We start from the raw sequence: 40708 nt of genomic DNA on the forward strand, positions 1-40708 counted from the left end.
AGTCGTCGGCAGCGTCAGATGTGTATAAGAGACAGGGGTGGAAGGGAAGCCTGACTTCTGGGCTGGGGGGAGTGACCAAATGGATCAATCACGCGAGTGGACGTGCGGAGCGCATCGCATCCGCATGCTGGCGCCGGACGCATTGCATACGAAGTACACGGGTGTCGTGGGATTGCAGGACGCGAAGTGGGCCCTGCGTGTCTATGAAGAGATGGCGGCCCACGGACCGTTCTACCTGGTGGCGGAGGTGCCGGGTTCGGAGCTGCCGGCGGAGTCGCGCAAGTACCTGGCGAACCACGTGCGCGCGGAGTGGATGCGCTCGGTGGTGTACGTGGGCTCGGACCTGTCGCAGCGGGTGGTGGGCAAGGCGATGTCGGTGGCGATGTTGCTCACGGGCCACGCGTCCAGCTTCGACACGGTCTTCGTGGACACGATGGCGCAGGCCGAGGCCTGGGTGGACGCCCACCGGCTGGAGCACGCGCCCCGCCGCGTCGGCTGACGTCGGCTGATACAGGGCTTCAACGCGACACGGGCCAGGACGGGGCGGAAGTACCCGGCGTCCGGCCCGTGGGTGGAGACTTCGGAGGCTCCGGTGAGGCTCCCAGGGCTCCGAAGCCGCCTGCTTCAGTGCTCCATCTTCCGGTCCGGGTGGCCGTCGAAGTAGGCGCGCGGGAGCGGGTTGGTGCCCGCGTCGCTGCGGGGGCCGTCGCCGTCCGGGATGTCATCGAGCGCGGCCTCGGCATGACGCGCGCAAGGGTCGTACGGGTGGATGCCGCTGGCTTCGCGGGGCGCGAGGTCCGGGTCGTCCCCGTCGCTGGCCTCGCGCGGGCGGATGCCCTTCTCGTCGGCTTCGGTCCGCTCGGGGCGGGGCGGCTGGTCGTCATCGTCGTCGTCGCGGCCCTGGTGGGCGCTGCGGTCGGCGGCTTCATCGCGAGGGGAGGGGTCCTTACCGGGGCGCCCGTAGAAGTCCTCGGCGGGCTGAGGGGGCGCTGAGCGCTTGTTGTTGTCGGCCATGATGTATTCCTCCGTCCTACGGAGGGTCGTAACGGTCCCCGAGTCCGGCAACCTGCTTCGGGGGCGACCGCGCGGAGGCAGGAGGGCAGGCGACCAGGCGTCACGGCCCTCCTGTGCGTGGTGTCCGGGCGACACGCGGGGGAGGCCCCTGGTGGGGGTGGATGCCCATGCTGTCTGGCTTTGGGACAGTCACTTGCAGGCGGCGCGGGCTCACACCGGTTCGTGACGGTCGTCGTCCAGGTCGTCGTCCTCCAGGCTCTCCTCATCCGGCCCGGCCAGCTCGTCCAGTCCCGCCACGTCCACGGGCAGGGGCTCGTCGTGCACGCTGGGGGTGACGTCATCTCCCCCGAGGAACGGTGGCGGGAGGATGGGCTCTGACGCCATCGCGGCCTCCTCGGAGGTCAGCTCCGTCGGGTGCAGCCCTCCCTCCAACAGCTCCGCCTGGTTGCGCCGGCCGGTGGCCTCCCGGGCCGCCTCCGACACCTCCTCCGCCGCGGCCTGCCGCCCGTAGCCGGGAGCGTGCTCCCGCAGCCACTCGCGCAGGACCGAGGCCAGCTCCGCCGCCGTGCTGAAGCGCTCGTCCACGGACTGGCGCAGGGCCCGGACCACCACCGCCCGCAGGCCCTCCGGCACGTCGCGCGCCAGGTGCTCCACCTCCCGGGTGCCCACCAGCGCCATGCGCGCCGCCACCTCCGTCAACGGCATCCACGTGGGCCCCTGCGCCTGCACCAGCGGCAGGTCCGGCGGCGGCGGCGGCGCCGCGTCCCCCAGCGTCAGGGGATGCGTGCCCGTCAGCACCTCCAGGAGCACCAGCCCCAGGCTGAACAGGTCGCTCCGCGCATCCAGCGGCTCGCGCCGGAGCGCCTCCGGCGACGCGTACGCCACGTCGCCCTTCACCAGGGGCCGGCTGGTGATCTCCCTGCCGGGCAGCGTGGAGAAGGCGGCCGTGAAGTTCGTCAGCTTCACCTCGCCGTGTACGCCCAGCCGCAGGTTCCGGGGGCTCACGTCGCGGTGGACGATGCCGAGCGGCCGGTTCCACTCGTCGCGCAGCGTGTGCGCGTGGTGCAGGGCCTCGGCCACCTCGGAGACGACCCAGGCGGCGAAGGCCGGGGACATGGGCTTGCGGCGCATGGCCACCAGGTTCAGCACCGTGTCCAGCGACCGGCCCTCCACGTACTCCATCACCACGTGCGGCACGCCCCGGTACGCCTTCAGGTGGTAGACCTTCGCGATGCCGGGGTGGTTGAGCCGGAACGTCAGCTCCACCTCCTCCACCAGCCGCCTGCGCTCCACGAAGCCGGACGGGTTGCGCAGCCGCTTGATGACCACCGGGCCCCCCAGCCCTCCCCGGTAGCGCCGGCGCGCCAGCATCAACAGCTCCCCGGTGGCGCGCACCTCCAACTTGCGCACGAACTCGAAGGCCGTGCCTCCCACCGTGAACAGCACCCGCGGCCGGCGCGGCACGCCTGGAATCTCCTCCGTCGTCGTATCGGGCGTCTTCATGTCCTGCCTTTCAACCCCTGGGGTCGAGCGGGAATCGCTCAACCCCGCAGGTAGCACAAACCCTGTCGTTGGGAAAACCTCCAGGGTCGTTTGAAAGGTGGAGGACCTTGGGGGTTCAGTCGTCCCGGCGCAATCCCAGACGCCGCGCCCACCGTGCCCACAGGCGCCGCCACGCGAGCCGCCGGGCCACGAGCCAGGGCATGGGCGGCGGCCTGGGCGCGGCCAGCCCCAGGGACGGGCCGGGGACGGACACGCCCGACGCGGGCGAGCTGGAGTGGGGCGCCGCGCCCGGGGCCCGCCGCTCCGACGCGCGGGCCCACCGGCGCATCTCGCGGGCCTCCTCGTTGCCGTCGAAGAACTCGTCGGACTCCTCGGTGACGGCGTCGTGGGGCGGCGGGGACTGGAACAGGGGCGTGTCCCAGCTGGACGGGGCGCGCTCCAGCACGGTGTTCAGGTCGCCGTAGAGGTCCGCCCCCATCTGGTAGCGCTGCGACACGTCCTCGCGCAGCAGCCGCTCACAGATGTCGCTGAGGGCCCGGGGCACGCGCGGGTTGATGGCCCGCGCGGAGCGACCCCGCGTGGTGTGGATGCTGCCCAGCATCGCTTCGGCGGGCAGGTTCGCGGCGTAGGGGAAGTCGCCCGTGAGGACCTCGAAGAGGACCAGCCCCAGGGCGTAGAGGTCGTCCGTGGGCTGGTACACGTAGCGGGCCATGCCCTTGGGGTGGCGCAGCCAGTAGCGCAACAGCTCCGGGCTGCGGTAGCTGGGCGTGCCCGGTGGGGGCCGGCCGTCGGTGATGTGCGCGGCGCAGGCGTGGTCGCTGGAGCCGAAGTCCACCAGCACCGGCCGCTCGTCCGACGCGCGCACGATGATGTTGCTGCCCTTGATGTCGCGGTGGCGCACGCCCGCGCGGTGGATGAAGTCCAGCGTCAGCGCCAGCTCCGCGAACAGGCGCGCCACCTGCCGGGGCGTGGGGCGGGATTGCAGGGCCCAGTCCGACAGCGTGGGCCCCTCCACGTAGTCCATGACGAGGAAGAGGTAGCCCGTGCGCGGGTGCGGCCAGCGGTGGTAGCCGCGCAGCGCCACCACGTTGGGGTGGGCCATGCGGTGCAGGACGCTCACCTCCTTGAGCGTGCGCGCGTCCACCTGCGAGCCGTCCTCGGAGTCCTGGGGGCCCTGGAGCGCGAACTTCAGCGCCACGGGGCAGCCCCCGGTCTCCGCGAGGAAGACGGTGCCGTAGCCACCCGTGGCCAGGCGCTTGAGCAGCCGGTAGCTGCCCACCACTTCCTGGGGCTGGAGGAGCAGCGGGTGGCCCTCGATTCCCAGGCTCATGGCGCGGGCCTCCAGGCGTCCGGGGAGCAGGACGCGGCGGGAGGACGTGGAGGGTTCAATGCGGGAGGAGGGACGTGGCTGGGCGGACGCATGGGGGGAAAGGTCGATAGGACCTGGGAGGTCCATAGCACGGAGGATGCCCCTTGGGGTAGTGTGGGCGCCATGTGAGGTAGGGCGCCGGGCACCTGACTTCACGGGGCACATGGTCCGGCCAGGGGTGGTGAGCGGCAATGAACGAGGAGCTGGCCATCACGGTGGGCATGGCGGCGCGCGCGGCCCGTGAGCGGCAGGGGTTGACCCAGGGCGACGTCGCCAGCCAGGTGGGGATCGCCATGGAGGTCTACAGCCGGATGGAGCGGGGGCGGGTGTTGCCCAGCTCCACGACGCTGCGGCGGCTGAGCATGGTGTTGCGCATCCGGGCGGACACGCTGCTGGGATTGGACGGGCCGTCGCTGCCGGACGAGGCGCGCACGGTGGCGTTGGCGGACCGGGAGGAGGACCCGCCGTCGCTGCGCCGGCTGGTGCGGGTGCTGCGGCCGCTGGACGAGGAGGACCTGCGGGCGGTGGGGCTGCTCATCCAGGGGGCGCTGGCGCTGCGCGACCGCTGACCCACGGGGGCAGCGCGCGGGCCTGAAAACTTGCGTGCCGGGGGAGAGGTGCAAGGTTTTGGCCGTGCCCGCCCCCGTCAACGAGAAGCTGAACACGGTGTTTGGAGCCGCCGCGCGGGATGCGCGGCTGCGGCTGGGACTCACGCAGGCGGACGTGGCGGAGCGCGTGGGGATCGCCATGGAGGTCTACAGCCGGATGGAGCGCGGGCGGATGCTGCCCCGTGCGCAGAACCTGCGGCGGCTGTGTGACGTGCTGTCGGTGTCCGCGGACGTGCTGTTGGGGGTGGGGCCGGGCCCGTCGCCGGTGCCGCCGCGAGCGCCCCCGGGTCAGCAGGAGGAGTCGGCGGAGCTGCGCCGGCTGCTGCGCACGTTGCGGGAGCTGGAGCCCGCGAGGCTCACGGCCGTGGCGCGCGTGGTGAAGGCCGTGGTGTCGGTGTTGCCGGATGCGCCGTCATCCGCGCCGGTGGCCCGGAAGAAGGCGCCTGTGACAGCGAAGAAGCGCCGGAGCGTGGGGTAGGCCGCGCGGGGCTTAGAGCACGTTCAGGATGCGTCCCTGCCGGTCGATGGCGAACGTCGCGCCAGCGTCGATGAGAGGGACTTGCAACTGGATGCCGCATCGTTCGACCTTGGGAAGGAAGCTGACGAAGTAGAGGTCGTCGTTCGCCTTCAGGACGGTCGCGTCGTACGTGTCGCGGCGGGTCAGGCACTGCGTCAGCGCTTCGTTGGCGGTGTCCGCCTTGCTGTGGGGCGGGATGAACTCGTTGAGCGCGACGATGAAGGCCGCCAGCTCGGGACCCCGGAGATGGATGCCTTCCGCATAGGAATGGGGGAAGTGGATCCGTTCGGCCTCCTCCGGCGTACCTCGCGGTGCCCGCTCGTATTTGTAGTACCCGAGCAGGGAACATCCTGGCAGCAGGCCCAGGAGGACGGCGGCGGACAGGAGGGTTCTTGTCATGGAGATGTTCCGGCTAGGGCAGCCAGTCCGCTCCGTCAAGCATCTGGATGTTGCCGGAGTCGTCGACGGTGCGGCCAATGGGCACCCACTGACCGTTGCGCAGGGCGGAGATGATCTGGGAGGCATGGTCATAGCGATAGGCGTTGCAGACGCCGGTCCGCTCCCGGAAGAACAGATAGAGCACCCGGTGGAAGCTCTGCCCTGTCTGCGTGTCCACGGCACGCGAAGGGTTCCAGGTGGTCCGCAGGTCACCAGGGGAGAACTGCCGGTTGTGCGGGTGGTTGTGACCACCCCCGAGGATGAGGGCATTCACCCGCTTGAGATCGCGCAGGGCCGCGGGCATCTCACAGGTCTTCCGACCGTACGTGTCGAACTGCCGCTTCACGTCGGACAGGTAGCTCAGGTAGTACGCCTGTTCGTCCGGCGCGTAGTAGTGCAGGGCGCAGTACTCCGACCCCACCATCCCGGCCGAAGCCCCGCCCTGGCCCGTCATCAATTCGCACGCCTGCGCCGCCAGGGTTTCCGTATCCGGAAACGGACCCGCGAGTGGGCCGTCTACCTGCAACCGCCCGTCCTCCGTCCGGCGTACCCGGATGTTCGGATTGGCGGCGCACCCCACCACGAGGAGAGAGGCTGCCAACAGCAAGACTTCACGACCCGGACGGAGCACCCCACGTCTTTAGGCGAAACAAGCAATAGCAGCCTAACTATAAAATCCAGCAACCCGCCATTCAGCCCCATCACCTCTTTCCAGCCTGCCCGTCCGCCCTACGGACCCGGAGGCAGGCCATCGTGAGCGCCCCCCTCCTCAATGGCAGACAGGTGGGGTAGCACGGGTTCCCCTTCATGCTTTCTCCTCCCATGCCCGCGGATGAGCCCCAGCGCCTGCGGGCCGTGCGCTCGCTGTGCCTGCTGGACACGCCCGCGCAGGAGCGCTTCGACCGCATCGTGCGCGCCGCCTCGCACCTGTTCCGCGTGCCCATCGCGCTGGTCACCCTGGTGGACGAGGACCGGCAGTGGTTCAAGGCCCGGCAGGGACTCGCCGCCCCCCAGACGCCGCGCGACGTGTCGTTCTGCGGCCACGCCATCCTCTCCCCCGCCAGCCTCGTCGTGCCCAATGCCCTGCACGACCCGCGCTTCCACGACAACCCGCTCGTGCTCGGCGCCCCCTTCATCCGCTTCTACGCCGGCCACCCCCTGCGGGCCTCGGACGGCAGCCGCGTGGGCACGCTGTGCCTCATCGACACCCAGCCGCGCGACTTCTCCGACGCGGACCGCGCCGCGCTCGCGGACCTCGCCGGCTGGGTGGAGCTGGAGCTCAACGCCCTGGATGAACGCGAGGCCCGCACGGCCCTGGCGCAGCAGGAGCGCTTCTTCGAAGTGTCCGTGGACATGCTCTGCATCGCCGCCACCGACGGCACCTTCCTGCGCCTGTCCAAGGCCTGGAGCCGCACCCTCGGCTTCACCGAGGCGGAGCTCTACTCCACCTCCGTCGTGAACCTGGCCCTGGAGGAGGACCGCGCCGCCACCGCCCGGCACCTCGCCCGCGCCGCCGAAGGCGCCTCCCTCCTCCACTTCGAACACCGCGCCCGCTGCCACGACGGCTCCTGGCGCTGGCTCCAGTGGAACGCCGTCCCCGACCCCCAGATGGGCCTGCTCTACGCCGTCGCCCGCGACGTCACCCAGGCCCGCCTCCTGGAGGACGAACGCCAGCGCGTGGAGCGGATGAAGAACGAGTTCATCTCCACCGTGAGCCACGAACTGCGCACCCCGCTCACCTCCATCCGCGGCTCGCTGGGCCTCCTGTGCGGCGGCATCGCCGGCCCCCTGGCGCCCTCCGTGGAGCAGATGGTCACCATCGCCCACCGCAACAGCGAGCGGCTGCTGCGCCTCATCAACGACATCCTCGACCTGGAGAAGATGGAGTCGGGCGGGCTGGAGCTCTGCCTCGCCTCCACCGACATCGCCCCGCTGCTCGCCCAGGCCCTCCAGGCCCACCAGGGCTACGCGGCCGAGTACGGCGTCCACCTGGAGCTGGAGGTGGCCGTGGACGCCCCCCACGCCCGCGCCCGCGTGGACGAAGACCGGCTTGGCCAGGTGCTCGCCAACCTGCTCTCCAACGCCATCAAGTTCTCACCCCAGGGCGAGCGCGTCCTGCTCTGCCTCACCCGCGAGGCCGGCGCCCTGCGCGTGGAGGTGGCGGACCGCGGCCCCGGCATCCCGGAGGCGTTCCAGGACCGCGTCTTCCAGAAGTTCGCGCAGGCGGACGCGTCCGACACCCGCAAGCGCCCCGGCACCGGCCTGGGCCTGAGCATCGCCCACGGGCTGGTGGCCCGGATGGGCGGCACCCTGCGCTTCACCACCCGGGCTGGCGAGGGCACCCGCTTCTTCTTCGACCTGCCCGAGTGCGACCCGACCCCTGCCCCCAGCTCCTGAAGCCCGGGCGGGGATCCAATCCCCCGTCACGCCCGTAACGCGATCCACTCCCCACTCCAAGGCGCACTCTTCTCCATGGCCACCATCCAGAAGGTCCTGCTCGTTGACGACGAGGACGACATCCGCACCATCGGACAGCTGAGCCTCAGCCGTGTGGGCGGATGGAAGACCGTGCTCGCCTCCTCCGGCGCGGAGGCCCTGGAGAAGGCGGGCGCGGAGGCCCCCGACGTCATCCTCCTGGACGTGATGATGCCCGGCATGGACGGGCCCACCACCTTCGGCCGGCTGCGCGCCCAGCCCGCCACCGCGAACACGCCCATCATCTTCATGACCGCCAAAATCCAGAAGCAGGAGGTGGCGCGCTACCTGGAGCTGGGCGCGGTGGGCGTCATCGGCAAGCCGTTCGACCCCATGACGCTGCCGCAGGAAATCCGTCGGCTGGTGCCTTGATGGAGTCCCGCCTGTCCAAGCGCTCCGTCGCGCTGGCCGCGGCCGCCCTGCTGCTCCTGTGTACCCTCTTCATCCTCGGGCGCCCGGGCTCCACCGCCGAACACGACCGCTACCGCACCCAGCTGCGCCAGCTGCGCGTGGCCAGCGCGGAGCTGGAGGTGGACGTGCTGCGCCAGCGCGTGGGCATGCGGGAGACGCACGGCTCGCAGGGCCGCGACTTCGACGCGCTGGCGGCCCGCGCCCGCACGCTCCGGATGATGCCCGGCTTCCTGTCGGACGAGGGCCGGCGCTCGCTGACCGCGTCCCTGGACGCCTACCTGCGCGCGCTGGAGGACTCGCGCGCCCTGCTGGCCACCGCCCGCGAGCAGGATGAGCGCTTCGGCGCCCTGCGACAGACCGTCCCCCAGAGCGTCTTCGCCGCCTCCGACGCGCTGCCCCCAGGCGCGCTGCGTGAAGAGGTGGAGGCGCTGGGCGTGGCCGTGCTCACCGCGTCCCGGTCTTCGGGGCAGGACTTCGGCGCGCGGGTGGAGGGCACGCTGGAGCGCCTCGCCCGGGCGCGCGAGGGACAGGCCCTGCCTGCCTCCGCCCTCGCCGCGCTGGACGACCTGACGGCCCGGACGCGGGAGCTGGTGGGGCTCTCCCGCTCCGCGGACGCGTCCTTCCAGACGCTCCTGGACCGCAGCGCCAGCAGCGAGGCCGAGCGCCTCATCACCACCTACCTCCAGCTCCAGGAGCAGTCCCAGGTCCGCGCGGAGCGCACGCGCATCGTCCTCTTCGGCGTGTCGCTGCTGCTGGTGGGCTACGTGTTCGTCGTGCTGGTGCGGCTGGCGCGCGCGTCCGCGGCGCTGGGCGAACTCAACCGGGGCCTGGAGGCGCGCGTGGCGGAGCGCACCCAGGCGCTGTCCGCCGCGAGCGCGGAGGCGCGCGCCAGCGACGCGCGCAAGGCCGCCATCCTGGAGGCGTCCCCGGACGGCATCGTGGTGCTGGACGAGGTCGGCCGCGTGGTGGAGTTCAACCCGTCCGCGGAGGTGCACTTCCACCTGCGCTCCAGCCGGGCGGTGGGCGCGGACTTCCTCACGCTCGCGCTGCCCGCGTCCCTGCCGGCGACGGAGCGGGACGCCGTCCGCGCCGCGCTCCAGCGGGAGGACGGCCCGGCCGTGCGCGTGGAGTCCCCGTGCCTGCGCGCCGACGGCGGCGTGTTCCCCGCGGAGCTCACCTTCGCGCGCGTCCACGCGGACGGCCCCCCGCGCGTCACCGTCTTCGTGCGCGACCTCACCGAGCGCAAGGCCGTGGAGCGGATGAAGAACGAGTTCATCTCCACCGTGAGCCACGAGCTGCGCACCCCGCTCACCTCCATCCGCGGCTCGCTGGGCCTGCTGGAGGGCGGCATCGTGGGGGAGCTGCCCGCGCAGGCGCTGGACATGGTGCGCATCGCGCGCACCAACACGGAGCGGCTCATCCGCCTCATCAATGAGATCCTCGACCTGGAGAAGATGGAGTCGGGGATGCTGGAGCTGAAGCTCCAGCCGCAGACGGCCCAGGACCTGGTGGAGGCCACGCTGTCGGGCGTGCAGGGCATGGCGGACGCCGCGCACGTCACGCTGCGCTCGGACGTGGAGGGTTCTCCGCAAGTCAAGGGCGACCGCGACCGGCTCATCCAGGTGCTCACGAACCTGGTGTCCAACGCGGTGAAGTTCTCCCCCCCGGGCGCCAGCGTGGTGGTGGCGGCGGCCCAGGCGGCGGACGGGCGCGTGCGCTTCCGCGTCACGGACCAGGGCCCCGGCATCCCGGAAGAGAAGATGGGCCGCCTCTTCGGCCGCTTCCAGCAGTTGGACGCGTCCGACACCCGCTCCAAGGGCGGCACCGGCCTGGGGCTGGCCATCTCGCAGGCCATCGTGGAGCAGCACGGCGGCCGCATCGAAGTGCTCAGCAGCCCCGGCCAGGGGGCCACCTTCCACTTCAGTCTGGAGCCCCTGCGCGCCCCGGCCGCCACGTCCAGCGCCCCCGTGTCCCTGCCCCGGGACGAGTCGCGCCACAACGTGCTGCTCGTCACCGCGGACGCGGACCTGTCCGCGCTGCTGCGGGGCCTGCTGTCGCAGGAGGGCTACCGGGTGGTGCGCGCCGCCACGCTCACGGAGGCCGTGCAGGCGGTGGAGGACGCGCTGCCGGACGCGCTGGTGGTGGACACGCAGCTGCCGGACGGCCACGTGCTGGACTGGATGCGCAGGCTGCGCGAGCTGCCGCGCACGAGGGACCTGCCCGTGCTGGCGCTGTCCGGCCGCTCGACGGAGGGCGCGACCGGCCTGGGCATGCCCCTGCTGGTGGACTGGCTGCCCCGGCCGGTGGATGAAACCCGGTTGCTGAAGGCACTGCGTTACGCCATGCGCCAGCCGGGCCAGGCGCGGGTGCTGGTGGTGGACGACGACGCCACCACGCGCCGGGTGCTGTGCGCGCAGTTCGAACGGCTGGGCGCGCTGTGCATCGAAGCGGCGGACGGGGAGAGCGCGGTGGCGCTCGCGCGCGACACGCCTCCGGACCTCATCGTGCTGGACGTGGGGCTGCCCCGGCTGGACGGCTTCGAGGTGGTGGACATCCTGCGCCAGGGCAAGGGCCGCGCGACGCCGCTCATCGTCTTCACCGGGCGCGAGCTGTCGCGCACCGACCAACGCCAGCTCACCCTGGGCGTCACCCGCCACCTGACGAAGGCGCGCTCCTCGGAGGAGGAGCTGGTGGCCTCCGTGCGGGAGCTGCTCAACGGATTGCTGGCCCGCCGTGATGCCACGGCGCTCGACCCCCGAAAGGCGATGCCATGAGCAGCGCGCCCCAGAACAAGACCCTCCTCTTCCTGGAGGACGACCGCGACCTCCAGACGCTCGTCTGCGCCTTCCTGCGGGAGAAGGGCTACCAGGTCGTCCCCGCGCGCTCCGCCGCGGAGGCCCGCGCGGTGCTCCAGGCCCGGCCGGTGGACGCCGCCATCGTGGACGGCCTGCTGCCGGGCATGACGGGCGCGGACTTCATCCGCGAGCTGCGCCAGACGCAGCCCGGGCTGCCGGTGCTCTTCGCCTCCGCCTTCTGGAAGGACCTGAAGAGCCACGAACTGCTCACGCGCCAGCTGGGCGTGGCGCGCGTGGTGCACAAGCCCTACCGCCCGGAGGAGCTGACGGTCTGGCTGGAGCAGCTCTTCGCCGCGCGCGCTCCGCCGCCCCCGCCCCCAGAGGCTCTGGAGCCGGAGGAGGTGGAGCCGGAGGACAGCTTCGCGGCGAGCCTCGCCCAGCTGAGCGCGGACTATGGCGCGAAGCTGTCGGAGCGGCTCACCACGCTGGAGGCCCACCTGGGCCGCGGGCGCCAAGGGGAGGCCGAGGCGCTGACGGAGGCCTACAGCGTCGTGCACAAGCTGCACGGCACCGCGGGCAGCTATGGCTTCCGGGACGTGAGCCTCGCGGCGGGCCGGTTGGAGGACGTCATGCGGCCCGTGAAGGAGGGCGGACCGCTGGACTGGCCCGCGGTGGACGCGGGCTTCCGCGCGCTCCGGGACGTGGTGGGGCTGCCGGTGAAGTCGGAGCCCGCGGCCCCGCACGAGGAGGCCCTGGCGCCGCTGGGCACGCTGCTGGTGATGGACGAGGACCCCGCGCTGCTCGCGGACGCGAAGCGCATGGGGGAACAGGAGGGCGTGCGCGTGCTGACGGCGAGCACGGCCCTGGAGGCGTGCGCGGTGCTCCAGCGGCAGTGGGTGGACGGCGCGCTGCTCCACATGGGCGCGGAGGGCGTCACCGCCGCGAGCGCGCTGCGGGCGCTGGAAGGACACCAGTCCCTGCCCCTGGCCTTCACCAGCGCGGGCGGCGGCCTGCAGGAGCGCGTGGTCGCGGCGCACGCGGGCGCGTCGCTGTTCCTGCCCCGGCCCTTCACCCAGCAGGACCTGGCCCTCGCGGTGGAGCGCCTGGTGACGGCGCGGCGGCTGGAGCGCGCCCGGGTGCTGGTGGTGGACGACGACCCGGACGCGGTGCGCGCCCTCACCCAGGCGCTGATGAGCGACGCGGTGGAGGTGGTGGGGCTGGAGAGCGCGTACGGGCTGCTGGACGCGCTCGCCCAGCACCGGCCGGACCTGCTGCTGCTGGACGTGCGGATGCCCGGGCCCAGCGGCTTCGACCTGTGCCGCATCCTGCGCCTGTCGCCGGAGTGGCAGGAGCTGCCCATCCTGCTCATCTCCGCGCAGGTGGGGTTGGAGTTCCGGTTGGCGGCGTTCCAGGCCGGCGCGGATGACTACCTGGCCAAGCCCGTGCTGCGCGAGGAGCTGCGGGCCCGCGTGCACGCGCGGCTGGAGCGGGCGCGGCTGTCGCGCGAGCGGACGGAGCGCGACGCGCTCACGGGCCTGATGCTGCGCCGGCCCTTCGTGGAGGCCGTCAACGCGCGGCTGTCGGAGGCGCGCCGCTCGGACAAGCCGCTCGCCCTGTGCTTCCTGGACGTGGACCACTTCAAGAAGGTCAACGACGAGCACGGCCACCTCGCGGGGGACCGCGTGCTGATGCGGCTGGGGCGCCTGCTGGGGGCGCGCTTCCGCCGCGAGGACCTGCGCGCCCGCTGGGGCGGCGAGGAGTTCGTCGTCGCGCTGCTGGGCGAGACGCTGGAGAGCGCGCGCGAAATCCTCTCCCGCACCGCGGAGGAGCTGGCGGGGATGGAGTTCGAGGGCGACCAGGGCGAGCCCTTCCACGTCACCTTCAGCGCGGGGCTCGCGGTGGCGCCGCAGGACGGCACCACCCCGGAGGAGCTGCTGCGCGTCGCGGACGCCCGGCTGTACCGGGCGAAGGCCAACGGCCGCAACCGCATCGAGGTGGCGTAGCGGGGCGCTACGGCGCCGGCTCCTCGAACACCATCAGGCCGCGCGCCTGGTCCACGACGTACACGAACCCGTCCCCCGGCACGCGGATGCCGATGGCCCCCTGGTAGAGGCTGTCGGTGGCGCGCGGGTGGAGTTCCTCGAAGGTGTTGAAGGCGGCGATCTCCTTCGGGTGTTCGGGGTCCGCCACGTCGAAGACGCGCACGCCCTCGTGGTACCAGGCCACGTAGAGCCGCGTGCCCTTCAGCACCATGTTGTGGATGGACGTCTGCGCCCGCTTCTTCACCTGGGCGATGAGGCGGATGTTCGCCGGGTCGGTGACGTCCAGCACGCGCAGGTGCGCGCCGGGGCGCTCGCCTCCCTCGAAGGCGATGGTGCGCTCGCCAAACGTCCCCACCGCGTTCGCGTGGCTGTACTGACCGGCGAACGCATACGCGCCCAGCACCGGCGCGTTGTCCGGGTGGGTCATGTCCAGCACGACGTAGCCCGTGCGCGCGTGGTTGACGTAGAGCCGGCCCTGGTACGCGAACGCGTCGTGCGGGTAGCTGTTCACGTCCTCGCGCGGCACGGAGATGCGGCTTCGCAACTGGGGCTCCAGCGGCGCGGACACGTCGAACAGGAGCGTCTCCCTGTTGGGGGACGGGGACATGGCGTACAGCCGGTCACCGTCCACGAACACGGTGTGCACGTTGATGGGGCCACCGGGCAGCGAGCGCACGTACTGCGGGGCCGCGGGGCGGGAGATGTCGTAGACGATGACGCCGGAGCTCGCGCTGGCGACGTAGAGCGCGTCGCCCTTCGCCCAGACGCCGTTCCAGTTGCTGTCGTTGGGCAGGTTCAGGTTGGCGACGAGGACCGGGCGCAGCTTGTCGGCCAGGTCGAACACGCTCAGGCCGCCCGCCTCCGCGCTCCCGTTGAGGGACACCACGTAGGCGTGGCCCTTCGTGACGTAGACGTCCACGGGGTCCGTCCGCGGGACGGCGGACTCGGAGACGAGGCGCATGCCGTGGGGAGTGGTCTCCTGGCCCCAGGTCATCCGCCGGGCGTCGAAGGTGCCGGAGAAGTCGGGCACGCCGGCGGTGCAGCGCACGAAGCAGCCGGTGATGCGGCCCGGCTCCGGCACGCGGCAGCCCGCGAGCGCGTACTGCTGCACGTTGCGGGTCGTCGTCGTGTACTCGCCGGTGATGAAGAACCCGGTGCGGTCCACCTGCTGGTGCACCAGGGGCTGGCCCAGGAAGGTGCCGGGCAGGTCCTGGGTGCCCACGCGGAAGCCCGCGCCGAAGGTGCTGTCGGCGTGGTAGCGCAGGATGGCCCGGTAGGTGCCCCGGGGCTCCACGCTCCCCAGCGCGGCGAGGTCGCAGCCGGACAGGTCGAAGCTGCTGGAGTCCTGGCAGTTCGCGCGGGGCTGCCGGTAGTCCGCGTCCCTGCAAGACACGTCCGGTTCGACGTCCACGTAGTCGGTGAGCTCCACCACCGGCCCCGCGTCCGGAGGCTCCGGGTCCGGTTCTTCCATGATGTTCCAGTCGCTTTTGCAACCGGACAACGACAGGGCACAGGCGAGCAGGCCTGGACCCAGGAAGCGTGCGAGCGACGTCATGAGGATGATGGCTCCCGTGCAGGCGCGAAGCCCGCATCCAGCACGCGGAAGTCTACGGCGTGCCGGGCGCGGGCGCGAACCCTCACAGCTCGTTGAAGATGAGCAGCCCGCGCGCCGTGTCCACGACGTACACGGACCCGTCCCCCGGCACGCGGATGCCGATGGCGCCCTCGAAGATCCCGCTGTCCCGGCCGGGCTGGGTCTCGAGGAAGGTGTTGAAGTGCGCCACCTCGCGCGGCTTCGGGGGCACCGACACGTCCAGCACGCGCACGCCCTCGTGGTAGTACGCGATGTAGAGCTTCGTGCCCCTGAGGATCATGTTGTGGATGGAGAACTCGGGGCGCAGGCCGTACTCGCCAATGAGCCGCATGTTCGCCGGGTCGGTGACGTCCAGCACGCGCAGGTGCGCGTTGACGCCCTCGCCGCCCTCGAAGGCGATGGTGCGGCCCGCGAAGGTGCCCACCGCGCTCGCATGGGAGTACTGGCCGTCGAAGACATACGCGCCCAGCTCCTGCACCTGGTCCGGGTTGCTCACGTCGAAGGCCACGAAGCCGGAGCTCGTGCTGTTGACGTAGAGGCGGTCGCCGTACGCGAAGGCGTCGTGCGGCCCTCCCCACTCTCCGGACACCGTCACCCGGTTGAGCAGCACGGGTGAGAGCGGCGAGGACACATCGAACAGGAGCGTCTGGCTCGCGGGCTCGGGCGCCATCGCATAGAGCCGGTCGCCCTGCACGTGGACGGTGTGCACGGCCAGGGCCTGGCCGGGCACGGCGCGCACGTACTGCGGGTCGGCGGGATGGGAGATGTCGTAGACGATGACGCCGGAGCTGACGCTCGCGATGTAGAGCGCATCGCCCTTCGCCCAGACGCCGTTCCAGTAGCCATCGCCCGGAAGCTGGATGCGCTTCGTGAGGACGGGGTGTGCCTTGTCGGTCACGTCGAAGACCGCCAGTCCGCCCGCCTGGGACTTGTTCCCGGTGCCCACCACATAGGCATGGTCCTTCGCCACGTAGACATCCACCGGAAAGCCCAGGGGGACCGCGGCCTCGGATTGGAGGACGAGGCCGCCCGAGGACTCGGACTCACCGCGTCCCCAGGAGGGACGCAGCGCGGTGAAGGTCCCCTTGCTGCGCACCTTGCCGTCGGTGCATTGGACGAAGCAGCCGTTGACGCGGCGGGGCTCGGGCCGGGTGCAACCCACGAACGTGAAGTCCCGGGCGGGGAGGTAGGGAGGAAGCGCGGCGAAGGTGCTGCTGAAGACGAATGAGCCCGGACCCACGGACTGCTGCGTCAGGGGCCTGCCGTTGAGCATGCCCGGTCCCCCGTCGAACGGCAGCGTCAGGCCATAGCCGGCGGTGACGTACCCCGAGGCGGAGCGGTTGCGCAGGTGGTACGTGCCCACGGACTCCAACGTGTCGAGCGCGCCCGCCGGACATGCGGAGCGGTCGAACAGGGCCAGGTCGTTGCAGTCCGTGACGGGGGTGCCCGTCGGCAGGACGAAGGTGCAGTCCGAATAGAGCTCCGGGGTCAGCCAGTCGGAGTTCTCGGGGAGCGTCGCGGCGCCGCCGTCCCAGGGGTCAACCTCGGGGCCCGCGTCGGAGCCCGCGTCGGAGCCTCCGGTGCCCGCGTCCTGGTAAGACGGGTCGCCCGCGTCCCCGGGCCCCGCATCCACGTCGGAGGTGCCGGAGTCCAACGGCGTGCCGGAGTCCAACGGCGTGCCGGAGTCCACGGACGTGCCGGCATCCGAGGCGGAATCGGTGGAGCAGCCCGTCAGGGCCAGGGACACGGTCAGGGGCAGGAGCCAACGGAGCGGGAGTGACATGGGCCATCCTCTGCGCGACGACGTGGAAGCGGATTCGCGAAGAGATATACGAGCAGGCCCCTCATTCCTGGCGGTCCCCATGTTTTCGGGCCCGGGTGGGGCAGGCGCGTCGGGTCTCACCCCCCAACCCGTGGGGCCAGCTAGGCTGCGCCGCCCATGCCCATCACGCGTCTGGAAATCGCAGGCTACCGCTCCGTGCGTCAGCTCCACCTGGAGCTGGGCCCGGTGAACGTGGTGGTGGGACCCAACGGCAGCGGCAAGACGAACCTGTACCGGGCGCTGTACCTCCTCGCGGTGTCGGCGGAAGGCCGGCTGGCGCGCACGCTGGCGGAGGAGGGCGGCACGCCGAGCGTGATGTGGGCGGGCTCCCGAGACCCCAAGAAGCCGGTCCGGCTGAAGGTGGCGGTGGACCTGGGCGAGCTCGCCTACGAGCTGCAATGCGGCCCCATCCCCCTGGAGGACACGGCCTTCCGGTTGGATCCGGAGGTGAAGGAGGAGCACCTCTGGGCGTACTCCGGAGGCCGGCGCGGGGTGCTGATGGAGCGCAAGGGCCGCACGGCGTTCCTGCGCGACGCGGACGGCACGCGGGTGACGTTCCCCACGGAGCTGTGGAGCGCGGAGTCGGTGTTGGATCAGCTCGCGGACCCCCACCGCTTCCCCCGGCTGATGGAGGTCCAGCGGACCCTGAAGGCGTGGCGCTTCTACCACCACTTCCGCACGGACCCGGACGCGCCCCTGAGGCATCCCCAGGTGGGCGTGCGCACGCCGGTGCTCGCGCATGACGGGAGGGACCTGGCGGCGGCGCTCCAGACCATCCTGGAGGTGGGGGACGATGCCGCGCTCGAGCAGGGGCTCGACGACGCCTTCCCGGGCACGCGCCTGGAGGTGCGCGCGGACGAGGGGCGCTTCAGCCTGCTCCTGCACATGCCCGGCCTGTCCAGGCCCATGGCGGCGACGGAGCTGTCGGACGGGACGCTGCGCTACCTGTGCCTGCTGGCGGCGCTGCTCAGCCCCCGTCCGCCTCCGTTCCTCGCGCTGAACGAGCCGGAGACGAGCCTGCACCCGGAGCTGCTCAAGCCCCTGGGTCGGCTCATCGTGAACGCGGCGAAGGACAGCCAGGTCTGGGTGACGACGCACGCGGAGGAGCTCGCGAGCACCATCTCCCAGCACTCCGGCGCGGAGCCCGTGCACCTCGTGAAGCACGAGGGCGCGACGACGGTGAAGCGAAACAAGGGGGAGGATGACGCGGAGTGACGCGCTCAATGCCTGTCGAGCCCCGTTACAGCTCACAGCGTCAAGAGTGACAATGACGCAGCATCAGGGCAGTGACACCGGAAGTCTTTGCCTCATGCAGGTGGGTGGATATAGTTGCCATTTCCCTTCAGGCATCAGGAAATCTCCGATGACGACCAGCTACCACGTGGCCCAGCTAGCGATTTCGCTCGCGCGAGAACCGCTTTCTCATCCCATGATGCAAGACTTTGTTTCACAACTGGCTCCGGTGAATGCGCTGGCGGACCGGTCCCCTGGCTTCGTCTGGCGCCTCCAGACCAACGAGGGCAACTCCACGGGTGTCCGCGGTTACGACAATCCGTTGATCTTGTTGAACATGTCCACGTGGGAGTCCGTCGACGCGCTCTTCGACTTCGTCTATCGCAGCGGGCACATCGTGCCGTTCAGGGATCGCAAGCAGTGGTTCCTGCCGGTGGAAGGGCCGCCCTACGTGCTCTGGTGGGTCCCCGCCGGGCACAAGCCCACGGTCGAGGAAGCCAGGGAGCGGCTCGAGCTGCTGGGTCGCGAGGGGCCGTCCCCCCGGGCCTTCGACTTCAAGCACCGCTTTCCGTCGCCGGCCGAGGAGTCCGCTCCCGCGCCCGCGACCGCCGCCGTTCGCAAAGAGGCTGGCGCCGCCTGAGCAGTCGCGGTCCGGGTTGCGCCGGACACATCACGAAGACCAGGGGAGGGCACTGAACCATGTCAGGCGTCATCGAGCTGAGCCAGCAGGAAGCCGTTGAGTTCCACCGCGTCCTCGAAGCGTGGCTTCGGGGGGACGGGCCTCGTTCCTCGGATGCGTCCTCACGCCTGGAGCGCGCGTTCGCACCCGACTGCAAGCTCTTTGCGCCCGGGGGCGTCGTCGAGGAGAAGTCCGTGCTGATGGCCCGGCTCTTCCAGGCCCACGGCTCCAAGCCTGACATGGAGATCACCATCGAGAACTTCGCCCCGGTGTGGTCTCGGGACGATGTCGCCCTGGTCAGCTACATCGAGTGGCGGAAGTCGGGCGGGCAGAGAACGGGCCGGTATGCCTCCGTGTTGTTCCGTGCAGACGCGGATGCTCCTGGCGGCGTCCGGTGGTTGCACATCCACGAAACCTGGCTGGCGAACCACGGCCCCAGCTAGGTCGCGGTCCACACCCCGCGCTGCGCGGATGACCCCGAGGCAAGGAACCTTCTTTGAAACTCACGACACTGGCTGACTTCGAGCTGAGCTACACCTGGATGGAGTTCCTGGACTTCGGGAACGGCGGCCAGTACCTCGCGATTGTCGACGGGTCGTTCACCGGGGACCAGCTCGCGGGCGCGGTGCGCTTCCTGAACGTGCCGGTGAAGCGGCCCGACAACGTGAACCTCCCCGCGCTGCGGGGCGTGCTCACCACGCAGTCCGGGACCAAGGTCTACCTGGAGATGAATGGCGTCTCGCTGCTGAGGGCCGCTGACCAGGCGAGGGTCTGCACCGCGTCCGTCATGTTCCGCAGCGGCGACCCCGCCTACGCACGGTTGAACAACGCGTTCGGCCTCATGGAGGGGATCCTGGACGCCTCCAACCAGGCGCGGGGGCGCATCTACCTGTGTGAAAACACCCATGGCCTGAACGAAGTGGCGGCGCCAGCCCGGTAGCAGGCGCCGCCACCAAGACGGCCCTGTCTCAGGCGGTCTCCCGGCTGGGGCGTCCAGGCCGCAGCTCCGCATCGAGCCCGGCCCCCAGCCGCCGCACCGTCCCGGGGAGGCTTTCGATGTCCGCGACGGTGGTGTTGTTGTTCACGATGCAGACACGCAGGACCGTCATCCCCTCCACGGAGGTATGCGAAGGATAGGCAGCGCCGCTGAGCTGCAACCGCTGGAGGAGCTTCTTGTTCAGGGTGTTGAGGTAGTCGCGGTGTTTCGCGGGGTCCGCCTGGAGGTCCTCCGGCAGATAGCGGAACGTGGTGATGCTCAACCCCTGCGTCAGGGCCTGGAGCTCCGGCTCGGCTTCGACCAGGGCGTGCAGGTGGCGCGCAAGCCGGATGTCGTCTCCAATCATCCTCGCGTAGCCGGACGCCCCCGCGTGTTGCAGGCAGAGGCGCACCTTGAGGGCTCGCAGGCTGCGCGTCGTCTGCGGACCCAGGTCGCGGAGCTGAAGGGTCTCAGGCCCTCCCAGCAGGGCCTGCTCCTCGCTGTCCGCGTAGTAGGTCGCGCCCTCGTGGAAGGTGTCGTAGAGCACGCGCCGGTCCCGCGTCAGCAGACACCCGACGTCGGCGGGGACGTACATCCACTTGTGCGGATCAATGACCAGCGAATCCGCCTCCCGGAGGGCCTGGAGCTCCGGGGGCGCATCGGGTGACAGCACCGCGAGCCCTCCGTAGGCGCCATCCACGTGGAACCACAGCCCCTGCTGCTTGCAGAGGGCGGCAATCTCCGGCAGCGGGTCCACGGCACCGGTGCCCGTGGTCCCCGCCGTCGCGGTGACCATGAAGGGCTTGAAGCCCGCCCGCAGGTCGGCCTGGATGCGTTGCTCCAGCTCGGCGACCTGCATGCGCCCACTGTGGTCGGTGCCAATCTTCCGGAGCGCCCTGGCTCCCAGCCCGCAGAGGTTGACGGCCGACAGGATGCTCGTGTGGGCCTCCCCGCTGGCATAGAGACACAGCTGCTCGCCAGAAGGGCCCGTCACGCCCTGGCTCCGCACGTCCCAGCCCGCCTTGGTGTGCAGCGCCGCGCGGACCGCGACCAGGTTGGCCAGGGAACCACCGCCCAGGAACAGCCCCCCGCAGTCGGTGGGAAAGCCGACGAGCCTGGCCATCCAGCGCACGGTCTGCGCTTCCAGCGACACGGTGATGGCACAGGTGGGAAAGCTGGTGACGGGGGGATTGATGACGGACGCGAGCAGGTCCGACAGGGCCCCGAGCGGACTGGGTGACCCCATGATGTAGGCCCAGAAGCGCGGGTGGGCCGTGGAGACGGCGTGCTCGCTCAGGAGCGAGAACGCCCGCTCCAGCACCGCCTGGGACGCCTTGCCCTCCTCCGGGAAGGGGTCCGCATCGAGCAGCTCCCGGATCCGGAGGGCTGACTGCTCGGGCCGGATGGGCTGCGCCGGCAGGCCCTCGAGATACTCCCCGAGCTGCTCCACGAGCTGGTGCCCCAGGGTCCGGAACTCGGCGGCGGACAGGGCGGCACTGTCCGTGCGGCCCCGCGGATCCACCGACTCAGTCATGGGCAGGTGCCTCCGCGGCCTTGGCCAGCTCGGCGGCGACCGGGTTGGCGCCGGCGGGGATGAACGACTCCAGGTAGTCCGTGGGCAGATGTGCCTTCATGACCTTGACCAGCTCCGCCTTCGCCCCGTCGTCCAGGACGTTGTTCCCCTTGGCGAGCTTGCGCACCGTCTCCCGGTAGAGGCGCAGGTAGCGGCGCTGGGCCTCCAGGCCCTCCTTCGGAGCCACCATGGCGCCGTGCCCCGTGTAGAGCTGCCGGCACGCGGAGACCTTCTTCTCGAGCAGGTCCAGGTTCTTCAGCCACAGGGCCGAGTGGCCATCGTTCATGAACGAGTGGACGCCGTTGAAGACGATGTCCCCCACGAACGCCACGGGAGACGGACCGCCGACCACCCAATAGCTGTCCCAGTGGGACTCTCCCTCCCCCAGCTCACCGACGGTGAAGGGGACTCCATCGAAGGACAGGGTCTCTCCGTCCTTGACGAACCGGTTGGGAAACCGCCGCTTCGCCGGCCAGTCATCGCCGAACACGGGCTTCCACTGCTTCTCCTTGGCATCGTCGATGCGCCGGATGACCCGGTCCACGCCCTGGGTGGCAATCATGGGGATGTCCAGACCCCGGGAGATCTCCACCGCGCCGTTGTAGTGGTCCGGGTGCCCGTGCGTGATGATCAGCGCGACGAGCGGCTTGCCAATGGAGTCAATCAGCGCCCGGAACCCCTGGGCGTCGGAGACCCGCATCGTCGTGTCGATGGCCACCACGGAACGCGACGTCTCGACGGCGAAGGCGTTGGTGAACAGCCCCTCGCACCCCGAGCTGAAGACATGGACCCGCAGCGCGTCGAGCGCGGGCGGCGCGGGGGGCTTGCTCTTGTCTGGCATTTGTTTTCACCGGGGTGAGGAGGGCTCGGCAACCGCGGCAGAGGGCTCGGAAGGGGCACCGGACCACGCGGCCCCGCCCCCTTCGGTGGACCCGCGCGCGAGTTCCTGGAAGAGGGCCTGCATCCCCTTGGCGGGCTCGGGAGAGAGCCCGGCATTGCACAGGAGCATGCTCAGCTTGGGGAGATCCACCGCCGCGACACCTGGAAACACATGGTGCTCCCGGTGCAGCGTGCGCGGCAGGTAACTGATGAGGACGCGCGGAAGCAGTCCCAGCCGGGTTGACCGGGCGCTGACGTTGAGGTCCTCCGACTCCTGCGTCCACCGGTGCTCGGTCAGGTCCATGAGCGTGAGAATCATGGGGTACACCGTGTACATCGGCAGCAGCCACAGCAGCAGGAAGGGGCGCCAGAGGCCGAAGTACGCCACCCCCCCGAGCACGACGGCGAAGAAGACCAGCTTGATGCGCCGCTCCCGCTCCATCTCCGGATCATCCCGGAACGGCAGGAACAGGGTCCGCAGGTGGTTGTCCCTCCACTTGATGGCGCCATCCCCCTTGGGCGGCACGTAGTCCTGACGGCCCTTGAAGAACTCGAGGAAGGTCAGGAGCCCTGCCTTGATGCAGGTCCACACCAGCCGCCCGGGAGCGTAGGGGCGCACGGTGTCCCCGCGCAGCTGCCGCCCCAGCCAGTTGGGGTCTTCCGGGGTGAACAGGTTCCGGTGATGGAGCAGGTGCACCCGTCGCCACTGGATGAAGGACCAGGCTTCCGGATGATGGAACATCACCAGGTTCGACAGCGTCGTGCCGACGGCGGCGTTGACCTTGTGGGAGCGGAAGAGGCCGTAGTGGCTCGCATCGTGGTTCAGGATGTAGAGCGAATGCTGCCGCCCCGCGATGAAGACGATGGCGAGGAGCGTCACCAGGGGGTGGTGGAAGTAGGCCTCCGCCGCGAAGGCAAGCGCAATGGCCGCATAGACTGTCGCGTAGAGCAGGACGCTGCGCCACGGCCGGACCTTGTGCAGGGCACGGACCTCCTGCCACGCCTCCTTGGGAAGCAGGTGGCTGGCCTGAGCGCCGAGCACCGGCCACTCACGTCCACCTTCGGGCGTACGCTCAACCGCGCTGGATTCTGGTTGTCTCATTCCGTCAATCTCTCGCCAGGGTCCCCTGTTTCAAACCAGGGGAGACCGCCTAGACCTTTTCGCCACGGGCCCGGGCCGCGCGCCGCAACGCCACACTCGTCCCGTGGACGCCCCAGTTTTCGGGGTCGATCTCCTGGATGACGATGAAGGTGGTCGCAGGGTCCTTCTGCAGGACATCCACGAAGACCTTCGTGATGCGCTGGATGATCTCCAGCTTCTGCTCCGCGGCGAGCTTGTCCCCGGTGAGCTGGATGTTGACGTATGGCAATGGGTGTCCCTCGGACAAGGCTGGGTTCGAGCGGGTCTCAAGTGAAGCGGCAAGGGGCGGACGGCCAGGACCCATGAAGCGCCTGGCCGCCGCCTCCTGCCATGAGAGGAGATTCTAGGTGAAGCAGTCCCCTCAGGGGACCTTGTGCGCGCCGCGGTAGGGACCGACGGAGGACTCCTTGATGCCCCGCACGTGGTCGTTGAGCTTGTCGACCACCGCGCCCGCGGTATCCAGGCGGAGCATGATGCCCAGGACGATCTCCGGCATGACCGCCGGGTTGCGCTCCAGCAGCGGCACGATGATCTCACCCATCCAGGCGTTGGCGTGCTCCACGTCGACCGTGGTGTGCTCCAGCAGGTAGGCCAGCTGCTTGTCGCCGACACCCAGACGCCGCCAGCCCTCGATCTGCCATTCGAAGCGGCCGGGGATCATCGTCTCGGTCGCCAGGAGCGCCCCGAGGATCTCCGTCAGCCGGGAGCGGTTCATCGCCATGCTCATGTACATGTTGACGAGCGCCAGCTCCTCACGGATCAGCAGGTCGATCCGGTCCGTGTAGACATTGCTGGGCAGGCCCAGGTAGTCCATGAGCTCGAAGCGCATGTTCCGGTGGACGCGCGCATCCTCGGCGTGACCGACCTCGTCCCAGAAGTTCTTGGCCAGCTCCAGCTTGATGCCCCCGTACACGCCCGGCATCATCAACGCGATGATGTCGCCGAAGAGCGCCTCGAGCGGCGTCTCCTGGAGGAAGAACTCCCGCATCTGCTCGAAGTTGGCCTTGTCACGCAGGAACCCGAAGATGGGGTGCGTGACGTTGGACGGATGGGAGCGGACGGTCTGCGTGACCCACTCACGGAACTGCGCCGCCGGGGGCAGCGCATCGATGATGGGCGCGTACTTCTTCTTCGAGGCCTGATGCCAACACTTCTCCAGGATGCCTTTGAGCTGGCTAAATAGCGGATCGCCCACGTTGAGGCGCTCCACCGTCCAGGGGGCGGTGAGCTGCGCCATGTTGATGACGTAGAGGACGCGGTGTGCCTCGGTCAGCGCAGCTTCGTCGCCCTTCTCGAAGGCATTCCGCGCAAGGAGATCAACCTGCTCCCGAAGCTGGTTCCGGGCCCCGACAGGCATGCCGTCGAAGTCCTTGGAGAACAGCCACGACTTCACTTCAGCATGGAGACCTTGAAGACCGCTTTGAGTCGACATTCTGCATCCCTTGCGCAGAGGAGGTCTGGAGGTGATTGATTGCGTGTCGTACCGCCCCCCTCTGAGTGTCGGCAGCGACACACTCTGTGTACCAAGCCAGACGCGTCCGAGGAAAGCGCGAAAATGGTTCCGCCCGATCTGGAAACTGCCACGGATGGGGGCGCGCGACCTCCAGAGCCCCCCAGGGAGGACGGATCATTCCTTGCCGGAGTGTGTTGAATTGAGAGGGTGTTCAATGCAGTGCGGCATGAGGCCGTCGCTGTGACGCGTCAGTCACGCAGTCACGCGGCGGCAGGCCTGACGCACAACGCCACATCGGCGATCGCGTCAAACGAGCCCTGGGTTAAGGAGTCCTGACGTGTGGGACGAATCCTGATGGGAAGCTCCGCCCTGAGCCCTGGCCTCTACTTGACGCACAAGCCCGTGGGCCCCACGAGCTTCTCCGTCGTGCGCACCTTCCAGGAGGAGGCCCAGGCGACGCGTCCCGGCCGGCGCACGGCGCTGGTGCACGGCGGCACGTTGGATCCGTTCGCGGAAGGGCTGCTGCTGATGCTGGTGGGTCCGGCCACGCACCTGTTCGACCTGCTGCACGCCGTGCCCAAGACGTACGTGGCCCGCGTGGAGTGGGGAACGGAGATGGACACCGGCGACCTGCACGGCCGCCCCGTGCACCAGGGGGATACGGGGGCGCTGACCCCGGCCCTGCTGGACGCGGCGCTGGAGCCCTTCCTCGGGTGGACGGAGCAGGTGCCCCCGGCCACCAGCGCGAAGAAGGTGGACGGTGAGCCCGCCTACCGCAAGGCGCACCGGGGCGAGGTGGTGGACCTGCCCCCCTCGCGCGTCTACCTGCACGCCGCGCGCTGGCGCTCCCACGACCTGCCGCGCGCCAGCGTCCTGGAGCTCACCTGTCGCGGCGGCTACTACGTGCGCTCGCTGGCCCGCGACCTGGGCCGCAAGCTCGGTGCTGGCGCGCACCTCTCCGCGCTGCACCGCACGGCCATTGGCCCGTGGAAGGATCCGGGCCCCGGCCAGCGCGTGGAGCTGCACGGCCACGACGTGCTCCCCTGGGCGCGCGTCCGGGAGCTCACCGACCAGGACGTGGGCGCCCTGCGCCGCGACCAGTCCATCCCCCTGGCGCCCCTCCATCCGCCCGGGTGGCGCCTGCCTCCAGGCTTCCCGGATCCCCACGCCCCCGTGCGCGGCTTCCACCAGGGACGGTTGACCTTCCTGCTGACCGAACGCGACGGCGCGCTGTGGCGCGAGACAGAGCTGCGCGGCGGCGTCTAGACGTCCGCCCCAGGCCCGGCGTCCCCGAGTCCCCGGCCCTGATGACCGCCGTCACCACCCCGGGGTGGGGGGGGCTGGTGACAGTCATCACCGGTGGTGACAGTTGTCACCACCCCGAAGCGCCCGGCGTCGCCACGTAACCCATTGGAATCACGGTGGACCGACACGTGGGCGTGGGTGGCACGACACGCGCAATAGGTCCCGGCATGACTGCTTCCGCAAAGGAAGCCGCTCCTCCCGGAGATCAAAAATGACCATCGCCAAGAACGCTTCCACCGCCGTCAAGACCGCCTTCTCCAGCAAGCCCGCCCTCTCCAAGGCGGAGCAGAAGCTCCTCGGCGGCCACTCCAAGCTGCACGGCAAGGAGGCCGCGCAGATTGGCCAGATGAAGTCGCAGCTGGCGGACATGAAGGCGCAGCTGACGACGCTGAAGGAGGCGGTGAAGCGGGGTGACCAGTTCACCACCGGCAGCCGCGGCTGCTGGACCCCGACCCCGCAGTGGACCCCCAAGGACCTGGGCGCCATGGTGGAGCTGAACAAGCTGAACCAGACCTCGGGCTCCATCGGCGCGGGGCAGATGGCGGACACCATCGAGCGCGCCGTCGGGGACCTGGACGGCCAGGCCGCCTCCAGCGAGTACCGCACCGTCGCGGACTGGGCCATGAACAACCGCGAGCGCCTCACGCCGGAGGCGAAGCAGGTGGTGGACATCTACTCCAAGTACGCGGCCATGTCCCAGGCGCGCGGCGAGTCCGGCATCCCCCAGGACGACTTCAACAAGATGCTCGGGGAGATGCGCGACGTGGGTGACGCCAGCGCGAAGAAGGCGCTCGCCCAGCTGGACCGCAAGGGCGGCACGGTGTCCGGCGAGGACATGGCCCGCGCCATCAAGACGGGCACCGCGGACCACGACGGCCAGGCCGCCGGCGCGGAGGCCAAGGAGTTCGAGAAGTGGGCCTCCAAGAACGAGAGCCGCCTGAGCCCGGAGGCGAAGGAAGTCCTGGACGTCTACCGCAAGCACACGAAGGCGGCGCAGGCCCAGGGCCGTGAGGGCATGACGCCCTCGGAGACCGCCGCCATGAACAGCGAGATGCGCAAGGTGGGCGCCGGTGACGTGAGCGCCCGCAAGGCCACGGAGGCGCTCGACAAGGAGAATGGCCCCATCTCTGGCGAGGACCTGACCAAGGCCATCCGCGAGGGCATCTCCGACAAGGACGGGAACTCCACCACCTCCGAACTGAAGGAGTTCGAGAAGTGGGCCTCCAAGAACGAGAGCCGCCTGACGCCCGAGGCGAAGAACGTCCTCAAGACCTACCAGGACGCCGCGAAGAAGGCCGGCCCGGAGGGCATGACGCAGAAGGAGACGGACTCCATGTTCAAGGCCATGGGCCGCTTCAAGACCTTCAACGACAGCTCCATGCGCAACGCGCTGGAGGGCCTGGACTCCAAGGACGGGAAGATCAACGGCAAGGACCTGACGGCGGCCATCAAGAAGGGCGCCGCGGACCATGACGGCAAGGCGGCGGGCGCGGAGTTCAAGGACGCGATGAAGTGGGCGCGCCAGAACTACGACCGCCTCACGCCGGACGCGAAGAAGGTCGTGGAGACCTACGAGAAGTACGCCTCCCGCGCGCAGGCCCACGGCTCCACGGGCATGGCCCAGGGCGACTTCAACAGGATGATCAAGGAGATGGAGTTCGTCAGCAGCCCGCCGCGCCCGCGCCCGATGTTCTTCGCGGCCTGAGCCTCATCGCCGCACCGTTGAACGGGGGGAAGTACGGGGGGACGTAAGCAGGGGGGGATTACAGCCACACGCATCCACGGAGTTCCCGCCGGAGGTAGCCCGGCGGTGAACCCAGAGGTGCCCCGGACCTTCGGGGGAGGGTCCGGGGCCCTTTCATTTTCTACGGCTGCGTCGCCTTGGACTTCGCGACGGTGGCCTTGGCTTCCTTCACCACGTTCTCCACGGTGAAGCCGAACTTCTGCTGCAGCGCCTTGATGGGCGCCGAAGCGCCGAAGCTGCGCATGCCGATGACGCTGCCGGTGTGGCCCACCCAGCGCTCCCAGCCGAACGCCGCGCCCTTCTCCACCGCGACGCGCGCCTTGATGGACGCGGGCAGCACGCGCTCCTGGTACTCGGCGGGCTGCTGCTCGAACAGCTCCCACGACGGCATGCTCACCACGCGCGTCTTCACGCCCTCGGCCTGGAGCTTCTCCGCGGCCTCCACCACCAGCGACACCTCCGTGCCGGTGCCGATGAGGATGACGTCCGGCTTGCCGCCTTCCGCCTCCTGCAGGATGTACGCGCCCTGGGACAGCCCGGACGCCGGCGCGAACTTCGTGCGGTCCAGCGTGGGCACCGGCTGCCGCGACAGCACGAGCACCACCGGGTGGTGCTGCTGCTTCGCGATGAAGCGCCAGGCCTCCGTCACCTCGTTGGCGTCACCGGGGCGCAGCACGATGTTGCCCGGAATCGCGCGCAGCGACGCCAGCTGCTCCACCGGCTGGTGCGTGGGGCCGTCCTCGCCCAGGCCAATGGAGTCGTGGGTGAAGATGTGGATGGACGGAATCTCCATCAGCGACGACAGCCGCATCGCCGGGCGCTCGTAGTCGCTGAAGATGAGGAACGTGGCGCCGTACGCGCGCACGTGGCTCAGGTTGAGGCCGTTGACGATGGAGCCCATCGCGTGTTCGCGCACGCCGAAGTGGATGTTGCGGCCCGAGTGCTCGCCCGGCTTCATGGACGTGGAGGACGCCAGGTACGTCTTCGTGGACGGGTTGAGGTCCGCGGAGCCGCCCACCAGCCACGGGTAGTTCTTCGCGAGCGCGTTGAGCACCTTGCCGCCCGACTCGCGCGTGGCCATGCCCTTCGCGTCCGCTGGGAACACCGGCAGCTCCTTGTCCCAGCCGTCCGGCAGCTCGCGCTTGAGCAGCCGCTCCAGCTCGTGCGCCAGCTCCGGGTGCTGCTGGCGGTAGCCCGCGAGCGACTTCTCCCACGCCTCGCGCAGCTGCTTGCCGCGAGCGCCCATGCGCTCCTGGAAGCGCTCACGCACGCCGTCGGGCACGAGGAACTGCGCGTCCTCGGGCCAGCCGTAGTTGCGCTTGGCGCCCTTGAGCTCCTCGGCGCCCAGGGGCTCGCCGTGGGCGCTGGCGGAGCCCTGCTTCTTGGGCGCGCCGTAGCCGATGAAGGAGTTGACGACGATGAGGGTGGGCTTGCCGCGCGCCTCCTTGAAGGTGCGGTAGGCCTTGCCCAGCGCGTCCAGGTCGTTGGCGTCGGTGACCTGGATGACGCGCCAGCCGTAGCCCTCGAAGCGGCGGCCCACGTCCTCGGTGAAGGCCAGGTCGGTGCTGCCGTCGATGGAGATGTGGTTGCTGTCGTAGATCCAGCAGAGGTTGGGCAGCTGGAGGTGGCCGGCGAGTGACGCGGCCTCGGACGCGACGCCCTCCATCAGGTCGCCGTCGCCGCAGATGGCGTAGACGTCATGGGTGAACAGCTCGAAGCCGGGCTTGTTGAAGTGCCCCGCGAGCCAGCGGCTGGCGAGCGCCATGCCCACGCTGTTCGCGACGCCCTGGCCCAGCGGGCCGGTGGTGGTCTCCACGCCGGTGGTCCAGCGGTACTCGGGGTGGCCGGGGGTGGCGGAGTCCAGCTGGCGGAACTTCTGGATGTCCTCCAGCGACACGGCGGGCGCGTCCGTCACGGTGTACTCGCGCTCCACGCGCTTGACGCCCGCCAGGTGCAGCAGGCTGTAGAGCAGCATGGACGCGTGGCCGTTGGACAGGATGAAGCGGTCGCGGTCCGGCCAGATGGGACTGGCCGGGTCGTAGCGCAGCTCCTGCTGCCACAGCTGGTAGGCCACGGGAGCCAGCGCCATGGGGGCGCCCGGGTGGCCCGAGTGGGCCTTCTCCACCGCATCGATGGACAGCGTGCGGATGGTGTTGATTGCCTGTGTATCGATCTTCTCGGTCGTCATGCGGCCTCCCGCGCCGGACTGCGTCGCGGGCGCACCATGCCGTAACTGGGCGCGGTGCGCCGCACGAAACGCGCCCGCCGCCCGGTGGGCTGGCCAGCAGGGGACACACCGGGAATGTCCCGAAGGCTACCGCCGCGCCGCTGCCCCCTACTCGCTCGGGTTCAGCAGGGGGAGCAGCTCCGGGATGGAAATCCCCAGCAGGACATACCGGCCGCCATCGGACGGGGCCCAGGCGTAACCGAAGTGGAAGGCCCGGGCCAGGTTGACGCCAACGCCCAGGGCCAGCCGGACGTTGGGTTCGTTCTCGGTGCTTGAGCTGGCTGCCGAGGCGCTTCCCGCGACCAGGGAGATGGACGGCGCCACGGCGAAGTATTCCGCCAGGTTGGGGAAGGTTCGCGTGTTGAAGCTGAGGGTGAAGGGAAACGTCACCGCCACGGAGGCGGAGCGGTTGGGGCTGATGGGAAGGGCGAAGGACACGGGAATGCTGGAGGTGGCTTCAACGTCCCGGGGCGAGGCCTCCTGCGTGGCGGAGACGATCTCCGTGATGATGGGCGCGGTGGTGATGAGTCCCAGGTTGTAGACGTTGAAGGAGTCGTTGAAGACGACGATGTCGGCGCGCTCCGGGACCCGGTAGATGACGCGGAAGGTGACGCGCCGGTTGAGGTAGTCCTTCCAGGGCACCAGCAGCTTCCGGCTGCATCCGGTCTCGAAGCCCAGCTCCACCTTGGTCTTGCGAGTCTTGCCGTCCTTGCCGTCGGGGACTTCCAACTCGAAGACCCAGGGGCTCTTCATGATGGCGCCGTAGGGGAACTGGTAGCAGTGGGGATAGCCCAGCCGGAGGGCCACCTCCGCGTCCTGGTCGATGAGGTCTGCCAGGGGTTCCACCGTGCCGCCGGCTTCCTCCACGAGCAGCAGGGAGCCCACGCTCTTGACGATGGACAGGGTGAGGGAGTCCTTCACCTCGATGCGGACGTTGTCGAAGTCCGGCTCGGAGGTGTCGGACACCAGGGAGCGCCCGAAGCTGGAGAAGCGGTCATTGAGCCGGCGGACGATGCGGTCCGACAGTGCCCGCTTGTGGGCCTGCCGGAAGGTCCGGATGGAGTTGTCCTTGTCCGGTTCGTCGAAGCGGAAGCGGGGGGCCTTCTTGGCCTCGCTCCAGGCCACGGCACCCCGGGTCCTGTTCGCGGCGTCAAAGCAGAACGTGTAGATCAACAGCGGATTCGTCTCACCGTCGCGAATGAGCCACCGGTTGAAAGAGTCGTGGACGGGGGGCTTGTTGGTGGGGCTCGTGCTGGACTTGGGGAAGTGGGGAACCATGGAGGGCACCACGTCGCGTTCACTCTGGAGGAGGGCGTTCTCCTGGAGGCAGAGGAACTCCGCAGTGTAGACGGCCTCCACGGTGATCTTGACGTTGGCGATGGGTTCGGCCCGGTCATCGCCTCGCCAGCGCACGAGAACGAGCTCCCGGTCAGGCAGCTTCTGGATGTCCTCCTTGAGGACCTCGGTTTCGGCCTGGACCGTGCCGGATTCCGCCTTGAAGCGCAGCCGGCTGAAGAGGGACAGGGCGCTCAGGGACACGCCGTCGGTCTTGAAGTGCACCACGAGCCGGTCGAGCCGGTGCTGCTCACCGCCATCGGGGAGCAGGCTGTTCGAAGAGATGCCCAGTCGGAGTGTCTTGCCTGCCTCTGATGTGGGCTCATAGACAGCCAGGTACTCATAGGGCTGCGCGGAAGCGCTCGCGGCGGTGAGCAGACACAGCACAGTCAGGAGCCGGGTCAACACGGCCCCGCGGGTTCGTTCGTGCATGGTGGTCCTCGTAGGCGGGTCCAGTCAGACGCGGGGCCATGAAGCCCGGCGTCGGCCTGACAGGCATTGTTGTTAAGCAAGGCACATGCCACCAGCGCGCAGGGCAAGACCGCGAGGCGTTGGACTAACCCGGCCATCCACTCAGACAGAGTGGACGAAAGCGTCCAGTCCGAGCAGGACGGTACGACCCAGGGGGCACCGCCTGTCCATGTCTGGACGCCAGGCATGCACATTGCTTTGATGGTCAGCGCCAGATTGGTCCTGCGTTGACGGCGTCAATCCATTGCCGCGAGGAAGCCCATGTCGAAAACAGAGGAAGCCCCGTGTTTGCAACCCACGGATGGAAGCAGGGACTTCAATCGAGAGATATTGAGGGGCGTCTATCGGCAGCTCTTCAAGAAACCCCTGGTCGTGGGAATGCCAGTCCCCGGAGGGTATGAATCGGGGGAGACATTGCGTGGGGAACTCTGCCGGCATGTGTCAGCCGGTGGCGGCGAAGCACCCCGGCAGGAAGTCGCCACGATGTTCAATCGCCTCTACGTAGCTCAGACAGACACCCACATCACCGTGCCCTTCAGTCTGACCAAGGAACAGTGGGAGGACTTGGCGGAGGCACTCTCGAACAACAGCTACGCGCTGCTCCGAGACATCAAGGACGGTGTTGCGGAAGACTCACCCGGGCCGGACGCGAGCGGCGTGCTGAAGGTGGGGCCGCTCGAGCTTGGCTTGCTTTATCAGTGGTTGTTCAATCCCGTGGATGAGGCTCAAGCTCACAATTATCTCCATGCGTTGAAGAAGGCGGCGAAGGAGTCTGGTGTAGAGGCCGTCAAAGCGGTGCTGGGCGTGCTCTTCAACGACCGCAGGTTCACGGGAGTTTGCTGGATGAACTACCCAAACCCCTTCCCCATTGTATCGCTCAGCTTCGAAGAGGGACTCCTTGCCCAGATTGCATCCTTCGTGAGGGATCCCACCCTTAGTTATCTGGAGCCATACGAGGGCGGAGCCGTGTGCTTCGTGGATCAGCCTCACGAGAAGGACAACATGTGTTACTGAGCCCATGGGCCCCAGCGACCTCGAATACGCCGTCACCCTCGATGCGCTGCCCACGGACCTCCAGCCCTTCGCGAAGGAGCTCCCCTTCCACCTGGGCCTGACCGCCCACCCCGAAGGTGGCTGGGAGGACTACAGCGCCCTGGCCCCCTTCCAGCGCCTGCCGGCCTACGCGGCGGAGCGCTCGGGCCCCGCACTTGCTCCGGAGTTCCAGGCCCGCTACCTCCGTGCCCACCACCGAGGAGGCTTCTTCGGCCTCCTCATCGATCGGCTCGAGGACGGGCAGGTCCCGGTTCGCCCGGAGTGGCCCCGCCTCCGTCAGGCCCTGTTCGACCAGTGGCTGCAATCCCTGACGGAAGCGACCGGGAACGAAGCCCTCGCGACCCAGGCCCTCCACGCGGCCATCGAGGACTGGATCGACGCCGTGGCTACCGAGAGGGCCTTGCGCACCCGCCGCAGGCTCTCCGTGGCCCAGTACGCACGCCTCGTGAGCCAGAAGGTGTCCTGGTTGGGGACCAGCGCCTTCTGCCTCCTCCTCGCCCACGGAGACCCCGCGCGGCTGCCTGTGTTCCGCCGTGCCTTCGACCTGCTCCTGCTCAGCTCCCAATGCCTCGACGACGCCCTCGACGCCGACGAGGACACCCGGCTCCACGGCATCGGCTTTCCGGAGGCGCTGGGCCATCCGCCCCGAGGGCTGCTGCGGACCGCGCCCGGGGTGGCCCGGCTTGGCGCAACCCTGGCGCGCGAAGGCGGCTTTCACGAACTGGGGACCTGGCTTGCGGAACGCGCACGAACCCTGGATGAATCCCAGTCCGGGAAGTCGTCACTCCAGGCGGAGATGAGCGCTCTTGCCTTGGTGGCGGCCGTGACACAGCTCTACGGGGGGCCCGCCGTCACGAACCCATGAACCCGCTGGGGCAAGGAGCCCGGGGCCATGACGTCTGGCGTGACGCGCAGCCGGTGGTGGACCGTCCTCCTCCTCGCTGTCCTGGGCGTGGGGCTGAGCGCGGGGGTGGCATGGCAGGTGTCGACCACGCTCGGCACCCCCTTCGCCTCGCTGCTGGTGGACCCCTACGGAGCCTTCTCCTCCGTCTACCTGCCCTCGTGGAGCGAGGGCCGGATGCCCCTGCGCCACCCGGACCTCCTCGTGGCCTGCGAGGGAATCCCCCTGGACGGTGACGTCGCGAAGTCAGGGCTGCCCGGAACCCAGCTGCGCGCCTGTGTCCAGGAGGCGGAGCGCCAGGGCCGCGCCCACGTCTCGCTGACGTTCCTCCGGCGGGGTGGCGAACACCTGACCCTGAACCAACCCCTGCGTCGCTTCGGCGCGGAAGAAGGCCTGTTCCTGTTCGGCGTCTATGCGCTGGTGGGCGGCTTCCTGCTGTGGTCGGGCCTGCTGGTGTTGCTGCTCGCGGGAAGGAGGGACGGAGCGTTGGCCTACGGCGTGCTGTGCATCTCCAGCCATGTCTTCCTGCTCACCCTGTTCGACTACCACACGCGCGCCACCTTCATGCCGCTCTTCCTCGTGTCGCGCCTGGGGACGGCGGTGGGCAGCGTGTGGCTGGGATACGCCTTCCCGGAGCGGCCCGTGCGCTTGCGCCGTTTCTGGCTGACCGCGCTGTGGCTGCTGGCGGCGGCGGCCGTGCTCGCGGCGGCGTGGCTGCTGGCCGCGCCTCACCTGGGCCTGGACACGGCCCGGGTCCGTCACTGGGTGGACGTCGCGTCCCAGGGCTCCCTGCTCGTCTGCGGTGTGGCCATTCTCGTCCGGCTCCGGGGCAGCACGGGACGCGCTCGGGCGGAGCTGCTCGCGGCGGCCTGGGGGCTCGCCGCGCTCCCCGTCGTGCTCGCGGTGATTGTGTTCTCCGGCCGGGGCTTCTACCTGGTGGTGCCCTGCTTCATCGCGCTGCTGCCGCTGTCCATCGGCTACGGCCTCATCCGGCACAACGTGCTGGCGGTGACCGCGGTGCTCACGCGGCGGCTGCTGGCCATTCCCCTCGTGCTGGCGGGATTGCTCGCGGCCTCGTTCGCCTGGCTCGCGACGCGGCGGTTGCTGGATGTCTCCACGGTGTCGCAGGCGCTGCCGCTCCTGGTCGCGTCCGCCACCTTCCTGGCCCTGGTCTTGCTCGGCAGACCGCTCGTGGTCCGACTCTTCTTCCCCGCCACCCTCCAGTTCCGTCCCACAGTCGAACAGCTCAGCGACGAGCTGTCCGCCCCGCGTGAGCCCGGTGCCCTCCGGGACACGCTGGAGCGCGTCGTACGGCGCTGGTTGCCCACCGCGCAGGTGCGGCTGCTCGACCTGGGAGAATGGGAGCAGGTCTCCCATCTGCCCGGGGATGCGTCCCGCACGCTCCAGTCCGGCGAACACCTGTGGACGCAAGAGGGCCCCTGGCACCGGAGGCTCCTCGTCCCCATGCGCTCCTCGGGAGAGCTGCGGGGCGTGTTGCTGCTGGCCCCCAAGCATCAGGCCGCGCTCTACACCCACGCGGACCTGGAGCTGCTCCACACCATCGCCAGCCTGGGGGGCGTGGCGCTGCACAACGCGCAGGTGCTGCGCGAACTGGACGTGCTCCGGCAGGCGCAGGTGGGCGCGGCGCACGAGGAGAAGCGGCTCGCCCTCGCGGTGCTGAGCGCGGAGATCTCCCACGAGATCGCCTATCCGCTGAACTTCTTTCGCCACCTGCTCCGCCAGGGGGGCCAGGCCCAGCCACTGGATCCCGAGGATGTCGACATCGGCCGGGAGGAGATCGAGCGGCTGGAGCGCATGCTCGGGTCCCTGCGCCGGCTGTCGCTGCCGCCGCCTCGCGTGGAACCGGTGGCGGTGCTGCCCCGCGCCCGCCGTGCCCTGGACCTCATCCGGGACCAGGTCCAGGCAAAGCGCATCGTCGTCACCGTCGACATCCCCGAGTCATTGGAACTGCTGGCGGAGCCGGATGCCATGGTCCAGCTCTTCGCCAACCTGCTGCGCAACGCCGTCCAGGCGGCGGGAGACGGTGGACAGATGGGGGTGCGCGCCTGGGAGGAGGGACGGGAGCAGCTCCTGGAGGTCTGGGACTCGGGTCCGGGCATCCCGGAGGCCGCGAAGGAGACGCTGTTCGACCCCTGGGTGACGACGCGCAAGGAGGGGCTGGGACTGGGCCTGTCCGTCACGCAACGCATTGTGCGCCGCTTCGGCTGGAACATCGCCGTCCACCGTGAGCCGGGGCGCACCTGCTTCCGCATCCGTGCCCGCCGCCTCGCCGACCCCCGCTCGCTGGAGAGTGCATGAAGATCCTCATCATCGACGACCATCGAAGCGCGCGGCGGATCCTCACGACGGTGCTGTCGTCCATGGCGGGTGTGGAGTTCCGGGAGGCCGCCAGCCTCGACGAGGCGCAAAGGTGCCTTCGCGAGGAGTTTATCGACGTGGCACTGGTGGACATCCGCTTGAGCGCGGACGCGTGCAACACCGACGGGCTCACCCTCATTGAGGAGATTCGCAAGTGCACCAGTGCGGTCCCCATCGTCGTCACCGCCTCCAGCGAGATGGAGGAGATCCGCAAGGCGATGCGTCTGGGGGCCTACGACTATGTCCTCAAGGACGGGCTGTGCAAGGAGCTCATCGTCCCCATCCTCGAAGGTCTGCGGGACCGGCGGAGACTGGAGCAGGAGGTGCAGGTCCTCCGCGCCCGTGAGGGTGCCCAGCGGATGCCGGTGGGCATGGTGGGCACCTCCGCCGCGCTCCAGCGCCTGCTTTCGCTGGTACGGCGCGTGGCCCTGTCGGACCGGCCCGTCCTGGTGCTGGGCCCTACGGGTACCGGAAAGGAGCTGGTGGTCCGAGCGCTGCACGCGATGGGCGCGCGGCCGGACGCGCCCCTGCTGGAAATCAACTGCGGCGCCATCCCCGAGCAGCTCATGGAGTCACAACTTTTCGGCCACGAGCGGGGAGCTTTCACGGGGGCGGAGCGCCGGCAGGACGGCCTGATGAAAGCGGTGGGCCAGGGGACGCTCTTCCTGGATGAAATCGCGGAGCTGCCGCTGAGCCTCCAGGCCAAGCTCCTGCGGGTGCTGGAGGCCGGGCACTTCCGCCCCATCGGTGCGACGGCGGAGCAGCCCTTCCATGGCCGGGTGGCGGCCGCGACGCACGCGGACCTGGAGGACCTGGTGCGGCAGCGGCGGTTTCGCGAGGACCTCTACTTCCGGCTCAACGTGCTGGAGGTCCGGGTGCCTTCCCTGGAGGACCGGTGCGAGGACATCCCGGCGCTGCTCGCGCACTTCGTCCAGCAGCAGCGGCGGCCCCTGCGCTTCTCCTCGGAGGCCGTGGACCTGCTCACGCGGATGGCCTGGCCGGGCAATGTGCGTCAGCTGCGCAACCTCGTGGACCGGGTGGCGGTGTTCGCTGAAACGGATGAAGTCACGCCCGAAGTGCTCTCCGGGCTGCCGGGCCGTTCCGGGCAGGGGACCTCGCGCGAGGACCCCTTGAAGGAACTCGTGCGAATGGTGCTGCGGATGCCCGAGGCGGGAGACAAGCTGGAGCGCCTGGAGCAGGCGATGATCTCCGAAGCCATGACGTTGGCCGAGGGCAACAAGAGCGCGGCCGCGCGGCTGCTGGGGGTGCACCGCAAGGCCATCGAGCGTCGCCTGGGCCGGAAGGAGGACGAGCCCCTCTCCGGCCCGGAGGACTGACGGCCGCGCCCCCTACCGCCGCGCCGTCGCCCCGCGCGGAGTCTTTCCGCGCGTCAGGTGGCTCACCGCCTCACCCAGGCCCTCCACGGTGAGGGCGAACATCGGGAACACGTTGGCGATCATCGCGATGGTGCCCGTTCGCCACGACCCCCGGGGCTCCGGGTTGAGCCACACGTTGCGCTCGAAGTGCTGGGCCAGTTGCATCAGCCACGTCATCCCCTCCAGCCCCTCCTGGCGGTACTGGCCATTGGCATCCGTGCGGATGCCCAGCTCATACGGGGCCATGGACGCATCGCCCACCATCACCAGCTTGTGGTGCCGGCCCACCTGCGCGGTCAGCTCCGGCACGGTGAGCCCGCCCGTCAGCTGCGGCGTGGCGTAGAGCTTCCCGTAGACGCAGTTGTGGAAGTAGTAGGTCCGCAGCTCCTTGAAGTGCGACGCCTGGCTGGCGACGCTGAACAGCCGGCTCACCAGGTGCGCGTACGGGTCCATGGACCCGCCTACGTCCATGCACAGCACCACGCGGGTGTTGGGCCGGCGCGGGGGGCGCGTCACCACCTCCAGCTCGCCCGCGTTCTTCGCGGTGGCGGAGATGCTCTCCTCCACGTCCAGCTCCTCCAGCGCGCCCTCGCGCACGAAGGCCCGCAGCTTGCGCAGCGCCACGGCCATCTGCCGCGTGTCCAGCACCACGTCGTCGCGGTAGCCCGCGTACTTGCGCGCGCCGGCCTGCCACAGCGCCTGCCCCTGCCGTCCGCCCGTGCCGCCAATGCGCACGCCCTGCCGCCCCATGCCGTTGTTGCCAAAAGCAGACGCGCCGCCCGTGCCCACCCAGCGCGAGCCGCCGTCGTGGCGCTCGGTCTGCTCCTTGAGGCGCTGCTCCAATTGCTTGCGCAGCTCCTCCGGGTCCCACTGCTCCAGCAGGGCCAGCTCCTCCGGGCTCAGGTCGCGCCGCTCCTTCGCCTCCTCCAGCCAGGACAGCAGCTCCTCGGTGAGCTTCAGCGCGTCGGACGCGACGCCCTGGAAGTGTGAGAGGAACGCCTGATCAAACGCATCCAGCTGCGTCTCCGAGTGCACCAGGAGCGCGCGCGCCACGTGGTAGAAGCCATCCAGGCTGCTGTCATGCAGCCCGGCCTTCAGCGCCCCGGCGAGGGCGAGCGCCTCCTGGGCGCCCACCTTCACCCCGCGCTTTCGCAGCTCGTAGAAGAACGGCAGGAACATGGCCCGTGTCCTTTCCTTGCACCCAGGCTACGCGCGAGGCCGGCGGCCGCGTCCGAACGCCTCGGCCACCGCCACCAGGTCCTGCTCCTTCTTGAGCAGCGCGCCCAGGAACGGCAGCTGCTCCTCCAGCTTCAATTCCATCACGCCGTTGGCCTTGAGCACGGAGATCCAGTCAATGAGCTCGCTCGTGGAGGGCCGCTTGCGCAGGCGGGTCATGGACCGCAGCTCGTAGAAGACCTTGAGGGCCTGCTCGGACAGCGACGCATCCAGCCCCGGGTGGTGCACATCCACGATGCGCTGCATGAGCTCGCGCTCCGGGAAGTCGATGAAGTGGAACACGCACCGGCGCAGGAACGCGTCCGGCAGCTCCTTCTCGTTGTTGCTGGTGATGAGCACCACGGGGCGGTTCTTCGCCACGACCTCGTCGTTGGTCTCGGAGATGCGGAAGCGCATCCGGTCCAGCTCGTGGAGCAGGTCGTTGGGGAACTCCAGGTCGGCCTTGTCCACTTCATCGATGAGCAGCACCACGCGCTCCGGGGAGGCGAACGCTTCGCCCAGCGGCCCCAGGCGGATGTATCGCCGGATGTCGCGCACGTCCCCGTCGCCGAAGCGCGAGTCATACAGGCGCTGCACGGTGTCGTAGACATACAGGCCGTCCTGGGCGCGCGTGGTGCTCTTCACGTGCCAGGTGAGCAGCTTCAATCCCAGTCCCTGGGCAATCGCCTCCGCGAGGAGTGTCTTGCCAGTGCCGGGCTCGCCCTTGACCAACAAGGGGCGCTGGAGCGTGAGGGCGCAGTTGACGGCAGCCTGCAGGCCCTCGCTCGTGAGGTAGGAGTCGGTGCCGCGGAAGCGGACGGGGGTGGGAACCGGGGTCATGACGGGTTCCTTTAACATCCTGAGCAATGTTTCCATCCCGCCGTGGACGGTTGGGTGTATATCCTGCCCCACATGGCCCCACTTTCCCTTGAAACCGAACTGCGCGACATGGTCCGGCGCGAGTTACAACAGCAACTCGCTCCCTTTCAGAAGGCCGTGGCCCGTATGGCCAAGGGGCTGGAAGCCCTGGATGTCCTGCGAGAGGTGACGCAGCGTCTGGCGCCGCTCTCCAGCCGCCTCGGTGCCGTGGCCGGCGTGCGCACGCCCACGCTGGCGCCGGAGCCGGTGGCCCGCCGCCGTCCGGGTCGTCCGCCGTCCGCGAAGACCGTCGCGAAGGCCGCGGCGAAGACCGCCGCGCCCGCGCTCGTGAAGGCACCCGCCGCGAAGCTCGCGCCCGCGAAGGCGCCCGCTGGCAAGGCCGCCGCTCCCGCCGCCAAGGCGCCCGCCACCCGTGGCCCCGGCCGTCCGCCCGCGCGCGCTCCGGCCGCTGAAGACAATCAGGCCTGCGCGGTCATCGGGTGCAAGCGTCAGAGCCGCTCCAAGGGCTACTGCTCGGCGCACTACCAGAAGCTGCGCCTGCTCATCCGCACCGGTCGCCGTCCGGACGCGTGGGTGGATGGTGCCCGCTCGCAGTCGGTGCAGGACGTGAAGCTGCCCCGCGGTCGCGCCGGCAGTCAGGCCCTGAAGGAAGCGTCGAAGCCGGCCGCTCCCGTCGCGGCGCCTCCCAAGCCCAAGGCCTGGGTCCGCAAGAAGGGCGCGGGCGGTGGCATGGTGTCGTTGAACTGACGGAGGACGTCGTCCTCCGGACGCCTTGCGTGTGGGGTCGCACCTGGCGGCCCCACATGCGTCCGACACGCGGTGCTTCCTTCGATTGACAGGGAGCCCCCGGCGGTGTGATTCCGGGCCGCATGAGCGAGCAATATCCAGTCACCGTCGCGGTCCGTCGCCCCGACGGTCAGGTGGAGCAGGTCCGGGTGGGCACGGCGTACAGGAACGGCGAGGGCTTCACGCTGCAGTTGGGCGAGCTGTCCATGAGCGCCACGCCCATGGCGGCGGCCCCGGCCGCCCGTCGCGCAGCGCCCCCCGCGGGTGCGCCGGCCGGTGGTGGTGGCGACGGCATGACCCTTCCCAACTACGGCCGCAGCAAGGGCGCGCCCGTCTACGGCGCCAGCCTCCAGGACCTGGAGTTCTACGCCAACGGCGCGCGGCGCTCGCTGGCGGACCCCAGCAAGTCGCGCTGGCACGACAAGGAGCGCCAGCTCCTCGCCTCCATCGAAGCGGAGATCGCCCGTCAGCGCGGTGAGGGCGGCGGCGGCGGTGGCGGCGGCGGTGGTGGCGGC

35 protein-coding genes are annotated in these 40708 nt (G+C 69.7%); 19 read left to right on the forward strand and 16 right to left on the reverse strand.

Going from position 1 to position 40708, the window contains the following annotated elements; genetic code table 11:
• The first annotated feature begins 79 nt into the window (after positions 1-79).
• Positions 80-499, forward strand: coding sequence for an STAS/SEC14 domain-containing protein (locus D7X12_RS12270; RefSeq protein ID WP_147443619.1), 420 nt, complete (start codon positions 80-82; stop codon positions 497-499).
• A 125-nt stretch (positions 500-624) separates the two neighbouring features.
• On the opposite strand, the gene D7X12_RS12275 is transcribed toward D7X12_RS12270, so the two are convergent.
• The 3 genes from D7X12_RS12275 to D7X12_RS12285 form a co-directional block, all read right to left on the reverse strand.
• On the reverse strand, positions 625-1014 hold the full coding sequence (locus tag D7X12_RS12275; protein ID WP_120625460.1) for a hypothetical protein: 390 nt from the start codon (positions 1012-1014) through the stop codon (positions 625-627).
• Positions 1015-1224: 210 nt separating this feature from the next.
• Complete coding sequence (locus tag D7X12_RS45005; protein ID WP_208718974.1) at positions 1225-2517, reverse strand: serine/threonine-protein kinase; 1293 nt, start codon at positions 2515-2517, stop codon at positions 1225-1227.
• Between the two features lie 115 nt (positions 2518-2632).
• Complete coding sequence (locus D7X12_RS12285; protein WP_120625461.1) at positions 2633-3847, reverse strand: serine/threonine-protein kinase; 1215 nt, start codon at positions 3845-3847, stop codon at positions 2633-2635.
• A gap of 230 nt (positions 3848-4077) precedes the next feature.
• Here D7X12_RS12285 and D7X12_RS12290 point away from each other — a divergent pair, with 230 nt between their 5' ends.
• Positions 4078-4455 carry a helix-turn-helix domain-containing protein gene (locus tag D7X12_RS12290; RefSeq protein WP_120625462.1) on the forward strand — a complete coding sequence of 126 codons (378 nt, stop codon included), beginning with the start codon at positions 4078-4080 and terminating at the stop codon, positions 4453-4455.
• Between the two features lie 64 nt (positions 4456-4519).
• The gene (locus D7X12_RS12295) at positions 4520-4972 is read left to right on the forward strand and encodes a helix-turn-helix domain-containing protein (protein WP_244224507.1); all 453 of its coding nucleotides are present in this window, start codon (positions 4520-4522) and stop codon (positions 4970-4972) included.
• A 12-nt stretch (positions 4973-4984) separates the two neighbouring features.
• On the opposite strand, the gene D7X12_RS12300 is transcribed toward D7X12_RS12295, so the two are convergent.
• Together D7X12_RS12300 and D7X12_RS12305 are read right to left on the reverse strand one after the other, a co-directional pair.
• Entirely contained in the window at positions 4985-5410 is a 426-nt protein-coding gene (locus D7X12_RS12300) for a hypothetical protein (RefSeq protein WP_120625464.1), read from the reverse strand.
• A 13-nt stretch (positions 5411-5423) separates the two neighbouring features.
• Entirely contained in the window at positions 5424-6050 is a 627-nt protein-coding gene (locus D7X12_RS12305; RefSeq protein WP_244224508.1) for a hypothetical protein, read from the reverse strand.
• A gap of 206 nt (positions 6051-6256) precedes the next feature.
• Here D7X12_RS12305 and D7X12_RS12310 point away from each other — a divergent pair, with 206 nt between their 5' ends.
• The 4 genes from D7X12_RS12310 to D7X12_RS12325 all read left to right on the forward strand — a co-directional run bounded on the left by D7X12_RS12310 (position 6257) and on the right by D7X12_RS12325 (position 13133).
• Entirely contained in the window at positions 6257-7846 is a 1590-nt protein-coding gene (locus D7X12_RS12310; RefSeq protein WP_120625465.1) for an ATP-binding protein, read from the forward strand.
• A gap of 75 nt (positions 7847-7921) precedes the next feature.
• Entirely contained in the window at positions 7922-8296 is a 375-nt protein-coding gene (locus D7X12_RS12315; protein WP_120615537.1) for a response regulator, read from the forward strand.
• On the forward strand, positions 8296-11109 hold the full coding sequence (locus tag D7X12_RS12320; RefSeq protein WP_120625466.1) for an ATP-binding protein: 2814 nt from the start codon (positions 8296-8298) through the stop codon (positions 11107-11109). The genes D7X12_RS12315 and D7X12_RS12320 overlap by 1 nt, the downstream gene beginning before the upstream one ends.
• A complete protein-coding gene (locus D7X12_RS12325; protein WP_120625467.1) occupies positions 11106-13133 on the forward strand; it encodes a response regulator in 2028 nt (675 codons plus the stop codon). The genes D7X12_RS12320 and D7X12_RS12325 overlap by 4 nt, the downstream gene beginning before the upstream one ends.
• A 7-nt stretch (positions 13134-13140) precedes the next feature.
• Here D7X12_RS12325 and D7X12_RS12330 read toward each other — a convergent pair whose 3' ends face one another.
• Both D7X12_RS12330 and D7X12_RS12335 read right to left on the reverse strand, forming a co-directional pair.
• A complete protein-coding gene (locus tag D7X12_RS12330; RefSeq protein ID WP_120625468.1) occupies positions 13141-14727 on the reverse strand; it encodes an LVIVD repeat-containing protein in 1587 nt (528 codons plus the stop codon).
• Positions 14728-14809: 82 nt separating this feature from the next.
• The gene (locus tag D7X12_RS12335; protein ID WP_120625469.1) at positions 14810-16549 is read right to left on the reverse strand and encodes a hypothetical protein; all 1740 of its coding nucleotides are present in this window, start codon (positions 16547-16549) and stop codon (positions 14810-14812) included.
• A 156-nt stretch (positions 16550-16705) separates the two neighbouring features.
• Here D7X12_RS12335 and D7X12_RS12340 point away from each other — a divergent pair, with 156 nt between their 5' ends.
• From D7X12_RS12340 to D7X12_RS12355, 4 genes are all read left to right on the forward strand, one after another.
• Complete coding sequence (locus tag D7X12_RS12340; protein WP_120625470.1) at positions 16706-17803, forward strand: AAA family ATPase; 1098 nt, start codon at positions 16706-16708, stop codon at positions 17801-17803.
• A 148-nt stretch (positions 17804-17951) separates the two neighbouring features.
• Positions 17952-18461, forward strand: a complete 510-nt coding sequence (locus D7X12_RS12345; protein WP_120625471.1) for a DUF3291 domain-containing protein — start codon at positions 17952-17954, stop codon at positions 18459-18461.
• Positions 18462-18520: 59 nt separating this feature from the next.
• Positions 18521-18943 carry a DUF4440 domain-containing protein gene (locus tag D7X12_RS12350; protein ID WP_120625472.1) on the forward strand — a complete coding sequence of 141 codons (423 nt, stop codon included), beginning with the start codon at positions 18521-18523 and terminating at the stop codon, positions 18941-18943.
• 53 nt (positions 18944-18996) lie between these two features.
• Positions 18997-19440, forward strand: coding sequence for a DUF3237 domain-containing protein (locus D7X12_RS12355; protein ID WP_120625473.1), 444 nt, complete (start codon positions 18997-18999; stop codon positions 19438-19440).
• 28 nt (positions 19441-19468) lie between these two features.
• Here D7X12_RS12355 and D7X12_RS12360 read toward each other — a convergent pair whose 3' ends face one another.
• The 5 genes from D7X12_RS12360 to D7X12_RS12380 all read right to left on the reverse strand — a co-directional run bounded on the left by D7X12_RS12360 (position 19469) and on the right by D7X12_RS12380 (position 24462).
• Complete coding sequence (locus tag D7X12_RS12360) at positions 19469-21010, reverse strand: pyridoxal phosphate-dependent decarboxylase family protein (RefSeq protein WP_120625474.1); 1542 nt, start codon at positions 21008-21010, stop codon at positions 19469-19471.
• Positions 21003-21890 (reverse strand): MBL fold metallo-hydrolase, encoded by an 888-nt coding sequence (locus tag D7X12_RS12365; RefSeq protein WP_120625475.1) that lies wholly within the window; start codon positions 21888-21890, stop codon positions 21003-21005. The genes D7X12_RS12360 and D7X12_RS12365 overlap by 8 nt, the downstream gene beginning before the upstream one ends.
• 6 nt (positions 21891-21896) lie before the next feature.
• Entirely contained in the window at positions 21897-22970 is a 1074-nt protein-coding gene (locus D7X12_RS12370; protein ID WP_158620037.1) for a fatty acid desaturase family protein, read from the reverse strand.
• A gap of 109 nt (positions 22971-23079) precedes the next feature.
• Positions 23080-23316, reverse strand: coding sequence for a tautomerase family protein (locus D7X12_RS12375; RefSeq protein WP_279637172.1), 237 nt, complete (start codon positions 23314-23316; stop codon positions 23080-23082).
• 114 nt (positions 23317-23430) lie between these two features.
• Positions 23431-24462 carry an iron-containing redox enzyme family protein gene (locus D7X12_RS12380; protein ID WP_158620038.1) on the reverse strand — a complete coding sequence of 344 codons (1032 nt, stop codon included), beginning with the start codon at positions 24460-24462 and terminating at the stop codon, positions 23431-23433.
• A 414-nt stretch (positions 24463-24876) separates the two neighbouring features.
• Here D7X12_RS12380 and D7X12_RS12385 point away from each other — a divergent pair, with 414 nt between their 5' ends.
• Positions 24877-25788, forward strand: coding sequence for a pseudouridine synthase family protein (locus tag D7X12_RS12385; RefSeq protein WP_120625479.1), 912 nt, complete (start codon positions 24877-24879; stop codon positions 25786-25788).
• Between the two features lie 250 nt (positions 25789-26038).
• Complete coding sequence (locus tag D7X12_RS12390) at positions 26039-27532, forward strand: hypothetical protein (protein WP_208718976.1); 1494 nt, start codon at positions 26039-26041, stop codon at positions 27530-27532.
• A 160-nt stretch (positions 27533-27692) separates the two neighbouring features.
• On the opposite strand, the gene tkt is transcribed toward D7X12_RS12390, so the two are convergent.
• Both tkt and D7X12_RS12400 read right to left on the reverse strand, forming a co-directional pair.
• Complete coding sequence (tkt, locus tag D7X12_RS12395; RefSeq protein WP_120625480.1) at positions 27693-29759, reverse strand: transketolase; 2067 nt, start codon at positions 29757-29759, stop codon at positions 27693-27695.
• A gap of 147 nt (positions 29760-29906) precedes the next feature.
• Positions 29907-31565, reverse strand: a complete 1659-nt coding sequence (locus tag D7X12_RS12400) for a hypothetical protein (protein WP_147443620.1) — start codon at positions 31563-31565, stop codon at positions 29907-29909.
• Positions 31566-31865: 300 nt separating this feature from the next.
• Between D7X12_RS12400 and D7X12_RS12405 the strand changes: the two genes are divergently transcribed.
• From D7X12_RS12405 to D7X12_RS12420, 4 genes are read left to right on the forward strand one after another with little or no spacing between them, the layout of a single operon-like run.
• Entirely contained in the window at positions 31866-32618 is a 753-nt protein-coding gene (locus D7X12_RS12405) for a hypothetical protein (RefSeq protein ID WP_147443621.1), read from the forward strand.
• Positions 32619-32622: 4 nt separating this feature from the next.
• Positions 32623-33522: a hypothetical protein gene (locus tag D7X12_RS12410; RefSeq protein WP_120625483.1), complete on the forward strand. Its 900-nt coding sequence runs from the start codon at positions 32623-32625 to the stop codon at positions 33520-33522.
• A gap of 27 nt (positions 33523-33549) precedes the next feature.
• Positions 33550-35877 carry a sensor histidine kinase gene (locus D7X12_RS12415; protein ID WP_120625484.1) on the forward strand — a complete coding sequence of 776 codons (2328 nt, stop codon included), beginning with the start codon at positions 33550-33552 and terminating at the stop codon, positions 35875-35877.
• Positions 35874-37274 (forward strand): sigma-54-dependent transcriptional regulator, encoded by a 1401-nt coding sequence (locus D7X12_RS12420; protein WP_120625485.1) that lies wholly within the window; start codon positions 35874-35876, stop codon positions 37272-37274. Before D7X12_RS12415 ends, D7X12_RS12420 begins: the two co-directional genes overlap by 4 nt.
• Before the next feature lie 12 nt (positions 37275-37286).
• Here the strand turns inward: D7X12_RS12420 and D7X12_RS12425 are convergent, their stop codons facing one another.
• Both D7X12_RS12425 and D7X12_RS12430 read right to left on the reverse strand, forming a co-directional pair.
• Positions 37287-38492 carry a vWA domain-containing protein gene (locus D7X12_RS12425; protein ID WP_120625486.1) on the reverse strand — a complete coding sequence of 402 codons (1206 nt, stop codon included), beginning with the start codon at positions 38490-38492 and terminating at the stop codon, positions 37287-37289.
• Between the two features lie 27 nt (positions 38493-38519).
• Positions 38520-39368: an AAA family ATPase gene (locus D7X12_RS12430; protein ID WP_120625487.1), complete on the reverse strand. Its 849-nt coding sequence runs from the start codon at positions 39366-39368 to the stop codon at positions 38520-38522.
• A 165-nt stretch (positions 39369-39533) separates the two neighbouring features.
• Between D7X12_RS12430 and D7X12_RS12435 the strand changes: the two genes are divergently transcribed.
• Both D7X12_RS12435 and D7X12_RS12440 read left to right on the forward strand, forming a co-directional pair.
• Positions 39534-40154: a vegetative protein gene (locus D7X12_RS12435; RefSeq protein ID WP_341868217.1), complete on the forward strand. Its 621-nt coding sequence runs from the start codon at positions 39534-39536 to the stop codon at positions 40152-40154.
• Positions 40155-40276: 122 nt separating this feature from the next.
• The coding region (locus D7X12_RS12440; protein ID WP_120625491.1) for a hypothetical protein at positions 40277-40708 on the forward strand (432 nt) is incomplete at its 3' end.

The sequence above is a fragment of the Corallococcus sicarius genome (assembly GCF_003611735.1).
Taxonomy (GTDB): Bacteria; Myxococcota; Myxococcia; order Myxococcales; family Myxococcaceae; genus Corallococcus; species Corallococcus sicarius.

What these genes read in the sequence shown, in the direction of transcription:
- D7X12_RS12270 (WP_147443619.1), top strand. Translation starts at nt 80, where the DNA reads ATGGATCAATCACGCGAGTGGACGTGCGGAGCGCATCGCATCCGCATG.
- D7X12_RS12275 (WP_120625460.1), bottom strand. Translation starts at nt 1,014, where the DNA reads ATGGCCGACAACAACAAGCGCTCAGCGCCCCCTCAGCCCGCCGAGGAC.
- D7X12_RS45005 (WP_208718974.1), bottom strand. Translation starts at nt 2,517, where the DNA reads ATGAAGACGCCCGATACGACGACGGAGGAGATTCCAGGCGTGCCGCGC.
- D7X12_RS12285 (WP_120625461.1), bottom strand. Translation starts at nt 3,847, where the DNA reads ATGAGCCTGGGAATCGAGGGCCACCCGCTGCTCCTCCAGCCCCAGGAA.
- D7X12_RS12290 (WP_120625462.1), top strand. Translation starts at nt 4,078, where the DNA reads ATGAACGAGGAGCTGGCCATCACGGTGGGCATGGCGGCGCGCGCGGCC.
- D7X12_RS12300 (WP_120625464.1), bottom strand. Translation starts at nt 5,410, where the DNA reads ATGACAAGAACCCTCCTGTCCGCCGCCGTCCTCCTGGGCCTGCTGCCA.
- D7X12_RS12310 (WP_120625465.1), top strand. Translation starts at nt 6,257, where the DNA reads ATGCTTTCTCCTCCCATGCCCGCGGATGAGCCCCAGCGCCTGCGGGCC.
- D7X12_RS12315 (WP_120615537.1), top strand. Translation starts at nt 7,922, where the DNA reads ATGGCCACCATCCAGAAGGTCCTGCTCGTTGACGACGAGGACGACATC.
- D7X12_RS12320 (WP_120625466.1), top strand. Translation starts at nt 8,296, where the DNA reads ATGGAGTCCCGCCTGTCCAAGCGCTCCGTCGCGCTGGCCGCGGCCGCC.
- D7X12_RS12325 (WP_120625467.1), top strand. Translation starts at nt 11,106, where the DNA reads ATGAGCAGCGCGCCCCAGAACAAGACCCTCCTCTTCCTGGAGGACGAC.
- D7X12_RS12330 (WP_120625468.1), bottom strand. Translation starts at nt 14,727, where the DNA reads ATGACGTCGCTCGCACGCTTCCTGGGTCCAGGCCTGCTCGCCTGTGCC.
- D7X12_RS12335 (WP_120625469.1), bottom strand. Translation starts at nt 16,549, where the DNA reads ATGTCACTCCCGCTCCGTTGGCTCCTGCCCCTGACCGTGTCCCTGGCC.
- D7X12_RS12340 (WP_120625470.1), top strand. Translation starts at nt 16,706, where the DNA reads ATGCCCATCACGCGTCTGGAAATCGCAGGCTACCGCTCCGTGCGTCAG.
- D7X12_RS12345 (WP_120625471.1), top strand. Translation starts at nt 17,952, where the DNA reads ATGACGACCAGCTACCACGTGGCCCAGCTAGCGATTTCGCTCGCGCGA.
- D7X12_RS12350 (WP_120625472.1), top strand. Translation starts at nt 18,521, where the DNA reads ATGTCAGGCGTCATCGAGCTGAGCCAGCAGGAAGCCGTTGAGTTCCAC.
- D7X12_RS12360 (WP_120625474.1), bottom strand. Translation starts at nt 21,010, where the DNA reads ATGACTGAGTCGGTGGATCCGCGGGGCCGCACGGACAGTGCCGCCCTG.
- D7X12_RS12365 (WP_120625475.1), bottom strand. Translation starts at nt 21,890, where the DNA reads ATGCCAGACAAGAGCAAGCCCCCCGCGCCGCCCGCGCTCGACGCGCTG.
- D7X12_RS12385 (WP_120625479.1), top strand. Translation starts at nt 24,877, where the DNA reads ATGGGAAGCTCCGCCCTGAGCCCTGGCCTCTACTTGACGCACAAGCCC.
- D7X12_RS12390 (WP_208718976.1), top strand. Translation starts at nt 26,039, where the DNA reads ATGACCATCGCCAAGAACGCTTCCACCGCCGTCAAGACCGCCTTCTCC.
- tkt (WP_120625480.1), bottom strand. Translation starts at nt 29,759, where the DNA reads ATGACGACCGAGAAGATCGATACACAGGCAATCAACACCATCCGCACG.
- D7X12_RS12400 (WP_147443620.1), bottom strand. Translation starts at nt 31,565, where the DNA reads ATGCACGAACGAACCCGCGGGGCCGTGTTGACCCGGCTCCTGACTGTG.
- D7X12_RS12405 (WP_147443621.1), top strand. Translation starts at nt 31,866, where the DNA reads ATGTCGAAAACAGAGGAAGCCCCGTGTTTGCAACCCACGGATGGAAGC.
- D7X12_RS12410 (WP_120625483.1), top strand. Translation starts at nt 32,623, where the DNA reads ATGGGCCCCAGCGACCTCGAATACGCCGTCACCCTCGATGCGCTGCCC.
- D7X12_RS12415 (WP_120625484.1), top strand. Translation starts at nt 33,550, where the DNA reads ATGACGTCTGGCGTGACGCGCAGCCGGTGGTGGACCGTCCTCCTCCTC.
- D7X12_RS12420 (WP_120625485.1), top strand. Translation starts at nt 35,874, where the DNA reads ATGAAGATCCTCATCATCGACGACCATCGAAGCGCGCGGCGGATCCTC.
- D7X12_RS12425 (WP_120625486.1), bottom strand. Translation starts at nt 38,492, where the DNA reads ATGTTCCTGCCGTTCTTCTACGAGCTGCGAAAGCGCGGGGTGAAGGTG.
- D7X12_RS12430 (WP_120625487.1), bottom strand. Translation starts at nt 39,368, where the DNA reads ATGACCCCGGTTCCCACCCCCGTCCGCTTCCGCGGCACCGACTCCTAC.
- D7X12_RS12435 (WP_341868217.1), top strand. Translation starts at nt 39,534, where the DNA reads ATGGCCAAGGGGCTGGAAGCCCTGGATGTCCTGCGAGAGGTGACGCAG.